Consider the following 57323-nt stretch of genomic DNA (forward strand, 5'->3'; position numbering starts at 1 on the left):
CAGACCGTGCGCAGTTTATCTGTCAGGCGCAGTCAGTGAATATCTTCTTGCCGGCGGATGTTCATAAGCGTGATTTGCATCAGATCCACTTCCAAGCATGGAAGAAGGGTTTGAAATCATTGTATTATTGCCGCTCTTTGTCCATTCAGCGTGCTGACGCCGTGTCAACGCTGGCGCTGAAAACGGATATTATGGAAGATGAGGATGACGCCTTGACCCCAGAAGCTGCGCCCAAGGGGCCAGCGAGTACGGGTGATTATGATGAATGCCTGTCTTGCCAGTAAAAAAGTGAGGGCATGACAAGAGGAACTCGCTTCGAGCGTAAGAGCGGGTTTTCTCTTGCCTACGTATATGCCGGGTGCCTTGAGCGTAGTGTTCAGGCGAATGGTATGAATAGAATGTATGGATGCACAGTTTGCGCGCATGGGGCTTGGTGGTTTGAGGGGCCTTGTGATGGACGTGTTGTGTTGATGAGGAGAGACGGTGATGACAAACCCGACTGAGAACAGCAAGGCAGCTCCAGAAGAGCGGTTTGATTTGATGACGGCAAATCCTGTGTATAAGCCGTTTCGTTATCCTTGGGCTTATGATGCGTGGTTGACCCAGCAGCGCGTGCACTGGCTGCCGGAAGAAGTGCCGCTTGCCGATGACGTGAAGGATTGGCACCGCACGCTGACAGAATCTGAGCAGCATCTGGTAACACAGATTTTCCGCTTCTTCACGCAAGCGGATGTGGAAGTGAACTCTGCTTACATGAAGTATTACAGTCAGGTCTTTAAGCCGACTGAAGTGCTTATGATGTTGTCGTCCTTCTCAAACATTGAGACGGTGCATATTGCAGCATATTCTCATCTTCTCGATACGATTGGTATGCCTGAGACTGAATACTCAGCATTCCTGAAGTATAAGGAGATGAAGGATAAGTATGATTTCATGCAGTCCTTCAACATTAACTCCAAGCGTGAAATTGCCAAGACGATGGCGGCGTTTGGGGCCTTTATGGAGGGGCTTCAGCTTTTCGCATCCTTTGCAATTTTATTGAACTTCCCGCGCTTCAATAAATTGAAGGGTATGGGGCAAATTGTGACCTGGTCTGTGCGTGATGAAACGCTGCACTGCCTGTCCATGATTCGTCTCTTCCGGACCTTTGTGCGTGAAAATCGTGAGATCTGGACGGAAGATTTCCGTGAAGAGCTCGTGCAGATTTGCCGTACAACGGTTGAGCATGAAGATGCCTTTATTGATCTGGCCTTTGAGATGGGCGCTGTGGAGGGGCTCTCTGCGGATGATGTGAAGAAATATATTCGTTTCATTGCAGATCGCCGTTTGACGCAGCTTGGCTTGGAGACATTCTACGGTGTGGAAGAAAACCCATTGCCGTGGATTGATCACATGCTGAACGCTGTTGAGCATGCAAACTTCTTCGAAAACCGCTCTACGGAATACTCGCGCGCATCAACGGCCGGTAGCTGGGAAGATGCGTTTGAAGGTAATGTGTTCGAGTAAACAAGGTGTGTTCCCTCTCATCATAAGGTGAGGGGGGCGCCATCTCTTAGAATGCTGTCGGCTTCGGGCGTGAAGCTGTTTTGGGCGGTGTGTAGTACCAGACCGGGCAGCATTCTAAAGGCTGCTTTTCCAGCAAAAATTGCTTGTAAAATAATAAGCTTGGCTTCGTGCTGAGGGCGGGGCCATAGAGGAAATAACTTTATGGAGCCGCACCCGTTCTGGCGGAGTGTCATGCAGGCGCGGTCTGTTAGGCTGCTGTGCAGAATGGTGGTGAGTGTGCCACCGGGTAAAACCCATTTTGTAAGGCAAGTGAGCCATTCTTCGGGTGTGATGTGCTCTGTGCGTAAGGCTAGGTTGCGGCGTGCGTCTGGTGATACTTTGCCATTTGGTGCGTACCATGGCGGGTTTGAGATTACGTGGTGAAAGCGGCCATTAGCATTGGGAGCCATGTGTCTCAGCCGTATAGGAAGTGAGGGGACGCGGCCGAGAAGGACGTGGCTTTGATCTCGTTTGATGCCATTTAAACGTAAATTACGGCGCGCTAATAGAGCCGTTGCCGGGTCTGCTTCGATACCGATGCACCGTAAGGTGGGGCTGCGCGCGGTCAGGCAGAGCAAGCTGGGGCCAGCACCGCACCCAATGTCTAGGATGGTTTGCCCCGGACGAGCAGGGAGTGCGGCGGCCAAGAGAATGGGCTCTATGCCAGTGCGGTAACCTTGAGCAAATTGTTCATAGCGCAGGCGGCCATTGAGGAGGGTTCCCGCACGTAAATGTGAAGGCTGTGAACTGTGCATCATCACGCTTATGGTTTGTTTACGCAAAGTAGCGTAGAATTTCGGTTCGGATTAGGCGTTCTCTTTCGTTCTGGCGTTGCATGGGTTGTTTTCTATGTCTAGACCGGAAGGACGTTATAGGGGTGCGGTGTGGTTCGTATGATCGTTCCGTTACCTGATTGTTGTATGGTATCTGGAGTTATAACCTTTGGACACTGCTTCCACGGATGCAGCGAACATTCCTAGCGCTTCTGCTTCAAGCGGTGCGGGACATGTCGGGCAGTCGAGCACTGATATGCCTTCGGGGGGAAAGACCTCTGGTGGTGAAAATGCACTTTCCGCTTTGTTGTCTTATTTAAAGGACGACATGCAGGCTTGTAACCGCGCTATTGTTGAGCGGATGCAAAGTCCGGTGCCACTTATTCCGCAATTAGGGGCACATTTGGTGGCCGCGGGTGGCAAGCGTTTACGGCCTTTATTAACGCTAGCATCAGCCCATTTATGTGGTTATGAGCCAGGTCCAGACCGTCAGCGTCATGTTGGGTTGGCAGCATGTGTGGAATTTATCCATACGGCGACGTTGTTGCATGATGATGTGGTGGATGAGAGTGTGTTGCGGCGCGGCTTAGCGTCTGCCAATGCGGTCTTTGGTAATAAGGCGTCTGTTCTCGTTGGGGATTTCTTGTTTGCGCGCTCATTCCAGCTGATGACGGCTGATGGTAGTTTGCGGGTGATGGAAATTCTTTCGGGTGCGTCGGCGACGATTGCTGAGGGCGAAGTTCTGCAAATGGTGGTGCAGAATGACCTCTCTACGCCGATGGAGCGTTATCTTGAGGTTATCCACGGGAAAACGGCGGCGCTTTTTGCTGCGGCGTGTCGCGTTGGGGCTGTGATTGCCGAGCGTTCAGAGCGGGATGAATTGGCTTTGGATGCGTTCGGAACCAATCTGGGGATGGCGTTCCAACTGGTTGATGATGCGCTGGATTATGCGGCAGATCAGCAGGTTCTGGGTAAGACGGTCGGTGATGATTTCCGCGAAGGAAAGATCACGCTGCCTGTGTTGGCCGCTTATAATGCGGGTAATACCGAAGAGCGTTTGTTCTGGGAGCGTGTGATTGGTCGTGCTGAGCAGACGGAAGATGATCTGTTCCATGCTTTGGATCTGATTGCCAAGACGGGTGCTATTCACACAACGATTGAGCGTGCGCGCCAATATGCGGATGCTGCTGTTGAAGCGCTTCAGGTTTTTCCTGAGAGTGAAATTCGCCGTTTGATGGCGGAGACGGTACAGTTTACGGTGGATCGAGCGCGGTAAGCGTCAGCAGTATTGCTGTGTTTCATGAAAAAGCCCGGCTCAATGAGCCGGGCTTTTGTGTTTTAGCGCGGAGTGTAAATGGCGCTCAGGCGATCTGGAGTGCCGTTAAGGCGCTCAAGATGTGGGTAACGGAGGCCATCATGATATGGGATAGCAACCGTAGTAATGTGGTCATCTGATTTTACGACGAGACGAATATCTTGCTTGCTATGCTGAGCATCCGTAATGGCCTGTTTGAGGCGCTTTGGAGTGAAGCTCAGATCGTTGACGGCTAAAATGACTTGGCCAGAGTTGATGCCTGCTTTGAAGGCTGGGCTGTTCCAATGGACGCGCAATGCTGTGCCATTAGCACGTACAAGCATACCCAAAGAGAAGGTTAAATCTGCGCTATGGCGTGCGCCTTCGATAGTTTTGATGAAGGATGTGGGCTTGTCGGTGTAAACGAGCTTATAGCCGCCATTCGTCAGGCCATCGAGCGGAGCATGGGGCTGAATTTTATCAAGGCGATCATGCAGGAACTTAGCCCAGTCATAAGGCTGCACAGCGTTGAGTGTCTTCACGACATCATCAAAGTTATAAGGGCTAACGATGAAGCTGCCATTATTGGTGCTGAAGAAAGCTTTCGCAAAATCATCGAGTGATTTGTGATCATTGGACAGCTTACGGATTAAGGAATCAGCATCCAGCCAGACGAGTTGTCCTTCAACATAGTAATCTTCAGAACGCTGCCAGTCACGCCATGACAAGGGAGCGCGCTGTGCGATTATGGGGTCATTGGTTGTGTCTTCCAAGGGGCGCCATAGGCGGCCAGTCTGGTTGTCATATGTGGCGGCCATATAGGCTAGGGCTTCAAAGCCTTGCTCTTTGGTCACGAGGCCAGAGCGAGCGGCAAGGACATTGCCCCAATATTGGGTTTGGCCTTCATAGACCCATAGAAGAGAATCACGCTGTGGGTAGTTGAAGTTTGGTGCCCAAAGGTCTGCGGGACGACGATATTTGCCGTTCCATGAATGTGTGAATTCATGTGCCAGAAGGTCACGGCCGGGGAAGGTTTGATCCCATTCGGTGAAATAGCCCGTTTCAGCGCTATTCTCGCTGGACTGATGGTGTTCAAGACCGATGCCGCCAAGTTCGTCGGTCAGGGCGAGTAGGAAATCATAATGATCGTAATGGTGTGAGTTGAATAATACGGTCGCTTGTTTGACGAGGTTCCGATGCGCGTCCACCTGTGCAGGTGTTGCTTCAAGGGATTCTGCATCGTCAGCGACGACATCTAGGCTAACAGGCACATGGTCTGGGCCGGTGATGTCAAACTTGCGGAAGTAGCGCCCGACATACAACGGGGAGTCGACCAGTGTGTTGTATGTGGTGGGGTTGAAATGTGTGACGTCACCATAGGTGGAAGCGCGCAGGGCCGTACCAATTTTCCAGCCATGGGGAACGCGAACGCTGGGGTTCACGGTAATGTTGCGTGAGAAATAACCCGCAGGATAGAGGGAGACCTGGTTCCACTGTACGTTCACGATAGAGGGCGTTACGGTCACGCGGCCTTGGCTATCTGTGACGGGGGTGAGGAGCTGGAAGTTTAGGTCCAGTTTGGTGGTGGTGTGGTCAACTGGAATGTGGAACGCGGCGACGTTTACCGTGTCACGCTTCCAGCCAATATCTTTTCCATTGCTATGAACGCGTAGGTCACCAAACTGGCTAAGAACGCCTGTTGGGGAGTGATCACCAGGGATCCACATCGGGAAGAACAGCACCATATCGCCTGCGCGTGCTGCATCTTGTGGGACGGGAATGGTTTCGTGAATGTTGAGCGCACGATGTGTCGTGTCAGTGGCGTCAACATCAACGGTCAAAGTACCGGGGAATGGGTGGTCAACCGGGTTAGGGATAGTATTGGGAAGGGGGAGAGGCTGCGGTTGAGGCTGGCTGGATTGAGCAGTTGCAATGGTGGGTGCCGTGAGGGCACTTGCCAATGTGAGAGCCGTGAGAAAGCGGCGTGAAATCATTAGGGCATTCCTGCATTAAAATCGTACAGTTATGATTTATAGCTGTATGATGTGGATTGCGCCAATTATGATTCAGTAGCGGATTGAAAAAATATTCCGGTGTTTAAGTTGGGGTTGTGGCTTTATGCACAGAGAAAACGGTGACATCCCATGTATTGTCTGTTGGCGTTATATGCATGGGTGTGGCGTTGGGAATGCGGACATTAATGTCGAGGCCCATACCAGCGCGCAGGCCACGATAAAGGGCTCCATGTGCAACAATCAGTGGTGTGCCGGTTTCTAATGCGCGGTTGGTCGCTGCGACGGAACGTTTCGTAAGATCAGCAAAGCTTTCGGCGCCTTCAGGCTTATAGCCTTTATAGATCCACGGTTCGTACCAGTCTCCTAGTTCCTTGCCTTCGAGAATACCGAAACAGACTTCTTTGAAACCGGGATCGGCCGAGAGGGGGAGTGTGATGCCGTGTCGCTTAAAAATTGCTTTTTGGGCGTATTCTGCCGTTGTGAAAGCGCGGGAAAGGGGGGAGGCCACGATATGGTCAAACGGGCGTTTCCCGTCATCAAATAAGGTGGCCAAGAAGGCACCAGCGCTTTCTGCTTGTGCGAGGCCAGTTGCATTCAAAGGGATGTCCGTATGCCCCTGCGCCAGTCCTTGGAGGTTCCAGTCGGTTTGTCCGTGACGGAGATACCAGTAGGGGCGAGGCGTAATGGAGGTCATAAGAGTATAAACTTCCAGAGGCGGAGAGGCGTGACGGAAATCAGTCGAACAGCGACGATACGGAGCTTTCATCCGCGACGGCACTCATAGCGCGGGCGAGGAGATTGGCTGTCGTGATTTGACGGATGTTCGGTGTCTCTCTCAGGGTTTCGGTCGCGGGGATGCTATCCGTTAGGGTTAGCATGTTGAGAGGACTATTTTTGACCTTTTCACAGGCATTGCCAGTCAAAACCCCGTGTGTGACGTAGGCTTCTACGCCGGCGGCACCGCGCTTCATGAGGGCTTCGGCGGCGTTACACAAGGAGCCGCCACTATCGACGATGTCATCCACGAGAACGCAGTAGCGGCCAGAGACATCACCGATAACGTTCATGACTTCGGAGACACCAGCGCGTTCACGGCGTTTATCAATGATTGCGAGATCAACGTTGAGACGTTGCGCTAACTGCCGTGCGCGTACCACGCCGCCGACATCAGGTGAGACGATCATCAATTCGCGGTTGGGGAGGCGTGCGAGGAGATCGCGGACGAAGAGTGGGGCTGCGTATAGGTTATCCGTAGGGATGTCGAAGAAACCTTGAATCTGCATAGCGTGCAGATCCATCGTCAAAATACGGTTTGCGCCGGCTTCGGTGAGGAGGTTAGCGACCAATTTTGCGCTGATGGGGGTACGTGGGCCGGATTTACGATCCTGACGTGCATAGCCAAAGTACGGCATGACGGCCGTGACGCGGCGGGCCGAGCCACGGCGTAGGGCATCCAGCATGACCAGCAATTCCATTAGGTGGTCATTGGTGGGCATGCAGGTGCTTTGAATAACGAACACGTCTTCACCGCGTACGTTTTCTTGGATCTCGACAAAGACCTCACCATCGGCAAAGCGCTTGACGACGGTCTTGCACAAAGGAAGGCGTAATTCGTTTGCAACCGCGCGGGCAAGCGGCAGGTTACTGTTGCAGGCAACGATTTTCATTCAGCAATCTCGTCTGGGGGGTGCCGACAGGGAAGAAGGAGGGCCTTTTAACAGCGCGTGTTCTCTCTGTCATCTTCTCTGTGCGATGAAATGGTGCAGCAATGAGAGAATTACGCTGTAGGTCTGTGTTTGGTTCCGTAGTTCGGGCGTTGTTATCCTGTGGCGGAAGTGCTGTTTTGCAATGGCTGCATGTCTTTTGGATAATGGGAAAAGTGGATGGCTCTGAAAAAATGTACCGGTCAGGTCGGGCGGGTCTTGTGTGTAGAGACTTCACCATCCCTGCGTGAGGCGTATGATGCGTTATGTGTGCCGCCGGGTGTGCGGGCGGAATGGGGGTTGTTTGAGCCATCGGGGCGCTGTGTGCCTGAGGCTATGACGTATAATGGTATTGGGCGTTTACACGCTGAAACATCTGCCTTGTGGTTAGATGGCGCTGTTGAGGCATGTGTCGCTCCAGGAGGGTTCGACTATGTGTATATTGGCCCTATTGAGGCACGTCATTCTTTCTTCTATCGGCGGAGTTTAGCGCGTTTTTGGGCTTTGCCCGCCATGGAGCGCCGTCGTTTAAGGCTTGTATATACGACAACGGATTGGGATGCTTTGCAGAGTGCGCCATATTTTCAGGGTATTTGTGCAGCGCTGAACTTAGAGGCGGATAATTTTTTCCGTGTTACTGAGCCGGTACGCTTTTCGCGCATTACAGTGCCGGCAGCGTCTTTTGAGGAATTGTCACTGATTCATTCTGTGCATACGGATATGATGCATATGATTGGGAAACGGTGGGTTCCGCAGGGTGCAGAAATGGCGCCGGGTCGAGTGGTGTATATTTCAAAAGAAAATTTGCCCTCGGGTAATGTGCGCGTTGGGAATGAGCGTGATATTACGAAGGTCCTGAGAGAAAGAGGGGTCGGTATTATTTTCCCGGAAACTCTTTCTTTTAGAGAACAGATCGAATTTTGGGCATCAAACCCAGTGGTTGTGGGATTTGATAACTCTTTTCTTAATATATCGTCTCTATTTCCTCAGAGGAACATCATTAATATCGCGCATGGTATTGATATGTGGACGACGCAAATGCTCTTTGACAGTGCTAATCATAATAAAAGTGATTATATTTTTTGGGAAGAAGGGTTTGAGACAGTGGGAGCAGGAGGTGGGTTTAATATGACGCTTATGGTGAAGAACCCTGAACAGCTAGCGCATTGTATTGTAGATTTTGCGCTAGCTCGGTAGGGACGGGTGTACCCGGTCTACGGTGTTATAAAGGCCGGGTACGGGATGATATTAGACGAAAATATAAAACAGGCACGCAGCGAGTGTGACAGTGACGGGCAGGGTTACAACCCATGCGAGGGCAATTTTTAAGAGCATTTTGGGGTTAATGCCTGAGCCTGACGCGACCATTGTCCCAGCGACACCGGATGTAATGATATGCGTGGTGGAGACGGCTAGCCCAGTATAACCAGCAGACATAATAAGACCGGCACCAAACACCTCGGATACAGCACCTTGAGCGGGGGTGAGGTGTTTTTTGCCAATGCCTTCACCAAGGGTTTGAACAATACGGCGATAGCCGATCATCGTGCCAAGGCCCAAGCATAGAGCGCTGAGAACGCGGCCCCAAATGGGAGCATATTCGACTGTTGGGCGAAGCTGTGCTGCGAGGGCTTTTGCGTTCTTACTTTCGGTTGGTGCTGCTGCGGGGTTGGCTGCAACAGAGCGTAGGCCGGAGAGGGCTTCGTAGATATCACCTCGGATAAGAGCTGAGGATTCGCTACCATTTTCTACTGTGGTGAGACGGTCTAGGGCGGCTATTTGTTCTTGGCGGAAGGAGTGGTTACCGTATGTGGCAATGAGCGGGCGGGCGGCCTGTGCTTCTTGGTGTAATTGTTCATAATGAATAGGGGCGCTTGGGTTGAGTGCGAAGGCAGCAGGCATGATGCCAATGATTGTGAGCATAATTAGGCCAATGCTTTTTTGACCATCATTGCTGCCATGGGAAAAACTAACGAGTGTGCACGTGGCAACGAGTAGAGCTTTTACGACGGGGTTTGGTTTTGCTTCGGGTGTTGGGGGAACATAAAATTCAGGTTTGCGGACTAACGCGCGGACGATCAAATAGAGAATGAAGGCCCCGATGAAGCCAATGGCTGGTGAAATAGCGAGGGTTTTAAGAACTTTAAAAATTTGTCCCCATTCAACGCTAGGCCCTAAAGCGCGTGCGTGAACAAAAGCATCTCCCACGGCAATGCCGATGAGCGCACCGATGACGCAGTGTGAGGATGAGTTAGGAATACCAAGCCACCATGTGGTGATGTTCCAGATTAGTGCTGTGCCAAAAAGCGCGACGAGCATTGGAATGGCGGGTGCCCCATTAGGAGGAGACATGACGTCTGCCGGTAAGAGTTCCACCAGCGTGTAAGCAACGGCGATTCCACCGAGAAGCACCCCCAGCAAGTTCATCAAACCGGACCAGATAACGGCAGTGCGTGGTTTTAAGGAGTTGGTGTAGATGACGCTTGCTACCGCATTGGCCGTGTCATGGAAGCCGTTTGCGAATTCAAAAACGCAAACGAGTACAAAACACAAGACGAGTGCAATGAGGGACCAGAGGGAGTCCGGGACGAAATGAAGCATGGGGAATCATCTCTCGTGTTGATAGGGGAGTCTTAGCTTAATTTCCTAGAGAGTTTTCTGGGTTGGGACTATTGTTGTGAGAAACAATTCACGTAAATTTAATGTTTAAAAGGCCATACATGTCTTTAAAAAGTCATGTGACCTTTGGGTGTATTGGTTTTATCTAGAGATCAATTGTATCGAATTGAGTTTGTTTTTTTGGTATATTTTTGATTGGCAAAAGTAATTCTCTTTTGTGCGGTTAAATTATTAAGAAATAAACTTTGTATTGTGTGAGTGGGAAGGTTTATGACGTCTGCTAATCGCCGTGGTTTCTTGCGGATGGGGGCTTCTATGGCGGCTGTGGGAGCGCTCCCGGCGAATTTGCAAGCGGCTTTAGCTGTAGCGCCGCACCGTAAAACGGGCACAATTCAAGATGTTGAGCATGTTGTGATCCTAATGCAGGAAAACCGCTCTTTTGACCACTATTTTGGTTGTTTGCGCGGTGTGCGGGGTTATGGGGACCCGCATGCAGCACGCCTCCCAGATGGAGATAGTGTCTTCGCGCAAAAAGCGGCAGATGGCAGAACGATTATGCCGTTTCGTATGAATACGGTACATACGTCGAGTGCGTGTGTTGCCAGTTTAGATCATAGCTGGAAAAAATCTCAAGAAATATGGAATGAGTGGGATTGCTGGGTTCCTCATAAAACTGAAATGACCATGGGGCACTTTGCGCGTGATGATATTCCTTATTATTATGCTCTTGCTGAAGCCTTTACGATTTGTGATTCTTATCATTGCTCTGTTTTTGGCCCGACAAACCCGAACCGTTTATTCTTATTCTCCGGTACAAATGGTTTGACGTATGGTTTTGACGGTCCACAAGCGATTACGAATGTTGATGATGGGAATGAGACGGCGGATATTCGTTTAGAAAATCCACATTTCTCCCCGTTTCAGTGGCCGAGTTACGCGGAGGACCTACAGAAGGCGGGTGTATCGTGGCAGGTTTATCAAGAATACGATAATTTTGGTGATAATTCGCTCGCGAGTTTTGCTGCTTTCCGTGGAGTGAAACCTGGTAGTTGGCAATATGAGCGTGGCCGTCGCATTGTTGATGGGTCGAATGCGCAAAATGCAGAGACGTCTGAGGGGCGCTTTTTGTTGGAGGCGTTTGAGCAGGATGTGGCAAGGGGGACTTTGCCGCAAGTCTCGTGGATTGTGCCGTCAGCAGCTCTGTCAGAGCACCCGGATGCGCCTCCGGGTTTTGGTGAGCATTTGATCTCGCGTTTGATGGATGTGTTTAGCCGCCATCCGGAGGTGTGGTCCAAGACGGTCTTTATTTTGAATTATGATGAGAATGATGGGTTTTATGACCATATTCCCGCACCTGTTCCCGCGCTTACAGAAAGTGAGGGAGGCTCGACCGTTTCTGTTGCAGGGGAAAGTTATCGGGGCGTTTCCGTCGGGTTGGGGCCGCGTGTGCCTGCAATGGTGATTTCACCATGGAGTAAGGGTGGCCGGGTGAATTCTGAACTCTTTGATCATACTTCTGTTCTGCGTTTTTTGGAAAAGCGTTTTGGTGTGCCTGCACGGAACATTACGCCGTGGCGGCGTGCTGTGTGCGGTGATTTGACCTCAGCACTTGACTTCAAAGCACATGATAGTGCCTGGGCAGAAAACTTACCCAATACAGATGATTACATACCGCAAACCCGGCACTCTTGCACGTTGCCGCATCCAGATGTTCCTGAGACACCGATGATGCCGCAGCAGGAAGCGGGGCAGCGCGTCGCTTGTGCGTTGCCCTATCGTTTGGCGGCTGATGTGGTGTTGTGGGATGGGCGAGAGGTGGTTCGTGTGAAGAACCATGGTCAAGCAGGGGCTGTATTCCGCTTATCGGGGCAAGGGCCATCGCGGGCTTATACGGTCGGTGCTGGGCATGATGTGGATATTGAGTTGGCGTTGGGGCAGCCTTTTCATCTGGCGGGGCCGAATGGTTTTGTGCGTGAGCGTGCTGGTGCTCATGGGGCATTATTGCAGGTGGCGCTGCAAGAAGAGTATGATGCTGTGGTGTTGCATGTGCAGACGTCGGCATCTGATGTGACGTCCGTCGTGCTGGAAGATGCTTATGGTGTGATGCCGTCTAAGCGTCTTGCGGTGGAGCGAGGGCGGGTGACGACGCAGCGTGTCTCTGTGGTGAAGAGTTCGGGGTGGTATGCTTTGGCTATTGATGACGGCCGAGGGGGCGTTGTGCGTTTTTATGGCCATGTTGAAAATGGCAAGGCAAGTTGGAGTGACCCACTCATTGCTCGCCGTTAAAGAGGAGAGGGGCAGGTGTGTTCTGCCTCTCTCTACGTATTAAAGCCTAGAAAATTACACCTGCGCCATGAGGGCTGCGTTGCCCCCCGCAGCCGTTGTGTCAGTGCTGATGCTACGTTCAAGCACTAACCATTCTAGCGGGTAGGTGCCGTCTTCATGGGGGACATGTAGGCCAATAATGGCTGAGCCGAGGTCTGGGAGTTGGCTGGCAAGGTGCCGTCGTTGCTCTGCGGTTCCGTTAAATAATGTGACGTCTATGCCCGTACCGGAATGCATAGAGACGATATGCTGTGACAGGCTTTGAGGTGGTGGCGGGAGGCGGCGCCACAACGCTGCGGGCAGGATGCATGTATTGCCTGTAGCTAATGAGGCTTCGATTTGCGCGCGTAGGTCTTGTTCTGTGGGGCCAGCGCAGAGCACTGCCCCGCGAGGGGTGAGGCTATAAGTATTGCTTTCTCCGACGGGGCCGGGGAGGGTGATGTTTGTGCCTAAGGGTGTGTGTGCTGGAGAGGTCTGAGCTGAGGCTGGGGCTAAGGCATCTAACCATGGCCGCGCTTCTGCAATGGTAGAGGGGATAGCGTGATGGAAGCGGGCATCAAGTGCTGCTGTGCGGGAGAGAAGGCGGCGCAGGTAAAGGGGGCCGCCAGCTTTTGGCCCTGTGCCGGAGAGGCCGTGCCCACCGAAAGGCTGTGAACCGACGATGGCACCGACAACATTGCGGTTTACGTAGATATTGCCTGCATTGGAGCTGGCTGTCAGCTCGGCAGTTGTACTGTCGATGCGTGAGTGTAAGCCGAATGTGAGGGCGTAACCAGTATTACGGATGTGCTGCATGAGTGCGGCGCGTTCATGAGAGTGGTAGCGCAATACGTGAAGCACGGGGCCGAATACTTCGCGCTTCAATGCGGAGAGATCATGAATTTCGATGAGGGTAGGAGCTACAAAAGTGCCATTCGCGCATTCAGTGGGTAATTGAGGTTGGTAGATTGGGAAGCCTTGTGCGCGCATAGCGTTTACATGGTTCACGATGATCTTCTGCGCATCGGTAGAGATGACAGGGCCGATATCGGTATCAATTTCTGCAGGGTTGCCGATTTTTAATTCATCCATAGCTCCTTTGAGCATGGTGAGGACGTGGTCTGCGCTGTCTTCTTGCAAGCAGAGAACACGCAGGGCGCTACAGCGTTGACCGGCGCTGTCAAAGGCAGAGGCAAGGACGTCACGTACGACTTGTTCTGTTAAGGCGGAGCTATCAACGACCATGGCATTTTGGCCGCCGGTTTCTGCGATGAGTGGTAGCGGTGTGCCGGAGGCTGTCAGGCGATTGGCTAATTGTTTTTGAATGATGTGGGCGACTTCGGTTGAGCCTGTAAAGACAACGCCAGAGATACGCGTATTGGCGACGAGGGCGGCACCTGTTTCTCCGCCGCCGGGTAGGACATGCAGTGCATTTTGGGGAATGCCAGCATCATGCAAAATGGCGATGGCCATGAGTGCAATGAGAGGTGTCTCTTCGGCGGGTTTGGCGAGGACGGTGTTTCCTGCGGCTAGGGCTGCGGCGACTTGTCCGATGAAAATGGCGAGAGGGAAGTTCCATGGGCTGATGCAGACAATGGCACCAAGAGGGTGGGTGTCATGGAGTTCTCGGCGAGCTTGCGCGCCGTAATACCGTAGAAAGTCAACAGCTTCGCGGATTTCAGCGATGGCGTTTGCGAGTGTTTTGCCTGCTTCTCGCATGACGATCCCCATAAGTTGGGGCATTTTCTCTTCGAGAGTATCGGCAGCGCGTTCAAGGATGGTGGCGCGTGTATCTGCCGGGGTGGAACTCCAGCTTTGAAGGGCGTCGCACGCAGCATTGACTGCGGCGTTGACCATATTGGGTGTTGCTGTTGTGACGGCGCCGAGAGTGTCCGCATGATTGGCAGGGTTGATGACGGTGAGATCTCCTCCTGTAGTGGGAAGAGGGGTGTCTAAAATACCCTTGAGAGAACGGAGGGTATTTTCATCGTTCAAATCCATGCCGCGAGAGTTAGGGCGTTCCGGCAGAAAGAGGTCATGGGGCGGGAGAATGCCGGTTGTGTGCGTATGGCCGAGGAGGGAGACGGGGTCTGCTGTGAGGTCAGCTAAAGAGAGGGAGGGGTCTTGGATGCGGTTGACGAATGAGGAGTTGGCTCCGTTTTCCAGTAGGCGACGGACGAGGTAGGCGAGGAGCGTTTCATGTGTGCCGACAGGGGCATAAATGCGGACGGGGCGGTTGAGGTTTTTGGGGCCGATGACTTGGTTATACAGTGTTTCGCCCATGCCGTGTAGGCATTGAAATTCGTAAGAATCAGGTGTGTATTCAGGGCCTGCCATGGCGTAAATGGCGGCGAGGCTTTGGGCGTTATGGGTGGCAAATTGTGGGTAAACGGCATCGGGTGCGCTGAGCAAGGTCCGTGCGCAGGCGAGGTATGCGATATCTGTGTGGTTTTTCTCTGTGAAGACGGGGAAATCTGTTTGCCCGTCTACTTGTGCGCGTTTGATTTCACTATCCCAATAGGCACCTTTGACGAGGCGGATCATGAGGCGGCGTTGGTGCTGGCGTGCGAGATCAATAAGGAAGGTTAAAACCGACGGTGCGCGTTTTTGGTAGGCTTGGACGACGAATCCTAGGCCATTCCATGAGCGGAGGGCTGGGTCTGCGCAGAGAATTTCTAGCAGGTCGAGCGATAGTTCGAGGCGTTCTGATTCTTCGGCATCGATATTGAAACCGATATTGTACTGGCTGGCCAGCTTGGCCAATGTCCGTAGGCGTGGTGCGAGTTCGGTGAGGGCGCGTTCGCGCTGTAAGCGTGCGTAGCGGGGGTGGAGGGCTGATAATTTGACGGAGATTCCGGGGCCAGCATAGATGCCGAGGTCACGGGCGGATTTGCCTATGGCGTGAATGGCAGTTTCATAATCCCTGTAATAGCGGTCCGCATCGGCCATATTCATCGCGGCTTCTCCAAGCATATCGTAGGAGTAGCGATAGCCACGTGATACCGGGCCTTGGCTGTGTTTGAGCGCTTCCTCAATTGTTTGCCCGGTTACAAATTGGCGGCCCATGAGGCGAATGGCTTGGTTCACGCCCTGACGTATTGTGGGGGCGCTACAGCGTGCTGTGAGGTTAGCCAGTGTGCTGGGGAGGCGTGATAATGTTTTTGCAGAGAGTGTTTTACCGGAGACGACGAGACCCCATGTGGCGGCATTCACGAAAAGAGGGGATTTACGGTCGATCTGGCTCATCCAATTGCCGTTACCGATTTTGTCTCGGATGAGGGCATCACGGGTGGCATTATCGGGGATGCGGAGTAGCGCTTCAGCAAGGCACATGAGGGCAACGCCCTCTTCGGTGGAGAGGTCGTATTTTTGGACGAGATCTTGGACGATGCCGCCGCTTTTATTGGCGCGTAAGCCTTGCACTAATTGACGTGCAATGCGGCTGACGGTGCTGCTTTCTTCTGGTGTTGGAGCAGCGCTATGGCTCAGTTGTTTCATCAGTGAGTGCTCATCTGCGCGTGTATGATCAGTGATTGCCTGACGCAGGGGAGAGCGTTCTGGGACACAATGCGCAATGAGAGCCATCTTTTGATAGTCCTGAAGGGGGAGGAATTATAGTTACGATTGTAAAAAGAAAAATACGAAATGGGTTATGGAATTTTGCTATTTTATCCAAATATAATACGATATATTTTTTTTATGGAAAATTATATTCGGCCTTTGGGGTGGGTATGGATGAAACAGATCGCAGAATTCTGAGCTTTTTGCAAAAGGATGGTCGTATGACGAACTTAGAGCTTTCTAAGCAGGTTCATTTGAGTCCAGCCGCGACCTTGGAACGTGTGAAAAAGTTAGAGAAACAGGGGATTATTCGGGGGTATATGGCTCAGTTAGACCCGGAGGCTTTAAATTTGGGTTTGGTTGTTTTTGTGCAGGTGGCGTTGGAGCATAGTGGGTCAGATATTTTTGAAAATTTCTCTAAGATGGTTCGGGGTATTCCGCAAATAACAGAATGTTATATGGTCGCGGGTGGGTTTGATTATATGATTAAAGCGCGTGTAAAAGATATGAATGGTTATAGAAATTTTTTAGGAAGAACATTAAGCCGCCTTCCTGGAGTGCGGCAAACTCATACTTATGCCGTTATGGAAGAAGTAAAGAGTGACCCTAAACTTCCAGTATGATGTTTTTTATGTCTTAATTATATGGTTGTATTTCTGAGAAGGCGATTCTCTTATGTCTCATCATAACATACTACGTATAGGGTGTTCCTGCGTTGCCTTTTTGGGGGGAATGCTTTGTAGTATGGGGGCGGGACATGCGCGTGATACGGGAGATCTTTTGCCTGTGCCGCAACGCGTTGTGTGGGGGAGTCGTGAGAGTGCGGTTGGTTCCGTGCAGGTGCTATGGGATACGCCGCCAACGCCGTTATTGAAGAACGCTGTTGCGCGTTTTGAGCAGCGTTTATCGCGTATAACGCGGAGCAAGGCAGGTCCAGCGTATGTGCTCCATGTGAGGGTTGGGCAGGATGCACAATATTTAACGCTGCATGAGCGTGAAGCCTATCATATGCACATAGGGGCGAGTGGTGGAACGCTGGATGCGAATGGTCCTGCGGGGGCGCTGCATGGCTTGGTGACGTTGCTGCAATTGGTGGAGTGTACATCTCGTGGGGCTGTGTTGCATGAGGCAGATATAACGGATGCGCCGCGCTTTGCTTGGCGGGGGTTAGTTTTGGATGTGTCACGCCATTTTATAACCGTTGAGAGTGTTAAGCGGCAGTTGGATGCTATGGAGCTGGTGAAGCTTAATGTGCTTCACTGGCATTTAAGTGACGGCACGGGGTTTCGTGTTCAGAGCCATGTTTTCCCGAGGGTTAATAACGGAACGGCGTATTATACGCAGCAGCAAGTGCGTGAGATTGTAGCTTATGCTGCCGAGCGTGGTATTCGGGTTGTGCCAGAAATTGATGTGCCCGGGCATGCTTATGCTCTTTTAAAAGCCTATCCACAATTGGCGGCGGAGCCTTTGCCGCAGCCGGGTTATGTTGGAGAGAAAACAAATCTCCCTGCAATGGATCCGACGAATCCTGAGACATTGCGCTTCATAAGTGCGCTTTATGCTGAAATGGAAAAGCTTTTCCCGGATCTTTACTTCCATGCAGGAGGGGATGAAGTGGCGGCGCAGCAATGGGCTGATAATCCGCATATTCGTGCCTATATGGAAGCACGTCAGATCCCCAATGTTGCGGCGTTGCAAGGGCGGTTTACGGCGGAAGTTGCAAAAGTTTTAGGGCGGCAGGGGCGTATTATGATCGGGTGGGATGAGGTGAGTGCGGCGCCTGTTCCGAAGGAGGTTGTGATTGAGGGGTGGCGTGGTTCGAAATGGACGGCGCGTGCGGTACGCAGTGGTCATGATGTTTTGGTCTCTTCTGGGTATTATTTAGATCTCCTGCGCCCTGCTGCGGAGCATTATTTGGTGGACCCATATGCTGTGACGATTGATGGTTTGACGCCCGAGCAGATTGCGGAAGCTAAGCCAAAGCCGAGTGCTTTTGTGGAAGCGTTTCGGCAAGAGCCAGATGAAGTGCCATTGAGTGCGGAGGAAGAGGGGCATGTTCTGGGAGCAGAGACGGCTTTATGGACGGAGTTAGTGTCTGATCCGATGCTGGATGCGCGTTTATGGCCGAGGAGTGCGGCGGTGGCTGAGCGTTTCTGGTCTCCCGCAGAAATACGCGATGTTGCGGATATGGAGCGTCGTTTACCCGTTGTGCAAGCGGAGCTGGAAGCAACGGGGTTGCAGGCGCATGATCATGGTGTGTTCATGCGGCGTGCCTTGACGGGGGGGCATGAAGAGCTCGCTTTGGATCGTGTTTTAAGCGCGCTGATTCCAGCACCTAATTATGTTTTGAACAGGTTGCATGACCGTGGTGTGTTAGATGTGGAGCACGGTCCTGTAGGTGTTGTGGACCCGGATGCTCCAGATGTCATACGGTTTAACGCATTAGCAATGCGTTATGAGCAGGGTGACCATACGCAGGAAGCTGAATTACGTGGTTTTTTAACCCATTGGGCGCAGAGTGAGGAGGCTATGTTGCCGCTTTTGCATGCTTATCCGGCATTGTCCGTCCTGAAAGATGTTGTGCATGATCTGCGGCTTGTTGCGCAGGCTGGGCTGGCGGGCTTGGATGGGCGCTCTCCTACGGCAGAAGAGATGTCGGCGGTGGAGCGTCAAGAGGTGTGGCGGCATAATGCGTCCAATATGTTGTTGTCTGTGCGACGTCCACAAGCGCCTGGTGGGGTGATGGTTGGCATTGTTCCGGGTGTGCGGGCTTTGGTGCGGTAAGGGGGCGGGATGATGGTGACAGGACAATCTACTGCATTAGGGCGTCGTGCGTTGTTGCGTGGTGGTGCTTTATGTATGGGTATAGGCGCTGTGCCGGTTGTGGGGTGTGCCGGCTCACGGTCGGAGCGCTTTTCTGCTGTGGATGCGCGCATAAGGCAGGCTGTCGGTGAAGGGCAATGTCCCGGGGCTGTCTTGGCGGTGGGGCATGCGGGGCAGGTGGTGCATCGTTATGTCTATGGGCATCGTTCGGTGTTGCCGAGTGTTCAGCCTATGCTGTGGCAGACGGTGTTTGATATGGCGTCTTTGACCAAGCCGTTAGTGACGGCTCTAGCTGTCATGCAATGTGTTGAGCGTGGGTTGGTGCGTGTTGATGATCCGGTGACGCATTATTTCCCAGAGTTTGGAGTGATGGGTAAAGACGCAATCACACTGCGTCTTTTGCTGACGCATTATTCAGGGTTGCCGCCTGATGTGCCTTTGCAAGCGCCGTGGAGTGGTAAAGAAGAGGCTGTGCATCTAGCAATGACGAGCCCTTTGGTTGCGCCGCCGGGTAGTCGTTTTTTGTATAGCGATATTAATTATATAATGCTGGGTCTGATCGTTGAAAAAGTCAGTGGTGTGGCTTTGAATGTTTATGCGCAAGACTTCATTCTAACGCCGTTAGGGCTTTCTCATTCTGGTTTCTTGCCAGAAGAGGGGGAACGTACTGATATTGCGCCTACGCAGGTTGATGAAACGGGGCATGTATTGCAGGGCGTTGTACATGACCCGACTGCGCGGCGGATGGGGGGTGTTGCGGGGCATGCAGGTTTTTTTTCAACGGCGGAGGATGTGTGTCAGTATGCTCAGTCGTTATTGGATCGTTTGAAGGGACGTGCAAGTCGGTTCCCGTTGAAGCAAAGTACTTTGGCGTCGATGGTTGTGCCGGAACAGCCTGAGGGAAAGGTGGATAAAAGAGGTTTTGGGTGGGATATTCAGACCTCGTTTTCGACGCCGCGTGGTGATATTTTTTCACCTCAATCCTTTGGGCATACGGGCTTTACGGGGACGTCTTTATGGGTTGATCCGGTGAATGAAAGTTATGTGGTGCTGCTGACTAATCGTGTGCATCCGTATGGTGGCCATAGTGTGGTGGCGTTGCGTCATGATGTGGCGACGTTATCGGCACGAGCGCTGGGCATGGTGAAGTAAAGCATTGGCATTGATCAATGATGCCATGCTGTTCCGGTGTAGAAAAAACGGCCGAGGCCAGCCGTGAAGAGCAGGCATCCATAGAGCGAGTGCTCAAGGCATGCCAGCCGCAATGAACGGTGTTGTGCGTAGCCTTGGGCGAAAAGGAAGCCGCCAATAAGGCATAAAATGATCGCTATAGGGTTTAAGAACAAAATATGTGCGAAGCCAAAGGTAACGGCGCTGATGATAATAAGAGCAAGAGTGCTGTTAAAGGCTGGTGCATAGCGAGTGAAAAGGAAATGCCTGTAGAGAACTTCTTGGGGCCATACTGATAAAATTGGGTAAAGAAGCAAAACAATACCCCATAATTTAGGGTTTGTGCGTGGTAATGATAAAAAATCATGTGGAAATAGGAGGCGCGTCAGTAGCAATAGGCATGGGGCGAGTACGGCGAAGCGTATTAAGAGATGTTTGAGATGGGGTGTGAGCGGTTGTGCTGGAGGGGTAGCGTTATGGCGTGTGCGCCACCACGCAAGGCCGGAGGCAAGCCAGAGGGTGCCAAAGAGCATGTACGGGCTGCGGAGTATCAGGAGGGCAAGGGGACCGCCGATGAAGAGCAGCATACATTCAACCATGAGGCGATGCTTCTTATGCGATGTCATGGTGGAAGACCTCTTTAAAGGTGATATGCGGATATGAAGCGGCAACGTAGAGTGTTTCGTGCAGTTTGCTCTGAGCTTACATAAAATCGTTCATAATGATGTGTAGGCATAGTGCGGTATTGAATGAATAAGAGGCACGTAACTGTACATGTGGCGCGTGGGGTATCTTTATAAAGGCATGGGGTGGGCGTGTTTCTTTGTTCGCGCGCGGCATGCGTGACGTTGGGGATTTTTTACGTGATCTGCAAAAGCGCGAGCGTGCGAATCTGAAAGTACGTTTTCTTGGTGTATTTGCCCGCCTTCGTCAAAGGTGGAGTGAATGAAATGTTAAGGTGTTACCTTTCCCGGGGAAAGTTATTCTTGAGGAGCGGGTGGCACGCATTTTGCAGACCATTATGGGGGGGAGAAGGCGGGTGCAACGTTCATATGTGTGGGGTTCAAGACACAGTTTAGAATTCTATGCGCTGCATATCTTGGGGGGAGTGCAAGAAGGGTGCATATCATGCGCCAAGAATGAAATGAGCGGCGTGAAGAGAGGGGCAGTTCGTGCAAATGCAGAATGATAGACAGGAGATGGCCCGTCGCATTCAACGTGATCCGGGTTATCTTGCGGCTCTAGATCAGAGTGGTGGGTCTACTCCTTCGGCGCTAGCGACGTATGGTGTATTGCCGGACGCCTATAAGACCGAAGAGGCTATGTTCGATGCGATACATGCCATGCGCTGTCGTATTATGACGGCTCCGGCCTTTTCTGGACAACAGGTTCTGGGCGCTATTTTGTTTGATCGTACATTGGGAGGGGAGGTTAAAGGTGTTTCTGTTCCGTCCTTCTTATGGCAAAAGCGGCGGATTGTTCCTTTTGTGAAAATTGATCAGGGTTTGATGGCTGAGGCGCAGGGCGTACAGATGATGCGTCCATTGAGGGATGTAGGGACGTTGTTGGCGCGGGCCTCTGCTTTAGGGGTTTATGGTACGAAGGCGCGTTCGGTGATTCATCGTGCAGATAAGGCTGGTATTGTCGCGGTAGTAGAACAACAGATTCGGTATGCTGAATGTGTTATAGAGGCTGGGTTGACGCCGATTTTGGAACCCGAGGTTTCAGTAAAGAGTTCAGAAAAATCTGAGGCTGAACATATATTACGGGATGTTTTATTGGATTATGTAGAAAAGCTTCCAGAAAGTAATAGAATTATTTTAAAGCTAACTTTGCCGGAAATTCCAAATCATTACGATGATCTGAACAATGATCCGCGTATATTGCGGATTGTGGCATTGTCTGGGGGGTATTCGTTAACAGATGCTTGCAATAGACTGGCGCGGAATAATGGGATGATTGCAAGCTTTTCTCGTGCGTTATTAGATCGTTTGCGAATATACCAAGATGATGCGGAGTTTAATGCGGTTTTAAAACAAGTATCTGATTCTATTTATGATGCATCGGTAAATAAAATTCTGGGTTAAGGAATTTTCTGCCCGTATGTGCGTTGTTTTGCATGATTACAATTGTAACCTGCGGGCAGGGCTATAGGGATGATGTTTTTCGTATGGGTGGTGATTAAAGTCCTTATTGGACTGATAATGGTTATAGGGTACTTGAACATTACGGGAAGGTCGCAGGTTTCTCAGATGACGCCTATAGACTTATTCGGTAATTTTATTATGGGTGGGGTTGTTGGTGGTATTTTATACAATGATAAAATAGATTTTTGGAAATATGTTTTTTTATTATTTTTATGTATTTTGGTTATGGCCTCTCTGAATTATTTAACCCGGAAATGGGCTCTTTTGCGTAAGGCCAGTATTGGGCGTCCGATCCCAATTATTGAGAATGGACGTTTTGTTGTTCAAGCGTTTGAAGATCATAGAAGCCGGCTGGATATTCACGATCTGGCATCAAATTTACGGATGCAGGGTATTTTTGGGTTCGATCGTATTCAGTTCGCCCAGATTGAGCCGACAGGGAATATCAGTGTTATTCAGGGGGATAAGACGCACCCTACACGCTTTGTTGTTTTCCGTGGAAAGCTGTTGCAGGCGGAGTTGGAGGCAGGGGAATTTGACGAGGAGTGGGTATTGCGTGAGCTTATGCTTGCAGGGGAAGGGGCGTTAGAACAGATTTTTTTGGCTGAGTGGTGTTATGAACGAATGGTGATTATTCGGAATGATGGTCAGATTATTCGGGGGCCGTTGCGTCCAGGGCGCTCGGTGAACGCCCAAAACCCTTTGCCTCTTAGCCGTGTAGAACAAATAGCTGCGCGGTCTTGGGGGGCTGTAGGCTTATCTTGAAGTAGCGTTTTTTTGTGCTGCCTTCTTTCGCAGAAAGCAGCACTGTGTTTTTTAGAAACCAATGGTTGCGTCGCCGCCGAAGGTGAACATGCCGATATTGCGGTTGTTATTAAAGGGGCTTGTTCCGTTGAGGGAGCGGTCAAAACGGATTTCTGGGCGAAGGGCAAAGACACGAATACCGTGCCCAATGTTGGGACTATAGGTAGCGCCAAGGGTTAGGCCACCATATGTGGTGGGCGGGGCAGTTTCTGCAGGCGCATTACCTCCGAGGAAGGCATTCATATAAGCTTGGTTGGTAAGGAAGCTGACGACGGAGAGGCCTGAGTTGTCACGAAAAATTTCGCCTCGGTAATTCAGGGTCCAGTGCGGGGTTACTTTATAGCTGGCATAGGTTACGAAGCTGTAGTTTTCAGCCCGTAGACCGACATCATGAAAAAAATTAAATTCTCCAGTGAGGGAAAGTTTGTCGTTTACTGTATAATAAGCGGAAATATCGTTCCAGTAACGCTGTGCTGTATTTGCGCGTCGTCCGATGCTGGCAACGGCATCTTCTGGGCCAATGCGTGATAATTCGACGATATTTAATTTTCCACCTGCGAGACCATTGAGGTTGAAGCCAAAATATCCGGCAGCAGCATTGTTGTTGTCATTTTTGCCGAAGGTTGTTTGATTGCCTGTATCGACCCCGAAGTTAAAGTCAAAGTGCGGATTGACGTGCAAGTGAAACATCGCGCCGAGATGTTCGAAGGGGACCGAATACTGTGCGGTATAAGCAAAGGTATAGAAAGGGCGCGCAGTTGGTTCAATGACCTCTACGCCCATTGGGGCCTCAAGGATGCCTGCTTGAATATCTAAGCCGCCTGAGGTCAACACATTTAAATGTGCATCCGCGTGGGCTTGGATAGGAAGAATTTGGTAACGGTTTGATGTAATTTTGTCGGAGACGCCCAGTAGGTGATAGTAACGGGCATCTGAACCGTAGAGTGCTTGAAGGGTAAAGCCAAATTGATTTTCAGCTTTGGTAGAGTCTACGGCTTTGGATAAGGTAAGATACAGTTGGTTTAACTGCATTTGGTTGGCGTGGTCAGATAAAAAATTCCCAAAATTGATACCGTTATCAGGGCGTGCGGGGTTGGCCATGATGCCGCCTTCTGCTTCCCCTTGTACTGTGATCCCTTGTAGCCATGTGTTGGAGCTGTCTTTGAATAGGGCAATTTGTGCTTTGGCGGGGGATGTAGACAGGATTGCTGCGATACCTGTTAGGGCCGTTAGGGAGAGAAGGCGGGTATATGAGGGCATAAAAAATGTCTCGCAATGCCTGAAAATAGCAGGGGAGAATGGTAAATGGAATTAACCTGAACCATTCTTATCTTTGGTTAGGTTAATAAATTTCATTTCAATTGTAAGGAGAAATTTTTATCAATGTTTCAACATTGGGCAGTTATGTGTTCAAAACGACACATAACCTAGGGTGTTCCATCCGGATGGTGCCGGATGGAACGGGTGTATTCTTCAGCCGATACGCTCGCCATGGAGCGAGATATCGAGGCCTTCGATTTCTTCTTGTTGAGAAACGCGCAGCCCTATAACGAGGTCAATAACTTTCAGGAGAATAAAGGTGACGACGCTGCACCAGATGATGGTAACACCGACGGCTTCTGCCTGAATGATGAATTGGTGCCATGAGCCGACAACACCTGATGGGTTGGCATCTGTTGCGGAGAGTGGGCCATAAGCGAGAAGACCGGTTAACAGAGCGCCAACGATACCGCCTACGCCATGTACGCCGAAAGCATCAAGGCTGTCATCATAGCCTAAAGCGTGCTTCAGAGCTGTTGCTGAGAAGTAGCATACAACACCTGTAACGAGGCCGATGATGAGGGCATTGCCCGGCAGCACAAAGCCAGCAGCGGGTGTGATGGCAACGAGGCCTGCGACGGCACCGGAGATAATGCCAAGAACCGTTGGCTTCCCTGTTTTGATCCATTCGACCAGAAGCCACGCGATGCCGGCGCCTGCTGTAGCGATTTGCGTTGTTGCCATGGCCATACCTGCACGGCCATTAGCGCCAACGGCAGAGCCGGCGTTAAAGCCAAACCAGCCAACCCAGAGAAGGGAAGCGCCAATGACTGCGTAGGTCAGGTTGTGGGGTGTGAGGTCGTCTTTACCAAAGCCATGACGCTTGCCCAGTACAAGCGCGGTCACAAGGCCTGCGACACCTGCGTTGATGTGGACAACGGTACCGCCAGCGAAGTCAACGGCGCCTAGGCCAGAGAGCCAGCCGAGCGGGCTCCAAACCCAGTGTGCAATTGGGGTGTAGACCAGCAAAGACCACAAGACGGTGAAGACGAACAGGGAAGAGAACTTCATACGTTCTGCGAAGCTGCCGGCAATCAGTGCTGGGGTAATGATGGCAAACGTCATCTGGAACATCATGTAGACGCTCTCAGGAATGGTCATGACGGTTGGGTTTGCACTGCCCGCGCCGAGCGTGAAGCCGATATCGGAGCCTTTGCTGATATTGGCACCGATTCCGTTCAGCATGAAGCGGGAGAAGTCACCAATGTAAGGTGTGCCCGCTCCAAAGGTGAGGCTATACCCAGCAATCATCCAAACGACGGTTACGGCACAGCAAATGGCAAAGGACTGCATGACCGTGGCAAGGATGTTCTTTTTACGCACCATGCCCGCGTAGAACAGTGCCAGACCGGGGATTGTCATGAGAAGAACAAGGGCTGTGCTGGTCAGCATCCATGCTGTGTCGCCCGTATCAATGGCGGGTGGAGCTGCCATGGCAACGCCGGGGGCGAAAGCTGCCAAACAGAGGGCTAATTTTTTAAGGTTCACACTATAATCTCCCCAGTGAGGTCGTATCGTGATGTTGGTCTAAATGTAAAAACAAGAAAACCTTTCCCGTAGATGCGGCAGGTTTTTCATTTCTATAGCATATTGAATAAAAGATTTGTGTGTCTACGGTAGAAGTTTCTCGAAAATCATTCTGAGAGTGGATTTTGAGCAATATTCTTTATCGAGCTATGATTTGTCTCAATCTGCGGCGCTGAAGGAATTGACCAAAGGCTCTATTCACGCCCAAGGTGTTGCTCTTTTGCACGGTCAGGCTGAGGTTCGAGGGTGAATATCCGTTTTCCAGTTGTGTTATGCCGCCATGCTGCCGTGATGGGGGTATCTGGTCGTTGTTACGGCCAGAGTGATGTTTGTTTGGCAGAGGGGTGGGAACAGTTTGGGGATGGCTTATCTGTTCTCGTGAAAGGTTCTGGTGCAAAAGTTATTCATTCCTCCCCTTTACAGCGCTGTCGTTTATTAGCCGAGTATGTAGCGCATAAAACGGGTTTGCCTCTGGAGGACGATCATCGCCTGCGTGAGTTGAATTTTGGGGCGTGGGAAGGGACGAAATGGGACGATGTTTCACGAATTCAGCTTGACCAATGGGCCGCAGACCCACTGGGCTTTGCGCCGCCTGGTGGTGAAAGTGGTCAGGAGTTGATTGAGCGCGTGCAGGCATATTGGCAGGATGTTCAGCATTCCGCCCAAGGGGTGTGCATTATAACGCATGGGGGACCATTGCGGGTTTTAACGGCCTTAACCCGTGGAGAAATGCCTAATCTTATTGTGCCGTCAATGCCGCAGGGTAGTGTACGTGTGGTGCGCGCGTCTCAAAGTTAGCGCTGGATCCATTGTGTGCGTTCAGGGTTACGCTTTTCCCATCCAGCCCGCTCAAGCTCTGGCGTTGCGTGTTTCTCTTCGGGGTAGCCAACGCATAAATAAGCGATGAAACGCCAGTTTTCAGGTATAGATAATGTCTGGCTGACGGTTTCTGGGGTTAGGATTGATACCCAGCCGACGCCAATACCACGGGCAGTTGCGGCAAGCCAAAGGTTATGGATGGCCATTACGGTGGACCATGTTGTGGTTTCAGGCATGGTACTGCGCCCAAGGCCTTTGCCTTGCTCAGGGTCTTCCACATTAAAAACGGCGATATGGTGCGGGGCATCATCGAGGCCTGAAAGTTTCAAAGAGGCGTAAATGCGTGCTGGATCATCTTCATAGCGCTCCAAGGCATCTGCATTGCATTGTTTGAAGTCATTTCGGATGATTGCGCGGCGCTCAGGGCTGTCTATGCGTAGGAAGCGCCAAGGTTCGCTGAGGCCAACAGACGGTGCGCGGGTGGTGGCGGTGAGAAGGTCATTCAGATCTTTTTCTGGGATAGGATCACGACGAAAGCGCCTGACATCGCGGCGCCAGATGAAGAGGTCGTCGAGTTTCTTGTAGAAGGTTTCATCGAAAACCGGCTGTGGCATGGGTGAAACCTTATGTCAGAAGCATGGCGAAAAGGGTGAGAGTGGCGGCTTCTACGCAGCATACGGTTGCGCCGAGGATATCCCCTGTAAAGCCATTGAGGTGTCTGAGAGTTTGGTAGCGCATCAATACGACGAGGCCTAGTGTCAGGGCGCAGGCTAGGAAGGCCATAGCATAGGGTAAGAGGAGAAGGGCAAGACAGAAGGCGCAAAATAGGCTGCTCAGCATACGGTCTTTTGAAAGTCCAGTGAGTTGTTTGGCGAGGCCGTCTGGGCGTGCGGCGGGACAGAAAGTGACCAATATTGGCATGGCTGCACGTGCTAAGGTCGCACTGATGGCAAGTGCAGGAAAGATGGCGCGGTCTGGGAGGGTGGCTAGAGCGGTAACGCGTATGGAAATATAGAGTAGGAGTGCTAGAGCACCGAAGCTTCCGATGCGGCTATCCCGCATAATGGTGAGTTTTGTTGCGGTATCTTTGCCGCTGCCTAAGCCATCCATCGTATCGGCTAAGCCATCTTCGTGGAGGCCGCCTGTCAGGAAGATCTGGCACAATACGGACCATGGCGCAGCGAGGAGAGAAGAGGCGCCGCAGAGTTTGAGTAGTAAAAATAGTCCAGCACTTAAAGCGCCGATAACAGCGCCATAAAGTGGCCAGCACCATGTGGAGCGGGCGAGATCCCAAGGTGTTTGTTCATTGGCAAAGCGGCCAACGGGAAAGCGGGTCAGAACGCTGCCCGCACAGATGAGATCATCATAATAGCGGCGGATCGGCTGAATGATCATATTATGCACGGTTGGAGATGGATGCTTCAGCGAAGGTCGCCATATTGTGATGACAGGTGAGAGCCGCGCGTAAGAGTGGAAGGGCTAAAGCCGCACCGGAGCCTTCTCCTAAACGTAAACCGAGATCAAGCAAGGGTGTAAGGCCCATATGTTGCGCGAGTGCGCGATGCCCAGTTTCTGCAGAGCAATGTGCAAGGCGTGTATGCGCGAGAAGCTGTGGGTTGATAGCGAAGAGTGGGAGTACGGCCGCTGTTACGACAAATCCATCGAGTAATGTTGGAATGCGGTGGTGGCGTGCGGCTAGTGTTGCGCCCATCATGGCGGCAAGCTCGTGTCCGCCAAGGCAGCGGGCGATGTCTAAGGGGTTTTGAGCGTGGGTTCGGTGTAATGCGCAGGCACGGGCGATAATGGTGGCTTTATGCGCTACTCCAGCATCGTTAAGGCCTGTGCCGCGTCCCGTCCAGTAAGAGGCATCATGGCCGAGGAGGGCTGTGGCTAATGCGGCCGCTGCGGAGGTATTCCCAATGCCCATTTCGCCGGGGCAGAAGATGCGTGCGTCATGTGGGACCGAGTGATATCCGGCTTTGACGGCGTTCAGGAAACGCTCTTCACTCATGGCGGGTGCGATGGAGAAATCGTCCGTTGGGGTGAGGTCAAAGAGGGGAAGGACAGAAAGATGGGCGTTTGCGTGGCGGCTTAATTGGTTAATTGCGGCGCCACCACGTTCAAAATTAGCCACCATTTGTGCTGTGACGCTGGATGGATATGGGGAAACGTTTTGTGCGGTAACGCCGTGGTTGCCCGCAAAAATGGTGACGTATGCGGGGTCAAGTTGGGGTTTTGCCGTGCCTTGCCATGTACCCAACCAGAGGGTGATGTCTTCTAAACGCCCTAAACTGCCAGGTGGCTTGGTCAGCGTGTGCTCGCGTTCAGTAATGACGGTTGCTGCTTCAGTGCAAGGCGGCGGCAAAAATGCGCAGGCGGCTTGCAGACCTTTCATAGAAGAAAAGTCAGGCGTGAAGAGAGCGTTTTTGGGGGTAGAAGATGCGGATGGCATGGAGGTTGTTTTGTGCTGATATGGGGTAAGATGCAAGAGCTTTGGGTGTTGTGATGGCGCAAGGAATGTCGGGTGTGACTTTGGTGCTTGGAGGTGTGCGTTCTGGCAAAAGTCGTTTTGCTGAGGGGGAAATTGCGCGTTGTACGGCACCTTGGGTGTATGTGGCGACGGGTCAGGCCTTTGATCAGGAAATGCGTGAGCGCATTACGGAGCATCAATCGCGGCGGGATAGTCGGTGGCATACGGTGGAAGCACCATTTGATGTGGCGCAAGCATTGGATGAGGCTGGAGAGAAGCCGGTTTTGTTGGATTGTTTGACGCTGTGGCTGACGAATATACTGCTGGAAAATCGTTGTGTTGATGAGTTTGTATCTCTCTTGTTAGCCGCATTGCGGCGGCGTGTTGGGCCAACGGTTTTGGTGGGGAATGAGGTTGGACTTGGTGTCGTGCCGGAAAGTGCCTTAGGGCGGCGTTTCCGGGACGAGGCGGGCGTGCTGCATCAGCGCATTGCGGCTGAGGCGGGGCGTGTTGTGTTTGTTGCCGCTGGGCTGCCGCTTGTGTTGAAGGGGAAAGCACTTTGACAGTGCTGGAGCGCCACTTTACATGAAGGGTATTGGTTCCCTGATGAAGGGATGAAAAGGGAAGTCGGTGCGGCGCTTTACGCTTAGTCTGACACTGCCCCCGCAACTGTGAACGGTTTGTGTTTCATTGAGCTTTGAGCGTGTGAGGTCAAAGCAGCCACTGGGGTGATACTCTCTTTGTGAGAGGTAGCTCTGGGAAGGTGGATGAAATGAAGCAGCTTTCGGGCTGCTGTGCCGTAAGTCAGGAGACCTGCCATGAGAGCGAGCATTGCTGGCTCTGAGAGTTGAGAGTCGTAAACTGGCGGGGTGCCCGGTGGACGAAGATGTGCGGTTGCGCGCATTCTCCCCAATATGGGGCTCTTTATGTGCGCCCTGTCTGGTTTCGTGATGAAGCCGTATGAGGACAGGATTGTGTGTTGAGTGATGTCAGGGATGCCGTCTTAGACGGTGGAAAACCGATACTATCCGTCTGTGTGACGTGTGGTAAGCGGGAAGATGGCACGGTGCAGGGGGAAGAACTGCATGGTCGTCTTAAGGATTATGCCTCGGCAGGTCATTTTGAGTTGCGTGAAGCGCGGTGTTTGGCCAGTTGCCGGAAGAATACGGCGGGTAGCGTATCCATGCCGGGGCGTTGGAGCCTTCTTTTGGGGCATTTGACGCCAGATTTGGCACAAGATTTAGCGGCTTTTACCACAATTTATGCAGCCTCTAAGACAGGGGCTGTGATGCCGTCTAAGCGTCCAGAAACGCTGCGTGATGTGATTTTGGGGCGTATTCCCCCGCAAGATGGTTTTCAGAGGGGTTGATTTCATGACGAATGACAAACGCGCATCCGGTAAAATTCCTGTAACGGTCGTAACGGGCTTTCTTGGCGCTGGAAAAACAACGCTTTTGCGGCATGTTTTGACTCAGCCGCATGGACGGCGGATTGCGGTCATCGTGAACGAATTTGGCTCTCTTGGCATTGATGGTTCTTTGTTACGGTCTTGTGGGATTGAGGGCTGCCGGGATGAGGATATTGTTGAACTGGCGAATGGTTGTTTGTGCTGCACCGTAGCGGATGATTTTCTGCCAACGATGCAGGCGCTGATTGATCGTGATGACCCGCCTGAGCATGTGGTGATCGAGACGTCTGGCTTGGCGTTGCCGAAGCCGCTTTTGAAGGCGTTTGGCTGGCCGGGTATTCGTACACGTATGACGGTAGACGGCGTGGTGACGTTGGTGGATGGCCCTGCTTTTGTAGAAGGGCGCTTTGCGGATGACCCAGAGGCGGTTGCAGCGCAGCGTGCGGCTGATCCGTCCTTGGATCATGATAATCCTCTGGTGGAGGTCTTTGAGGATCAATTGGCATCGGCTGATTTGGTTGTTCTGGGTAAGACGGATTTGATGACGTCTGATGCGGTGGATGTTGCTGAAAAGGCTGTTCAGGAGCAAGTGGCGCGTTTTTCATCACGGCATGTGCCCGTGTTAAAAACGAGTGAAGGCCGGATTGATGCGTCTGTTTTGCTTGGTATTGGTGCGGCAGCAGAAGATGATTTATCGGCCCGTCCATCCAGCCATGATGGGGCGGATGATCATGAGCACGATGATTTTGACAGCTTTGTTGTAACGGTGCCTGAGCAGGCCGATGTTTCGGCTTTTGTTACGCATTTAGAGACGATCGCTGGGCGGTTCGATCTTTTGCGGATTAAGGGGTTTGTTCCGGTGGCGGGTAAGGCGCGACGTTTGGCGGTACAGGGCGTAGGGACACGTTTTCGTCATGAGTTTGATTCCCCCCGGACAGCGGAGTTGACTGAAGGGCATTTGGTTGTGATTGGCCGTCATGGTTTGGACCGTGAGGCGATTGAAGCCGCACTGAAGACACAGGGCTAAAGTATCGTGCATATCATTGCGCGTGAACGTCACGGAATTGATGATCAGGCTGTGGCGGAGGAATATAATCATCCGCCAGCAGATGTGGTTGTGCTGTCTTTTTCGGATAGTGACCTTCTGGGGCTGGAGCGCGCATATGCGGCGATGGACGGGGGCTTTACGCTGCGCCTGATGAATCTGGCGCGGCTAAGGCACCCGATGTCTGCAGATCTCTATATTGAGCAAACGCTTGAGCAGTCTCGCTGTGTGGTGATCCGCCTTTTGGGTGGGGTGGATTACTGGCGTTATGGTGCCGAGGAAGTCCGTAATGCGTGCCGGGCGCGTGGTATTCCGTTGGTGCTTTTGCCGGGGGATGCACGAGACGATGGGCGCTTACAGGACTGGTCCACGGTCGATGTGGATATTCATCGGCGTTTGGCCGGGTTTTTACGTGAAGCGGGGCCGGAGAATTTAAGCGCATCTTTGCGTCTTATGGGGGTGTTGGCCGGGTATGGCCAGGATGATGGGGCTGAACCTGTCCCTTTGCCGCCTGCGGGTGTGTATCGGGTGGACGGGCCTGCTGAGGGTGCCGTTGGGCGTGTATCGGTTGTGTTCTATCGGGCACATGTTTTGGCGTCTGACTGTGCGCCGATTGATGCGTTGGTGGAGGCTTTTGCTGAGCGTCAGATACGGGTTGAAGCGCTCTATGCAGCGTCTTTGCGTAATAAGGACGCCGGGCGGTGGGTCGAAAATCGTTTGCGGGAGTTTCAGCCGCAGATTGTGGTGAATGCGACGTTATTTGCCGCACGCGAGGCGGATTCACCTTCTCCGTTAGATGTGGCGAAAGTGCCGGTGCTTCAGGCGTTACAGCCGGGGAGCACGTTGAAAGCGTGGGGTGAAAGTAGCCGAGGTTTAGGGCAGGCAGATCTGGCCATGCAGGTGGCGTTGCCCGAGTTGGATGGCCGTCTGTGTAGCGCGCCGATTTCGTTTAAGGCTGAGAATGAGCTGGGGGCACCGGCACGGCGTGAGGCACATGCTGCGGGGATTGGGCAGGTTGTGCAGCAGGCTGAGCGGTGGATGGCGTTACAGCAAACGCAGCGGGCGGAGCGGCGCGTGGCGATTGTGCTGTCTGATTATCCCGGTGCGGTGGATGTTGAAGGGCAAGCAGGGCATGCGGTGGGGCTGGATAGCTTTGCGAGCTTGGTCGAGCTGCTGAAGACATTGAAGCATGAAGGATACATGCTGGGTGATGTGCTGCCTGATGCTGATGCTTTGGCCTGTGCCTTAGGGCGGGCCGCGGATGGTGTGACGGCGGAGGTTATTTATTCGGCAGAGGCGTATCGCGCAGCATTTGAGGCTCTGCCGGTTGCGTTTCGTGAAGCTGTTGTGGATCTATGGGGTGTGCCGACGGGTCCGATTACGGCACGGTTTTTGCGCTTTGGGCATGTGGTGGTGGCCTTGCAGCCGGAGCGTGGCGCGCTGCAGGATCGTAAGGCGCAGTATCATGACCCTGATGTGGCGCCAGCGCACGCATATATCGGGTTTTATGTGTGGTTACGCAGTGTTCAAGACGTGCATGCGGTGGTGCATATGGGGACGCATGGTACTACGGAGTGGCTGCCGGGTAAGGCTGTTGCGTTGTCCGAGGGCTGTGCGCCGTCTGTGCTGATGCGTGGGGTGCCGGTGTTGTATCCGTTCATTGTGAATAATCCGGGTGAAGCGGCGGCGGCAAAGCGGCGGCTTGGGGCGGTGACGATTGGGCATATGACGCCACCATTCACGCAAGCAGGAAGCAGCGAGGAGCGTGGTGACGCACTGGCCGTTGTTGAGATTGAGCGTTTAATTGATGAGTATGCGGAGGCGGATGGGCTGGACCGTAGGCGTAGTGCGTTGTTGCGCGGGGAGATTTTCCGCAAAGCGGAAGCGGCCGGGTTGTTGGCGGAAAGTGGTGTTCGGGCTGGGCAGGATGATGAGGATGCCGCTCTAGCGCGGCTGGATTCCTATCTGTGTGACGTTAAAGACCTGCAAATTCGTGATGGGCTGCATATTTTTGGCCAAGTCGCGCCTAAGGCTGAGGCGTTGGTGGAGGGTATGGCGCAGATATGTGGTGTCTCGGAAGAGACGGTGCTGGAGCGTTTGCGCTGGTCCGCCGAGCAGGAAATGCGCTCATTGTTGGCGGGGTTGGAAGGTGCATTTGTTGAGCCGGGTCCAGCGGGTGCGCCGAGCCGGGGGCGGTTTGATGTTTTACCGACGGGACGTAATTTAAGTACGGTCGACCCGAGGGCCATTCCCACGCCATCAGCAGTGGCTTTGGCGCGTGTACAGGTGCAGGAATTGCTGGAGCGCCATGAGCAGGAAGAAGGTGAGCCGCTCACGCAGTTAGTGTTAGATGTGTGGGGATCAGCCTCGTTACGGACGGGGGGAGAAGATCTGGCTTTGGCGCTGTTGTTGATGGGGGTTGAGCCGGAGTGGGATGCTGGCAGTGGGCGCGTGTCGGGCGTGGCAGTTTTGCCTATGGCGGTGTTAGGGCGGCCACGGGTGGATGTAACGCTGCGGATTTCCGGGTTGTTTCGGGATGCTTTTCCGGCGCAGATCGCGCTGTTTGATCAGGCTGTGCAGGCTGTTTCTGCCCGTGAGGGTGAAGGTGAAGAAAACCCTCTCGCTTACTCCGTGCAGGGCTTGGAGCCTCAAGAGCGGCATAAAGCAACGGCGCGTATCTTTGGTGTGGCACCAGGGGGGTATGGGACCGGATTAGAGGCAATGCTCCGCACCGGCGAGTGGGTGAGCCGTGAGATGCTGGGGGATGCGTATTTAGCCGGGAATGACTGGACCTACGGTCAGGGACGTGACGGCGTGCGGGATCAGGCGGTCTTGTCGGAGCGGTTGCGCAAAGCAGAAGCAGTTTTGCATGTGCAAGATCATGCTGAGGTCGATCTTCTGGAAACGGCGGATTATGCCGCGCATGAAGCCGGGCTGGCGGCGGCGGCGGAGCGTTTAGGCGGTGCACCACGCATTTGGCATGGGGAGAGCACGGCAACGAGTTTGCGCCTTCGTGATCTTGAGGCGGAAGTGGCGCGTGTGGTGCGAGGCCGTTTGGTTAATCAGCGCTGGTTAGAGGGGATGCAGCGTCACGGTTACCGGGGCGCGGGTGAGATCTCGCGCGGGGTTGAGGCATTATGTGGGTTTGCAGCGCTTCTGCCGGGGCGGTTTGATCGGCAGTTTGATCTGGTTTTTGCTGCGACATTGGGGGATACCGCCTGTGATGCGTTTTTGCAGGAGCACAACCCGGATGCGCGCGAGGCGATGCGGCGGCGAATGGATGAAATGGTTCGGCGGGGCTTGTGGCATCCGCGGGTGAATAGCGTGCATGCGGCATTGGCAGGAGAGGCGTGATGGGGCGTGCGCCGCAGGTCAAAGGCTGGTGCCCGGATGTTTTTGCGCCAATGCAGGCGAAAGATGGGCTGTTGGTGCGTGTGCGTTCACCATTACGAGGCTTTGACGCGTTTGGCCTGCGTGATCTTGCGGTATTGGGGCAGCGTTTTGGCAATGGCTGCATTGAACTGACAAACCGGGGCAATGTGCAACTCCGTGGGTTTGCAGCAGAGAGCCTTGCGGAGGCGCAAAATTTTGCGCGTGATGCCGGTTTGGTGGAGAGTGATCCGGCTTTGGAGAAACGGCGCATTGTGATGGTGGCACCTTTAGCTGGGTTAGACCCAACGGAGCATCCAAGGACGATGGCCCTCGCGCAGGCAGTGGCTGATTTTATACGTGATGAGCCATGTATGGCGGGGTTGCATCCTAAGTTTTCAGTGGCGGTAGAAGGCGGTGGTGTTGTGCCGTGTGGGGTGCTGGCAGCAGAGCTTTCTTTATGGGCTGATGGTGCGGAATGGCGGGTGGTGTGTGGCCATCAGATGAGTGTGCCCCTCAATGAGGCAGAGGCATTGCGGGCTATGGCACTGCTTTTGGAACGTGTGGCAACGGATGCAGATTTGGCGCGGCCATCGCGGTTGGTTGAGGCATTTTGTGCGTGTTTTCCAGATTTGGGGTGGGAGAATATTCCGGCGCAGTCCAGTGGTTCTATGCTTGTGGGAGCTTTGTCGCACGGTATGTGGGGGGCAGGGGTTGTTTTAGGTCGTATGCAGGGTGATGACTTGGCGCGCGTGGCGGATGCCATGATGGTGCACAAGATGCAGGGTGAGCGCGTGCGGGTTACGCCGTTTCGGGGGATGGTTATGCCTCAGAAGCTGGCTGAGGTTTTATCTCATGAGTCGTGGCTGATTATGCAGGTGGATGACCCAAGGTTGCGTGTGAAGGCGTGTATCGGGGCCTTGGGGTGTGCGCATGCGGGTGATGAAACGCGTGATATTGCTTTGGGTATGGCCCCTTTGGTACCAGAAGGGCGGTTGCTCCATGTTTCCGGATGTGTGAAGGGCTGTGCCTATCCGCGTGTGGCTGACGTGACGTTGGTGACGCATGGAGAAGATTATTATGACGTAGTGCTAAACGGGCGCGCACGCGATGAGGCTATGGCCCAAGGGGTTAGGCCGTCAGGTGTGGGTGATGTTTTGGCGCAAATTTGGAAAGAGGACACCCTGCATGACGACATCTCCTAAGGGGCATCCTGCTATGTATGATTATATTCGTAATGGCGCGGAAATTTACGCGCAGTCTTTTGCGACGATCCGAGCGGAAGCGGATTTAAGTGCATTTTCTGCGGAGCAGGCGCCAGTTGTTGTGCGGATTATTCATGCCTGTGGAATGGTGTCTGTTGCGCAGCATGTGGCGATGAGTGCTGATCTCGTGGCCTCTGCGCGTGCTGCATTGCGTGCGGGAAAGCCGATTTTATGTGATTCTATGATGGTGGCGCATGGGGTGACACGCGCGCGTTTGCCTGCGGATAATGAGGTGATTTGTACGTTGCGTGATCCGCAGACACCGGCTCGGGCAGCAGAAATTGGCAATACGCGTTCCGCAGCAGCGTTGGATTTTTGGGGTGATCGTTTAGAGGGGGCGGTCGTTGCGATTGGTAATGCTCCGACGGCGCTGTTTTATTTGTTGGAGCAGATCAAAGCGGGCGGGCCACGGCCTGCCGCGGTGATTGGTATGCCTGTTGGTTTTGTGGGAGCAATGGAGTCGAAAGAGGCGCTAGAGGCGTTTGGCGATATTCCGTTTATTGTGGTGCATGGGCGTTTGGGCGGGAGTGCGATGGCAGCGGCAACGTTGAATGCGTTGGCGAGTGAAGTCGAGTAATGTCTGGCATGTTGCGTATTGTTGGGGTTGGCCCCGGGGACCCGGAATTACTGACGCTGAAGGCCGCGCGGTATATTCGTGAGGCCTCTGTTATTGCGTATTTTTGCCGGCATGATCGTATGGGGCATGCACGGCGTATTGCGGATGGGCAGATTATTCCGGGGATGGATGAGTTACGGTTTGCTTATCCCTTCACGACGGAACGTTCTGTGTGTGAGGCGTCTTATCATGCAGAGATGGCGCGGTTTTATGACCACTGTGCGGAGCAAGTGCGGGCCGAGGTCAGTGCTGGGCGCAATGTTGTGTTGTTGTGTGAGGGGGATCCGTTTTTATATGGCTCCGCCATGTATGTGTTTGATCGTCTGGCAGAAGATGTGCCGTGTGACATTGTGCCCGGTATTATGGCGATGAATGGATGTTGGAGCATGGCGCAGGCCCCGATTTGCCATGGCGATGATGTGTTGTGTGTGCTTCCTGCGACGATGCCGGAAGGGGCATTGCAGGAGTGGTTGCAGCGCAGTGATGCGGCTGTTGTGATGAAGTTGGGGCGTAATCTACCGAAATTAAAGCGAGCTTTGGCGCAGGCTGGACGGCTGGATAACGCGCTTTACGTGGAGCGTGGCACGCAAGAGAGTGGGCGTGTGCTCAAATTGGCTGAGATGGCGGAAGATGCGCCCTATTTCTCCTTAGCATTATTACCGGGGCGGAAAGGCGTACGATGAGCCTTGTTATTGTAGGGCTTGGCCCGGGAAATGAAGCGCAGCGGACGCCTGAAGTGGATGCGGCCTTAGACGGAATTACCGATGTTATTGGTTATGGGCCGTATGTAGAGCGTTTGGCTTTGCCGGAGGCCGTTCAGCGTCATGGTTCGGATAATCGGGTGGAGTTGGACCGTGCGCGGCATGCTTTGACGTTAGCTGAAAATGGGCGGCGTGTGGCAGTGGTCTCTGGTGGGGATGCCGGGGTTTTCGGCATGGCTAGTGCTGTCTTTGAGGCGGTTGAGGCGGGGCCTGAGCAGTGGCGGACACTAGATATTCGTGTGGTGCCTGGGCTTTCGGCTGTTTTGGCGGCGGCTGCACGGATTGGTGCGCCATTGGGGGGCGATTTTTGTGTGCTCTCCCTATCCGATAATTTGAAGCCTTGGGATGTGGTGCTGCGCCGTTTGCGCTTGGCGGCGGAAGCTGGGTTTGTGATGGCGCTGTATAACCCACGCTCTAAGGCTCGGCCTTGGCAGTTAGGGAAAGCGTTGGAAGAGCTATCGTGTGTCTTGCCGGGGGATGTGCCGGTTGTATTTGCACGGGCGGTTGGGCGTGCTGATGAGCGGGTGTTGATCACGAATTTGGCCGGAGCGGATGCGGAAAAGGTGGATATGAGCACGTTGGTGCTGATTGGCTCGGTTCTGACGCGCCGTATTGTTCGGAGAGGACATGAGGACTGGGTTTATACGCCGCGTTATGTGCCTGTGTGATGCGGTGCTTTTTACGCAGAGAGTCTAGCTTTTTGATGGTGAATGTTTGCGTGATGGCGGTTGTGAAGGATGTGGCCGCAGAGCGTTTTGCAGCGCATGGTGATGATGGTCTTGAATAAAGCGGAGATGAATTTTGCCTATGGGGCTGGTTCAGTTGCGCTGATATTTTAGGTGTAGGGACTAGAGCGTTTCAAGCCAAAGACGTGCGGCTTCTGGTGTCGCTGCGCAGGTGAGTAATGGTCGCACTGGGCGTTGGACCATGATGACGGGGATTTTGAGGTGGCGTGCGGCCGTGAGTTTGGCTGCGGTGGACGCTGATCCTGCATTTTTAGTGATGAGGATGTCTATCTTGTGAGAGGACATCAAAGCGTGTTCGCTTTCGAGGGAGAAAGGCGGGCGGTTGATGAGTAAGGTATGGTTTTGTGGGCATTCATCTATGCTTGGCGGGTCAATGCTGCGGATAATGTAATGATGCGCTGTATCGGCACGGAAAGCGCTTAAGTCTTTGCGGCCCGTAGTGAGGAACACGCGCTTTGGTGTGCTGCCGAGAAGTTGGGCTGCGTGGTTGAGGTTTTGTGCGTGGATCCAGTGGTCTCCCGGGTAGGGGGACCATGCTGGACGTTCTAGCCGGAGCAGTGGCACGGAGAGCGAGGCGCAGGCAGAAGCGGCGTTATGCCCCATTTGTACTGCGAAGGGGTGTGTGGCATCCACAACCGCATGGATGTTTTCTGTGTGCAGATAGTGTTTCAGGCCGTTAATCCCGCCGAACCCGCCAGAACGAATGGTGCATTGGGGCAGGATGGGATGGCTGGTCACGCCGGCCAGAGAAAAGATTGGCGTTATGTTCGGGTGGGTGCTCAGAAGGGTTGCGAGTTCACGCGCTTCTGTGGTGCCGCCGAGGATCAAAACGTTCATTATAACGGCTCCTTAAGACGTGAGAGGGCAGCATGACCCAGTGGTTAAGTGTTATCGGCATAGGTGAAGACGGTGTCGAGGGGCTTTCGGGGGTGGCGCGGGCTGCTTTGGTACAGGCAGAGGTGATTTTTGGTGGTGAGCGGCATTTGGCGTTAGCGGCTTCTGTGTTGAAGGGGCGTGCGGAACCATGGGGCACACCATTTTCCGCCGGAGTTGCGCGTGTTTTGGAGGCCCGTGGGCAGCGTGTTGTTGTTTTGGCCTCCGGTGATCCATTTTTTTATGGGGTAGGCTCTGTTTTGGCGCGGCAGGTGCCGTATGGAGAAATGGCGTGTTTTCCGGCGGTATCGTCCGTTTCTTTAGCGTGTTCTCTGTTGGGTTGGGCCGTGCAGGAGGCGCGGGTTGTTTCCTTGTGCGGGCGGCCCTTGACGACGATACGCCCACATTTGCAGCCAGGTGCAAAGCTGCTGGTGTTATCGGCTGATGGCACAACGCCGCAGCATTTGGCCAAGTGGTTGGCGGGGCATGGGTTCGGTTTATCGCCCATGAGTGTGTTGGAGCGTTTGGGTAGTGAAGCGGAATGTGTGCATGAAGGGTTTGCGGCGTCAGAATGGGGTGATGTTGAGGCGTTGAATCTCATTGCGCTGGAGGTCGTTGCTGATGCAGGGGTGCAGATTATGCCGCTCTCATCGGGCCTAGAGGATGCGTTGTTTGAGCATGATGGGCAGATGACGAAGCGTGAAATTCGGGCTGTGACGTTGTCGACTTTGGCACCACGTGCGGGGGAGACGCTGCTGGATGTTGGGGCAGGTTCTGGTTCTATCGCCATTGAGTGGTTGCTGCGGCATCCGGCGAATAAAGCGATTGCTGTTGAGCGTAACCCAGAACGTGCAAAGCGGATTATCCGTAATGCTCAAGCTCTCGGTGTGCCAAGGCTTGAGGTGGTGGTGGGGGAAATGCCGGAGAGTGTTTGGGCGCTATCGGTGCGGCCTGATGTTGTGTTTGTGGGCGGTGGTTTGGCTGCGGAAGGTATGTTCCCGGCTATGCGTACATTGGTCCGGCCGGGGGGGCGTATTGTGGCCAATTCTGTGACGCTGGAAGGCGAGCAAGTCTTGAATGCGGAATATGCTCAGCATGGCGGCATGTTGACGCGCATTGGTGTTGAGCGTTTGGACAGCGTGGGTGGTTTGCATGCGTTCCGGCCCGCGATGCGGGTGACGCAATATGCGGTGACGGTGCCGGATGGGGTACCGTGAAAGAGGGGCATTATGTTGCGGGGCTCGGAGCGCGGCCGGGTGTAGGGGCGGATGATATTGTTGCTTTACTGCGCGCTGTTCTGCCGGCTGGTGTGAGGCGTTTGGCGGTGCCTGTGTTTCGCTCTGGTGAGATTGGTATTTTACATGCTGCCGAGGTATTGGGGCTGGAAATTGCATGGATTGCGGCGGAGGCTTTGGCGGAGCGGCAGAAGGATTGTATGAGCCATTCTGCACGCGCGCAGGTGGCGGTGGGGTTTTCGTCTGTTGCTGAGGGGTGTGCCTTGGCTGGTGCGGGTGTGGGTAGTACGATTGTAGTGCCAAAGCAGGTTGGGCGGAATGTAACCTGTGCGGTGGCGGTGAGTGGTGGAGATTAGAGTATGACGGTACATTTTATTGGTGCGGGGCCGGGTGCTGAGGATTTATTGACGTTGCGTGGACGGGATTTATTGGCGGCTTCCCCTGTGTGTTTATATGCGGGCTCTATCGTGCCGAAAGCGATGTTGGAGCATTGCCCGGATGGTGCGCGTTTGGTGGATACGGCGCCGTTATCGTTGGATGATATTGAAGCAGAATACCGCAAGGCCCATGACGCGGGGGAAGATGTTGCGCGGCTACATTCGGGGGATTTATCCGTTTATAGCGCTGTGGCGGAGCAGATACGGCGTTTAGATCGGCTGGGCATTCCTTGGACGATGACGCCGGGTGTTCCGGCTTTTGCGGCGGCGGCTTCGGCCTTGGGGCGTGAATTAACGGTGCCGGGTGTGGCGCAAACTGTGGTGCTGACGCGGGTGAGTGGCCGAGCATCGGCTATGCCTGCGGGGGAACAGTTGGCTGCTTATGCTGCAACGGGAGCGACCTTGGCGCTGCATCTGGCTATTCATGCCGCAGAGCAGATCGTTGAGACATTGCTCCCATTTTATGGTGTGGATTGCCCGGTTGCTGTGGTGGCAAGGGCGACGTGGCCGGATGAGCTATGTTTGAAGGCGACGCTGGGTACGTTGCTCGATGCCTTGGTTGCGAACCCGATTGAGCGTACGGCTTTGGTGATGGTTGGTCCGGCTTTGGGGGGAGAGGATTTTCGGGAGAGTGCGTTGTATGATCCCGAGTATCAGCGTAGGTTTCGGGGGCGGGAGTGATGGTCTAATCATCTAATATATTTCAGATAGACACTCATCGGGCCTCATGCCGTAACTATATTTCCATCTTTCGCCATTGTGGTACATGCGCTTGCCCTCATCGTAGAAAACGACGGTCCAGTCAGGTAATTCTTTTTTGACCTCTTGTGCAAGGGCGTAGCCCTCAGCGCAAAAGGCATACATATCAAAGAAAGGGTAATCTTCTGGGTGGTCAGTATCATAGTTGTCGTAGTGTTTGCCCCAATCCATAAGGCGCTTTTCCAAGTCTTTACTGACAGGCAGTTCTTCAATGCAGGCACTGATTCCTTCTATATCGTATACAGGGTCAGAGCAAGTTTCAGCCATGATTAGAACATATTTATGATCAGATAGTACAGTTTCTTTGCTCATGAAGTAGTCTCCGAGATGTTTCGATTTTATAGGGATTTGTAGGATGTTCCACATTTATATCCAAGACGATTAAAAACAATAATATCAATTTTAATCGGTGTGTTTTGTTTTCTTTCATCATCCAGAACACTACGCGCTGTCTCATAAGCGCTCTTAGCAATACTATCGCCTAAGGCGAACTGTTCCTCTTCAGCAAGGAGCATGGCTTGGGCGACGCTTTCTGCGGTGCTAATGGCTTGGGTTAGGGTGTTTGAAGCGCCGTGTTGTTTTGCGAGTTCAGCGAGTGCGGGCATGTCGGTTAGGCCGCGCTTGGAGTGTAAATCGAGGCGCCCTTGGCCCAGTTTAGCCATCTTTGCCACGCCACCTGCGATGGTGAGGCGTGGGACGGGGTGTGTGCGGAGATATTTCAGTACGCCCCCTGCGAAGTCCCCCATATCAATCAAGGCGGTATCGGGCAGGTTATAATGGGCTTGCACGGCTTTTTCAGAGGTATGCCCCGTGCTGGCAGCGATGTGCGGCAGGTTCAGCGCACGGGCGACGTCTATCCCGCGGCGGATGGAATCAATCCATGCCGCGCATGAGAAGGGAATAACCACGCCGGTTGTGCCTAAAATAGACAGGCCTCCGATAATGCCAAGGCGGGCGTTGAGGGTCTTTTTTGCGAGTTCCTCACCATTTTCGATGGAGATCGTTATTTCAGCATCGACGCTGTGTGAGATTTCGTGCAGCGCGGTGTGGATCATTTGGCGTGGGACGGGGTTAATCGCCGGTTCCCCAATAGGGAGTGGCAGGCCGGGGCGCGTGATGGTGCCGACGCCCGGTCCAGCTTTAAAAACAAGGCCCGAACCGGGGGGAAGGCGTTTGACATGGACTTGAATAAGCGCACCATGTGTAACGTCAGGGTCATCTCCGGCATCTTTGACGACGCTGGCTGTAGCACTATGTGTGTTGATGGTCTGTTGCGCCAAGCTGAAGGCAGTTTGGCGGCCATTGGGTAGGGTAATGGTGACGGGGTCAGGAAAGTGACCGTGGCACAACGCTGCCCATGCGGCTTTTGCGGCGGCAGTTGCGCAGCTGCCGGTGGTCCAGCCTTTGCGCAGTTGTGGAGACGGTGTGATCATGCGCTATACCCTAGCGGGATTAGGACGAAAAGCGAGAGGGACATTGGTGTAAAATGCCGATGATAACGCCAATGCAGACAGAGGGCAGAGCATCAGGGGCAACGCCGAGAGCGGTTATGATTGCGGCACCGCGTTCAGGCAGTGGTAAAACGACGGTGACGTTGGGGATTTTGGCGGCATTGCGAGCGCGTGGCGTGCGGGTGCGTGCGGCGAAGACAGGGCCGGATTATATTGATCCGGCTTTTCATGAGGTGGTGACGGGGTCTGTTAGCCTCAATTTGGACAGTTGGGCGATGTCTGAGGCGGTATTGACGGCGTTATTGGCCGAGGCTGCGGATGGTGCGGAGTTGTTGCTTATTGAGTCTGCTATGGGCCTCTTTGATGGGTTGATGGGGCCTGAAGGGGCGCGGGGTTCACCTGCGGATATTGCGCGGCGGTTTGGTATTCCGGTGTTGTTGGTGTTGGATGTTTCTGGGCAAGGGCAGTCTGCTGCGGCGGTAGCGCATGGTTTTGCAACGTTAGAGCCCGGCGTGCAGGTTATGGGCGTTGTGCTGAACCGTGTTGCTTCAGATCGGCATGAGCGCATGGCAAAGCAGGCTATTGAGGCAACGGGTTTGCCTGTGATGGGCGTAGTACGGCGTGATGCAGAGTTAGCATTGCCTGAGCGGCATTTAGGGTTGGTTCAAGCGCGTGAACAAGAAGCGCTACCGGCTTTGTTGGCAGATTTGGCGCAACGGATTGAGGCAGGCGTGGACCTTGATCGGGTCGTGGCGGGTGCTGCTCCGTTGGTGCTGTCGGTAGGTTTGTCTGAATGTGTGCCGGTTGTGCCCCCGGGTCAGCGGATTGCTGTGGCGGAAGATACGGCATTTTCGTTTTTATATGGGCATTTGGCGCAAGGGTGGCGCCGTGCGGGTGCTGAGTTCGTACCGTTTTCACCTCTGGCTGATGAAGGGCCGGATGAATCCTGTGATGTCTGTTGGTTACCGGGTGGGTATCCGGAGCTTCATGCTGGGCGGTTGGCTGCGGCGGATGGGTTCAAGAAAGCTATGAAGTTCTTCTCATGTTCTCGTTATGTTCATGGTGAGTGTGGGGGCTTTATGGTGTTGGGAGCGGGTCTGGTCGATCAAGCGGGTGAACGGCATGAGATGCTGGGACTGTTGAGCCATGAAACGAGCTTTGCCAAAAGGAAGATGAATTTAGGGTATCGGGAAGCGACATTACGGGGCGATACGGCTTTGGGGCGGGCAGGTACCGTGTTTCGTGGCCATGAGTTTCATTATGCACGCGTCGTTGAGGCCGGGCATGATGAACCATTGGCGGATTTACGTGATGGTTTAGAGCAGGATCTGGGTATGGCCGGCGGGCGACGTGGTTTTGTCTCCGGGTCATTTTTTCATGTTATGGCGCAGAAAGAGGGAGCGTAAAGAATGAGTAATGAGACAGAGGCCGGGCGCCATACGGAGAAAATGCGTAAGCGCAAAGAGGTTCAGGATGCTGAAGTTGCATCTAAGACCATAGAGCGTGGGGTGTTTGCTGTGCATACCGGCCCCGGAAAAGGGAAATCTACGGCGGCTTTTGGTTTAGCTTTGCGGATGTTGGGGCGCGGTAAGCGTGTTGTTGTTGTGCAATTTATCAAAGGTGCGTGGGAGACCGGAGAGAACCTTGCTCTTTCACGCTTTGAGGACCTGCTGGAATGGCATGTCATGGGTGAAGGCTTCACTTGGGATACGCAGGATAAGGCGCGTGATGTTGCGGCGGCTGAACGTGCTTGGGATGTAGCGCGTGAAGCATTGCAGCGTGAAGATGTGGCGCTTGTTGTGTTGGATGAAGTCAATATCGCTCTACGTTATGATTATCTCCCGGTAGAACGTGTGTTGACGGATGTGCTCGCTCGGCCTGAGAAACAGCATGTTGTGTTGACAGGACGTAATGCGAAGCCTGCCATTATTGAAGCTGCGGATTTGGTGACGGAAATGGGGGCGGTCAAGCATCATTTCGCTGCGGGCTTTAAAGCCCAGCCGGGATTTGAGTTCTGATGACGGATCAGAGGCTTTGCCGGGCATTGATGTTTCAAGGGACGGGGTCGAGTGTTGGAAAGTCTGTGTTTGTGGCAGGGCTTGCGCGCGCATTAGTAAGGCGTGGTCTACGTGTGAGGCCTTTCAAGCCGCAAAACATGTCGAATAATGCTGCTGTTACGGCTGATGGTGGTGAGATTGGTCGGGCACAGGCTCTTCAAGCGCAGGCATGTGGGGTCATGCCGAGTGTCGATATGAACCCTGTTTTGCTTAAGCCTCAAAGCATGGTTGGTTCACAGTTGGTCGTCTGTGGGCAGGCACGGGGTAATGTGAAAGCACGTACGTATCAGGACGTTAAGAAAACGCTCTTGCCGGATGTTTTAGGTGCTTTTGAGCGGTTGTCCTTAGATGCGGATATTGTGTTGATTGAGGGGGCGGGGTCTGCCTCTGAAGTGAATTTACGTGAGAATGACATTGCCAATATGGGATTTGCTGAAGCAAGTGGTGCGCCCGTTGTTCTGATTGGAGATATTGACCGTGGTGGCGTCATAGCCAGCCTTGTGGGGACGAAGGTTGTTCTGCCTAAGCCTGATGCGGAGCGGATTAAGGGGTTTATTGTTAATCGTATGCGCGGGGATCCCTCCTTGTTTGATGAAGGGATGAGGGTGATTGCTGAGCGCACTGGTTGGAAGGCATTAGGGCTTTTGCCGTATAGTGAGCATGTGAGGCATTTCCCGGCCGAAGATGCGGCCGATGTTTTGGAGCATCAGCGTTCTGGCGGTGTTGGGTTGCATATTGTTGTGCCGTATCTGCCCATGATTGCGAATTTTGATGATCTTGATCCGTTAAAGGCTATGGATGGTGTAAGGCTCGAGATGCTTCCGCCGGGCCGCCCGTTACCTGTGTGTGATTTGGTTCTATTGCCGGGCTCTAAGGCCACCATAACCGATCTTGAGATCTTTAGAGAGCAGGGGTGGGACGTTGATCTGAAAGCGCATGTTCGGCGTGGTGGGTATGTTTTTGGAATTTGTGGTGGGTATCAAATGCTAGGAACGTCTTTGTCTGATCCTTTGGGGGTGGAAGGGGAAGAAAAGACGGTTGAGGGGTTGGGGCTTCTGCGCGTGCAAACGGCGCTGACGGGGCAGAAAATTCTGCGTGAGGTTCGTGGTGTTCTGGCGGAGAATAATGTGCCGGTGGTGGGCTACGAGATGCATATGGGCGTTACAGATGGCCCTGATTGTGCCCGTCCGTTTGTACGGCTGGACACGCATGATGATGGCGCGATGGACGTGACGGGGCGGGTATGGGGGACGTATTTGCATGGTGTGTTTGAGCATGGTGCTTTATGTCAGGCTCTTTTGGCGCGGCTTGGGGCGCGTGATTTTAGTGTTGTAGATCATGCAGAACGCGTAGAGGCAGCGTTAAATGCGTGGGCGGAGCATATTGAGCGTCATGTTGATGTTGAAGCTCTGTTACGCTTGGCTCGGCCTATAGAGACACATGATAGGAGTGCGAGTATAAGCGCCTGACATAAGCATGCTCTGTTATAGAGTTTTAGAGCTGCATTGAGGTCTCGTAAGGTTGCGTTAGGGCGTCCATGTCCCATCCACGCATCGTCTATGCGTTCTCCGCCATAAACGCGCGGTCCAGCGAGACGCAGCCCTAAGGCACCAGCCATGGCGGCTTCTGGCCAGCCTGCATTGGGGGAGCGATGTTTATGGGCATCACGCTGTACGGCTTGCCATGCGTGGCGTGCGCTGGTGGAAGGTAATGTTAAGGCGGCAAGAATGAGCCAAAGAACGGAGAGGCGTGATGCAGGTAGGTTGATGTAATCATCAAGGCGTGCGCTAGCCCAGCCAAAGTCTTTATATCGCGGGGATTGGTGACCGATCATACTATCGGCGGTATTAATCGCTTTATAAGCAACGCCGCCGGGCAGGCCAAAAAGGGATGACCAAAAAAGCGGCGCGACAACACCATCAGAAAAATTTTCTGCAAGGCTTTCAATAGCAGCACGGATAATGGCGGGTTCATCGAGTGTTTCTGGGTCCCGGCCGACAATAAGAGAGACAGCTTTGCGCCCGCCGGGCAAGCCATGTTGTAAGAGGCCATCATGGACGGCGCGTACATGTTGATACAGTGATTTTTGTGCCGAGAGTGTGGAGAGAATGACGCTGGCTGTGATGCCGCGTTGTGGGAGTGCCATGCTGATGACTGTGGGAAGGGTCGTGAGGGTGAGGCTGGCAATAATGCCATTGCGCTTTTTGGTGCGGGGTGAAAAATGTTCCTGATTGAGTGTCTGTTCGAGCTGTGTGATGAGCGCCCCCATCCATGTGACCGGATGGCCTATAATGCGGAACACTCTGTTAGGGTATCCGATCATGCGTTCAAGAATGTAGGCCATTGTTGTTAGGGGAAAACTATCACGGGGATGAAAAAGGGGCATGATGCAGGTCCGAAAAAGAGCAGGGTGGGCGATAGCATGAGTGGAGAATGTGAAACACTGTTCCCGGTACATGGGGGGCAGGTTCGTCGTATTATGGAGCAGTTTCCCGGTGCGCCGCAGCCTTATATTGATTTATCTACGGGGATTAGTCCGTTTGCTTACCCCTTTTCTCCGGATATGGAAAAATTACGGGCTCTGCCGCAGCCGCATGAAGAATATGCGTTGATGCAAGCGGCGGCGCACGCTTATGGGGTGGCTGATAGTCAGTATGTGGTGGCTGGGCCGGGGACGCAGCTTCTCATTAATCTTCTGCCTATGGTGTTTTCTGCGCAGAATGTAACGATTTGGGGGCCGACCTATTCGGGACATGAGCGTGCGTGGCGGCGTGCTGGGCGTGTGGTGCAGCACGTGGAGACGATGGCTGCATGTGATGCCGCGATACGGCGCGGTGATGCTGTGGTGGTTGTTAATCCGAATAATCCGGATGGGCGTTTGGTGTCTAAAGCATGTTTGGCGCAATGGGCTGACCTTTGCGCTGCGGCGGGTGGTTTATTAATTATAGATGAAGCTTTTGCAGATTTTGGCGATGAATCCGTGACCTCCTTGCTGCCGCATGCGGGGCTGGTGGTACTAAGGTCTTTTGGCAAGACTTATGGTTTGCCCGGAATACGCCTTGGTTTTGCATTGGGAAGTCGAGAAGAAATTTCGCGCTTACGTGGTCTTTTAGGGGAATGGTCTGTGAGTGTGGAGGCGCTGGCAGTAGGTTGTGCAGCGTTGAAGGATGCTCATTGGTATCAGCAGGCCCGGCCCCGGGCGTGGGATGATACGCGGCGTTTAGCGGTTTTGTTGGAGCAATATGGGTTAGAGGTTATAGGGCAGGCACCATTATTTCGGTTGGTGCGTCATGAACAGGCGCAACATTTATGGCGTGTTTTATGTGAGGATGGGATTATCACGCGGCGTTTTGAGGGGCGTGATACTGTGCTGCGCTTTGGTTTGCCTGCGGAAGCGAGCGCTTGGCAGAGACTGGAAAAGGCTTTGCAAAAATGGGCCGCCAGGGTCTGAGGTTAGGTTATGAGGCTGGGGTTTGCGTTGTTGAGTGGATGATGCAAGTTTGATCATCATTCATGGGGTGCGACGGATTATTTGGCATGTGGCAGGGACTAATATCTGTAGGGGATGATCAGAAAGAGGGCTTGTACTCCTGCGCCGTCATGCGGCACTGGGGAGGTTGAGGGATGCGTGAGACCGTCGCGGATGTGATGATTATTGGCGGAGGGGCGAGCGGTGCCATTGTTGCGTGGCATTTGGCACGTTTGCGTATGGCTCATACGGGTGAACGTATCGTCGTGGTGGAGCCACGGGCTGCCTTAGGAGCGGGTCAGGCTTATGGTACGGTGGATAGGGCGCACCGTATTAATGTTCCGGCGACACGCATGACCATTCATGCGGCGGAGCCAGATGACTTTTCGATATGGCTGAAAGGCCGCGTTTCGAACGACCCTTCTGCTGAGCGCCCTAATGGTGATGTGTATCCGGCACGGGCGCAATTTGCAGCTTATTTGTCGGATCGTTTGAGTGTGTATCAAGAGAGTGGCGTGATTATACACTGCCGGGCGTCGGTCGAGGTTTTGCGGCGTGATGATGCATTATGGGTCGCTGAACTGGCAGGTGGGTGTGGTGAAGTGCGGGCTGCTCGTGTTGTTTTAGCGACATCGCATCCGCCACCGCAATTATTGCCACAGCTTGCAGAGATGAACGATCAAACACGCCTTATAGGGAACCCATGGGCGGTGAATGCGCTGGCTGCTATCGGGCAGGATGATGCTGTGGCGATTATTGGTACAGGCTTAACGATGGCGGATTGCGTGGCGTCTTTGTCTGCGCAGGGACATAAGGGTAAAATTATAGCTTTCTCGCGGCGGGGGATGCGCTCTGGCGGGCATGCAGAGGGGGTAGAACGGGGAGTTTGGCAGGAAGATTTTACGCAGGATTTACCACAGACGGCTTTGGCTCTGTTGCAGAGGGTGCGTCACTCCGTGCGGGAAGGGGTGATGCAGGATATACCTTGGCAGGCGGTCTTTGATGCTTTGAAAAAGCAGGGTCGGTCGTTGTGGACGGCATTGCCTTTGGATGAGAAGAAGCGTTTTGTTCGGCATCTACGTGTTTTTTGGGATGTTCATCGTTTTCGCATCGCTCCGCAGCTGGAGGCTGTGCTGGAGGCGGGTTTGCAGTGTGGCCAGTTACGGATTGAGGCTGCACGCTTAATAGCGGTTGATGCTGCATCGGATGGTATGATGCTGCAAGTCGTGCGGCGCCAGAAAGAAGCAGAAACATGGTCTGTGCAGTGGTTGATTAATGCTGTTGGTCCTAATCATGCAGGTATTTTGAGAGCCAAAGGTTATTTGGCGCGCTTGGCTGAAGATGGTTGGGTGCGGGCTGATGCTGTAGGCTTGGGATTAGAAACGCATCAGGACCATCGGGCTGTGGGCGCGCGAGGAGCGAGTGATACGTTGTTTATTGCCGGGCCGCTGTCTCGAGCGACATTTGGTGAATTAATGGGGTTCCCTGAAATCACGACATATGCGGAATCTGTTGCGCGTGTTGTTCTGGCGTCGTGAGCGACGTGTTACGTTTGCGGGTTATGCTGTGCAGATTATTTCGGTGATTGTTTTAGCTGCCGTTGGCATACCTCGTGATATGTTTGAAATTGGCCGTGTGATCGCTGTTTTTGCAAGATTTTTGTTGGGGCATGGCTGCTAGGTGATGGTTTATCCTGTGCTGACCTATCCAACGGAATTACGAGGGATGGGGGTTGGCGTCAGTCGTTTTGTGGCGGGGTATTAGGGGTTTTCGCGGCGGGGACGGTCCTGATAATGATAAAGCTTTGCAGTAATATCTTTGTTGTGATGGGGTATCGTCCGGGGGTGGGGAGGATCCCCCCATGCATGATGAAATATGCGGCATGGGGGAGAGGTATTGTTTAGGGCTGGAGTAATCGGGCTTGTGCTGCTCCAGAATGTTCAAGTGATTGTGCTAGGGCGAGAAGCTGGTCTTCACGTCCCGGTTTGGCAATAAGCTGAGCGCCGAGGGGTAAGCCAGGAGATGGCATAGGAAGTGTTAAAACGGGGAAGCCTGCGAGAGTAAGGGGTTGTGTATAGAGGCCGAGATTGGCGCGTGCGGAAATCATCGCGCCATTGACGTGAATAAGGGGTTGATCAAAGCGCGGTGCTTCTCCGACGACGGCGGGTGCTAAGAGGATATCAGTATGATTAAAGGCTTCATGCATGGCGCGTCTGAACCAGCTTCGGAAACGGTGCGCTTTGGTGATGCTCGGAGCAGGTATAAGGGCGCCCGCTAAAAGGCGGTCGCGTACGGCGGGGTCGAACTCATCAGCGCGATGGCGCAGGTGATCAAGGTGCAGCGCGGCGCCCTCTGAGGCGCTAATAATAAAGGCGGCAGCACGTGCGCGGGCGATTTCTGGTATATGAACGGTTCTTGTGGCGTGTAGTGTATTGGCCAGAGTGTTGAATGCCGTTTGCATGCTGGGTGACATATTATCAGAGAACCAGCCGCCAAGACGTGCAATGTTCAAAGATGAGGGCGTTACGGGGGAGAGTTTTTCTTCCGTTAGCGCTTCAAAACATAAGGTTAAGCCTTCGGCGCTATCGGCAAAAGGCCCTACGGTATCGAGACTGGTGACAAAGGGGTAACTGCCTTGTGTTGGGAGGCGCCCTTGGGTGGCGCGCAGGCCCCAAACGCCGCATAATGAGGCAGGGACGCGGATTGAGCCATTTGTATCCGACCCGAGGCTAAGGCCGAAGAAGCGTGCCGCAATGCCAGCAGCAGATCCGCCTGAGGAGCCGCCGGCAAGGCGTGCTGTGTCATGTGGGTTATGGGTAGGGCCGTGATGGGCATTATCCGTAGCAAACCCGTAAGCAAATTCATCCATATTGGTGAGCGCAACGGGAATAGCGCCAGCTTTTATGAGGCGATGGACGAGGACAGCATCTTGAGAAGCTGGGGGGGCATCCGCAAGTACTTTTGATCCTGCGGTGGTTACTTCACCGGTGACATCAAAGAGGTCTTTAATGCCGAAAGCTATTCCTGCGAGTGGGCCGGGATCGACACCATTTTTGACCTTATTATCAATGTTTTGTGCATAACTTAGGGCGCGTTGCGTGAGGAGACGTGTTGTTGTGTTGTAGAGGGGATCACGTTGTTTGATGTCTGACAAGATGTGTTGGGTTAGGGTGACGGCGGAAAGGGACTGGCTGCGGATAAGATGTGGGATTTCGTGGCTGCGGCGGGGCAGTGCGCTCAGGGCTGGATTTATATTTGGTTTCATGGGTGATTGGGCTCGTATTCTGCGGCGGGTTCTTCACGGTCAGAAAGAGGGAATTGGTCAATCAGGTCAGCATAGGCGCTGAGGATTGTGATGTTGGCCATAATGCCATCATGGTACTGTTCTGAAACGGTTAAACCGATATTTTGAAAAAAAAGAGTGAGGTCTTTGTGATGAATGATCATGATTTATCCGACATCAGAGAGACATGAGCGGCTATAATTTTCCAGCCTTGTGGGGTGTTGATCCATGTTTGGCTTTGACGGCCGATGCGCGTTTCATGGAGGCGCTGAAACTCTAAATTTACGATTGCTGTTTCGGGTGAGAGTACACGAATGACACGCCGAATGGTGTGACGTGGTGGAGATCCGCCAGAGCGTGTGGCACGAAAAGAACGGATCGCGTTGATACCGTAAAGATTTTCACCGACACCATAGCGTATAGTGTCGTCACTTTTATAAAAAAAATCATCGAGTGCATCGAGATCATTATCATTTAATGCTGTTTCGTATTGATCTGAAAGAGCAGTAATGTGCTGGATGAGGGTTGGGTCGTCCAGAGGCATGGAAGTGTCCTGCGAAGTGTATTTTTATGTGGGAAGCTTAGTCTGTGATGCTTGTGAGGGCTATGTGAAAGAATGCATGTGGGTGTGCTCATTTATGCATTTTATGGTGCATGAATGAGCGGTCGTCCTAGTTTAGGCGTTGGCATATTTAGGGCTTAGAATAATGTAAATGATACTTCCTGATAAGGCCCCTAAAAACCAAGAGAAATTGCTTAAGAAGCCAATGGATGCAACACCTTCGGGAGCCATGGCGATGAGTGCGCCGAGGAGGGTGGCGCTCAAGGCTGCCGAGGCGGCATATGAGTCATAAGGGGTGTTTAAAGTTAGCTCAGCACTGGAAAGAGATGTTCTGCGGCGAATAAAATAATCGGTCATGACGATGCCGAATAACGGGCCAACGGCTGCTGCGAGTGTATCCAGTGTGAGGTGCATATGTGTGGGGTTATTATAAAGATTCCAAGGGGTAATGAGAATGGCTCCTATGCCGCATAACCAGCCAGCGCGCTTCCAATTTAACATTTTGGGTGCAATGGCGCACAAGTCGAGTGCCCCGGAGACGAAGTTTGCGGCGATATTGATCCCCGTTGTGGCGAGCAGGAACGTGATGATGGCGAGGGCTAGAGCCGCAGGGTTATCAAGATGGGCGACGATAGCGACGGGATCATCCATCTCGGTGCCAAAAACAGGTTGGGTGAGTGTGGTCGTGGCAACGGCGAGGAGAGCGAAGGCAATAAAATTCACAGGCAGTCCGAACATGTTGCCGATGCGGATATGGCCCATTGTACGACCGTTGCGGGCAAAATCTCCAAAATTCAGCATGGGGCCTGAAAAATAAGAGACGACCAAGGCGGTTGCGCTGAGCCAAGGAACCAAGCCGCCGTGATAGGTGCTGTGAGGCGTATGCGGCCAGTGCCAATGGTTCATATGCAGGAGGTCAATTAGCAGAAAAACCATTACGATATAAACGGCGGGACCGGCGAAATCAAAAAAACGCCGTATGGTAGAAATACCTTTGCGGAACAATAACATCTGTGCGCCCCAGAGAACTAAAAAACATCCCCAGCCGAGGTATGAAAGACCGAGAAAGCTGTAATGTTGAGTATTACTAAAAGGTGTTAAGCAGGGGAAAAGGCGCAGGAGAGGAACGGCCATGGCGTTAGAGGCAAGCCATGTTTGAATGCCGTACCATGCCATGGCAATGAAGGCGCGGATGGCAGCAGGAATGGCAGCAGCGTAAGGGCCGAAACTTGCGCGAATAATAACAGAAAAGGGCACGCCAAACCGTTGGGAGGGAACGGCGATGAGCGTACAAAATAGGCAGACGATAAGGCTGCCTGTGATTAAGGCTGTCAGTATTTGTACGGGTGGTAAACCTAGGCCAAATAATGTGCCAGCCAAGATATAGCCACCGATGGAGTGGATATCGGACATCCAAAAAGATAGATAGTCGAACCAGCCCCAATCTTGTGTTTCAATAGGAGAAAGGTCGTTATGATAAGAAGGCTGGGGCTGGTTCATCGTTCTTAGAAACCCGTCCGAAAGGTCACAATCGCGTAGAAATTGCTCAATGTATTATAGGTGGGGGCCTGTCCGGCAATGTTTGTCCCGTAGATGCCGCGTGTGGTTTTTGCGTTCAGTTTAGGGCTGTTAATGGCGGAGTAGGCGCGTGTGTTCGCAAGGTTATTGATCCAGAGCATAATCTCAGGAGATTTCATTATGCCATTGGTTTTGCGGCCAAGCCATGTGTTTGGTGGTAGGCGCATACCGGCAGTGAGGTTCATTGTTGCGAGTGAGGGTAGGGCTTCATCATTCATGAATGTGGAGTATTGTTTAGAGAAGTATGAGAGGTCATAATTCCAAAAGAAGGTACCATTATCCCAATCAATACCCAAAGAAGTTGTCCATTTGGGGGTGTTAATGGCTGAATTACCTTTTGTGGGAAGGTAATCATTTCCGGCTTTGATATTATTGTTAATGGTCGAGTGCATGTATTGTGCAGAAATATAGGGGCGGAAATGATAGAAGGGATGTGTGCCAATTTCTGCATCAAGACCATCACTGGTTTGGCCGCCTCCATTGAGGTTTTCGGCGATACGTTGGTTGCCGAGGAAGCCATAAGTGGAAATTTGGCGATTTGTGAAGTTGAAGTGGAAATAAGTCAGTGATCCTACGATATAATGATCATTATAGCGTAGTCCGGCCTCTTCTGAGATTGTGTATTCTTGTTTTACGTTTGTTGTGCCGCGATAGGCATACTGCCCTGTGTTAGGGTTTAGGGTCGAGATAAGGTAAGAATCCGGTGGTGCTTTCGCGCCGGTAGCAACGCCTGCGAATGCTTGTAAATGTGGCGTGATTTGATAATGCGCACCGAGCTGGGGCAAGTATTGAACTTCATTAAGGCCAATTTTGTAAGGAAGGCCGGGGAGGCGTTGGGTTGCGTTACGGTTGATCATGGTGACACGCATACCGCCATCAGCCACGAATTTTCCTTGTAGTAGAGTGAGGGTGTCCCCAACATAAAGACCATTTGTTTGTGTAATATCGCTATAATTGGTCGTATAATAAGGCTGGCCATTGGGCATGCGTAGTGCTTTGCTTTGATAGCCCCATGGAGTATATGGTGAGCCATCAGAGTAGACCCCGGTGAAACCGGTGAGGTTAGTGGCGTTGTCATAGTCATACCAATAGCCAATGAAAGGTTTATTGGCCCCGAGGTCGAACGTTGCCTTGAGATTTAGGCCGCCCCGCATTTCATTGAGGCTGGTGTAAGATTCCGTCAGCCCGGATGATGTTCCGGGAAGTTGTCCGGGGATATGAAAACCTGTGATTAACTGGTTTCCGTAATATAGGGTGTTATTGAGGTTGGTTCCAGCGCCATATACCTTGTCATTATAAGCTGTATAGGGCGTAAAATCGACTGTCACTTTCCCACGGGAGAAAGACATAGGGGCTAATATGTTATAGGTTCTAGAGTGTAGCCAGTTTAATTTCCAATAATCGCTTGTTTGTTGTTGTGGGTTATAATAGCGTGAGAGTTGGTTTCCCCAACCATATTGGTGCCAGTTTGCCATGGTTGTGCTCCAATAGGGTTCATTGCCGGCAATACCTCGGGTAAAACCACCAATGAGCGCAATATGGTTGCGGTCATCCCACTCTTTGATCACGTTGAAATCAAAGTGTTGAAAACTTTCTTGGCCGGGGCCACGGTAGAATGTGTCATGCTGGTTAGAGGCCGAGAGAAAAGCGCGGATGCCGCTATGGCCCCACTCACCCGTGTCATATCGAATAAATTGACGCGTATAATCTCGCGAACCTGCGCCAAGGTCTAATGTCCCACCGGCTTTGCGTGCAGGGTCACGCATGGTGAGGGAAAATAACCCACCAGAACCGTTGATGGCTGACGTATCCAAATTTGAAGAGCCTGGTTGGACCGAAATGCTGCCGATATTTTCAGAGTCTACGACCCATGCAAGGTCAAGGTTATATCCACCAACACTTGATAAGGGGATGCCGTTATAGACATTGGCGATTTCGTCTTGCGTAAGGCCGCGCATACTGAGGGCAGATTTTTCATGACCGGCGGGGTCTGTATTGGCAACAACCACACCAGGGGCCATTTTGGTCATGTTATAAGCGTTTTGCGCAGGTGCCTGCTTGGCAATGTAATCCTGGCTGATAGTGCTGCGGGCTTTAGGGGCAGTTTGTGGGCGGATGAGGCCACCACCGGGGGCTGTTCCCGTTACACCGTCATGAACGTGGGAGGTAACAGTGATGCTTTCGGGAGAGGGAGCATTCACTGTGTGTTTATGGTGTGTTTTGGGTGGTGTGAGCGGTTGCGCTAAGGCCGTGGTTGTAAGAAGCGCTAGACAAGGTGTGGTTGTGCGTAAAATTTTACATGATGATGTGCGTGACTGGCGCATGGTTGACGTCCTTCGTCATTGAAAATGATTCTCTCATGAAAACGTTCTGATGTAAGAATGTCTTATTAGCAAAAAGTGTCAACAATTTTTGTTTATTATCCGAAATGTTCTTGGATTCCTTGTAGGCTACCTAAAAAAGAACATGTGGTTGGGGTGGGGATAATGTTTGATAGGTCTTGGTAAAAAGGCGCGAGGCCGGTCCCGCCAAGAAGAATATGGGGAGTGCGGTGCTTGTGTGTGAGGTTGCGTGCGGTCTCGCCGAGAGCCTTGAGTGTCTGTACGGGTTTTTTTTGGGCGTGTGCGCCGGAGGATGGAATAGCTGAAATAATGTTGATTTTGTCTGTATAGCCGGTGTTATGGGCAAGTGTCATGAGGAGTGGAATCCACTCCTCACCGCCAGTTAAGATAGAAAATGACGCGGTTTTTTGGGAGCAAACGGCAAAAGACGTTTCGGCCATACCAAAAATGGGAATGGTGAGGTTTTGCTTTAATGTTGCAACGGCGGGATCTCCGAAGCAGGCAATGAGAATAGCGTCATAAGGTATGGTCGTGTTTGGTGTCAGAGTATTCTCTGTAATGTTGGCAGCCCATTCAAGGTCTTCTTTCGTGGCAATATAGTGTGGGCCAGAAGGAGCGGTTTGGGCGGTAATCTCCCAAGCGGGGAGAGTACTTTTGGCCATTTGGGAGATGTTATGGGTGATGTCGGTATTCGTGTTTGGGTTGTAAATCAGGAGGTGAGGCACAGAAGGGCATCCATTTTTTCGGAGGGTTTCGCCAAAATGGGCACTATTTTTGTTAACAATCAAGATCGAAATGTGAGACTGCTCGAAAACCTTTTTTAGGGGGTAATCTGGTGGTTGTGTGTCTAGACAAGTGGAAACGGGCGCTGCATGAACAGCACAGTTATGTGTCATGCCTTATGGAATGTTTTTGGTATGAGGCGAGATACCCTGTGGGGTTGGGGCTAAAGGAACTGCGAGATGGAAATGTTATTGGAAATGCATGAAAGCGCAGGTCTTATCCCGGAAGAAGCCCATATGGCACGGTGTATTCGCGAAGCAATTTTTGAGCGTCGTATGCCGCCGGGTACAAAGTTGCCAGAAGAGCATTTGGCTGTTTTGTTTGAAACAACACGAGGACGTGTTAGGCGTGTTCTTCTGGCTCTTTCGCGTGAACATATCGTTGCATTGC

Annotated in this window: 49 protein-coding genes, 1 pseudogene and 1 riboswitch (1 of these 51 running past the window's edge); of the genes and pseudogenes, 28 read left to right on the forward strand and 22 right to left on the reverse strand. The window is 52.8% G+C overall.

All coding sequences use genetic code 11. The features are described 5' to 3' along the window. A pseudogene (locus NTH01S_RS01270) lies at nt 1–284 on the forward strand (ribonucleoside-diphosphate reductase subunit alpha); the annotation flags it as partial. Nucleotides 285–486: 202 nt separating this feature from the next. Beyond that, nucleotides 487–1506 (forward strand): ribonucleotide-diphosphate reductase subunit beta, encoded by a 1020-nt coding sequence (locus tag NTH01S_RS01275; protein WP_068168200.1) that lies wholly within the window; start codon nt 487–489, stop codon nt 1504–1506. 20 nt (nt 1507–1526) lie between these two features. Here the strand turns inward: NTH01S_RS01275 and NTH01S_RS01280 are convergent, their stop codons facing one another. Continuing rightward, the gene (locus tag NTH01S_RS01280; protein WP_084366841.1) at nt 1527–2303 is read right to left on the reverse strand and encodes a tRNA1(Val) (adenine(37)-N6)-methyltransferase; all 777 of its coding nucleotides are present in this window, start codon (nt 2301–2303) and stop codon (nt 1527–1529) included. Nucleotides 2304–2574: 271 nt separating this feature from the next. Between NTH01S_RS01280 and NTH01S_RS01285 the strand changes: the two genes are divergently transcribed. Next, nucleotides 2575–3594 (forward strand): polyprenyl synthetase family protein, encoded by a 1020-nt coding sequence (locus NTH01S_RS01285; protein ID WP_068168630.1) that lies wholly within the window; start codon nt 2575–2577, stop codon nt 3592–3594. A gap of 62 nt (nt 3595–3656) precedes the next feature. Here the strand turns inward: NTH01S_RS01285 and NTH01S_RS01290 are convergent, their stop codons facing one another. The 3 genes from NTH01S_RS01290 to NTH01S_RS01300 form a co-directional block, all read right to left on the reverse strand. Continuing rightward, on the reverse strand, nt 3657–5606 hold the full coding sequence (locus NTH01S_RS01290) for a M61 family metallopeptidase (protein ID WP_068168205.1): 1950 nt from the start codon (nt 5604–5606) through the stop codon (nt 3657–3659). Nucleotides 5607–5709: 103 nt separating this feature from the next. After that, nucleotides 5710–6321: a histidine phosphatase family protein gene (locus NTH01S_RS01295; protein WP_068168208.1), complete on the reverse strand. Its 612-nt coding sequence runs from the start codon at nt 6319–6321 to the stop codon at nt 5710–5712. A gap of 40 nt (nt 6322–6361) precedes the next feature. Next, nucleotides 6362–7294: a ribose-phosphate pyrophosphokinase gene (locus tag NTH01S_RS01300; RefSeq protein WP_068168211.1), complete on the reverse strand. Its 933-nt coding sequence runs from the start codon at nt 7292–7294 to the stop codon at nt 6362–6364. A 216-nt stretch (nt 7295–7510) separates the two neighbouring features. On the opposite strand from NTH01S_RS01300, the gene NTH01S_RS01305 reads away from it, so the two are divergent. Further along, complete coding sequence (locus NTH01S_RS01305; protein ID WP_068168213.1) at nt 7511–8527, forward strand: glycosyltransferase 61 family protein; 1017 nt, start codon at nt 7511–7513, stop codon at nt 8525–8527. Nucleotides 8528–8578: 51 nt separating this feature from the next. Here NTH01S_RS01305 and NTH01S_RS01310 read toward each other — a convergent pair whose 3' ends face one another. Further along, nucleotides 8579–9931 carry an inorganic phosphate transporter gene (locus NTH01S_RS01310; protein ID WP_068168217.1) on the reverse strand — a complete coding sequence of 451 codons (1353 nt, stop codon included), beginning with the start codon at nt 9929–9931 and terminating at the stop codon, nt 8579–8581. 288 nt (nt 9932–10219) lie between these two features. Between NTH01S_RS01310 and NTH01S_RS01315 the strand changes: the two genes are divergently transcribed. After that, entirely contained in the window at nt 10220–12235 is a 2016-nt protein-coding gene (locus NTH01S_RS01315) for a phosphocholine-specific phospholipase C (RefSeq protein ID WP_068168220.1), read from the forward strand. A 54-nt stretch (nt 12236–12289) separates the two neighbouring features. On the opposite strand, the gene putA is transcribed toward NTH01S_RS01315, so the two are convergent. Beyond that, entirely contained in the window at nt 12290–15838 is a 3549-nt protein-coding gene (gene putA, locus NTH01S_RS01320) for a bifunctional proline dehydrogenase/L-glutamate gamma-semialdehyde dehydrogenase PutA (RefSeq protein ID WP_068168223.1), read from the reverse strand. A 146-nt stretch (nt 15839–15984) separates the two neighbouring features. On the opposite strand from putA, the gene NTH01S_RS01325 reads away from it, so the two are divergent. From NTH01S_RS01325 to NTH01S_RS01335, 3 genes are all read left to right on the forward strand, one after another. Continuing rightward, the gene (locus NTH01S_RS01325; RefSeq protein ID WP_068168225.1) at nt 15985–16437 is read left to right on the forward strand and encodes an Lrp/AsnC ligand binding domain-containing protein; all 453 of its coding nucleotides are present in this window, start codon (nt 15985–15987) and stop codon (nt 16435–16437) included. A 121-nt stretch (nt 16438–16558) separates the two neighbouring features. Beyond that, complete coding sequence (locus tag NTH01S_RS01330) at nt 16559–18598, forward strand: beta-N-acetylhexosaminidase (RefSeq protein WP_245642042.1); 2040 nt, start codon at nt 16559–16561, stop codon at nt 18596–18598. Nucleotides 18599–18607: 9 nt separating this feature from the next. Further along, nucleotides 18608–19789 carry a serine hydrolase domain-containing protein gene (locus NTH01S_RS01335; protein WP_068168231.1) on the forward strand — a complete coding sequence of 394 codons (1182 nt, stop codon included), beginning with the start codon at nt 18608–18610 and terminating at the stop codon, nt 19787–19789. A gap of 14 nt (nt 19790–19803) precedes the next feature. On the opposite strand, the gene NTH01S_RS01340 is transcribed toward NTH01S_RS01335, so the two are convergent. Then, nucleotides 19804–20433, reverse strand: coding sequence for a CPBP family intramembrane glutamic endopeptidase (locus NTH01S_RS01340; protein ID WP_068168233.1), 630 nt, complete (start codon nt 20431–20433; stop codon nt 19804–19806). Between the two features lie 573 nt (nt 20434–21006). Between NTH01S_RS01340 and NTH01S_RS01345 the strand changes: the two genes are divergently transcribed. Beyond that, nucleotides 21007–21894 (forward strand): fructose bisphosphate aldolase, encoded by an 888-nt coding sequence (locus NTH01S_RS01345; protein WP_245642043.1) that lies wholly within the window; start codon nt 21007–21009, stop codon nt 21892–21894. 72 nt (nt 21895–21966) lie between these two features. Continuing rightward, nucleotides 21967–22719: a DUF421 domain-containing protein gene (locus NTH01S_RS01350; protein WP_370664291.1), complete on the forward strand. Its 753-nt coding sequence runs from the start codon at nt 21967–21969 to the stop codon at nt 22717–22719. Between the two features lie 51 nt (nt 22720–22770). Here the strand turns inward: NTH01S_RS01350 and NTH01S_RS01355 are convergent, their stop codons facing one another. Both NTH01S_RS01355 and NTH01S_RS01360 read right to left on the reverse strand, forming a co-directional pair. Further along, entirely contained in the window at nt 22771–24018 is a 1248-nt protein-coding gene (locus NTH01S_RS01355; protein WP_068168245.1) for an outer membrane beta-barrel protein, read from the reverse strand. 213 nt (nt 24019–24231) lie between these two features. Further along, nucleotides 24232–25512, reverse strand: a complete 1281-nt coding sequence (locus tag NTH01S_RS01360) for an ammonium transporter (RefSeq protein WP_084366877.1) — start codon at nt 25510–25512, stop codon at nt 24232–24234. A gap of 339 nt (nt 25513–25851) precedes the next feature. Between NTH01S_RS01360 and NTH01S_RS01365 the strand changes: the two genes are divergently transcribed. Further along, nucleotides 25852–26403, forward strand: coding sequence for a histidine phosphatase family protein (locus tag NTH01S_RS01365; protein WP_068168253.1), 552 nt, complete (start codon nt 25852–25854; stop codon nt 26401–26403). Here the strand turns inward: NTH01S_RS01365 and bluB are convergent. Genes bluB through cobT form a run of 3 tightly spaced genes read right to left on the reverse strand, consistent with a single transcriptional unit; the run spans nt 26400 to nt 28876 of the window. Further along, nucleotides 26400–27038: a 5,6-dimethylbenzimidazole synthase gene (gene bluB, locus NTH01S_RS01370; protein WP_068168255.1), complete on the reverse strand. Its 639-nt coding sequence runs from the start codon at nt 27036–27038 to the stop codon at nt 26400–26402. The two genes, NTH01S_RS01365 and bluB, sit on opposite strands and share 4 nt — an antisense overlap. 10 nt (nt 27039–27048) lie before the next feature. Continuing rightward, complete coding sequence (cobS, locus tag NTH01S_RS01375; RefSeq protein WP_068168258.1) at nt 27049–27819, reverse strand: adenosylcobinamide-GDP ribazoletransferase; 771 nt, start codon at nt 27817–27819, stop codon at nt 27049–27051. A gap of 1 nt (nt 27820) precedes the next feature. Next, a complete protein-coding gene (gene cobT / locus NTH01S_RS01380; protein WP_084366845.1) occupies nt 27821–28876 on the reverse strand; it encodes a nicotinate-nucleotide--dimethylbenzimidazole phosphoribosyltransferase in 1056 nt (351 codons plus the stop codon). Between the two features lie 65 nt (nt 28877–28941). On the opposite strand from cobT, the gene cobU reads away from it, so the two are divergent. From cobU to cobJ, 8 genes are all read left to right on the forward strand, one after another. After that, on the forward strand, nt 28942–29457 hold the full coding sequence (gene cobU / locus NTH01S_RS01385; RefSeq protein ID WP_245642045.1) for a bifunctional adenosylcobinamide kinase/adenosylcobinamide-phosphate guanylyltransferase: 516 nt from the start codon (nt 28942–28944) through the stop codon (nt 29455–29457). Nucleotides 29458–29473: 16 nt separating this feature from the next. Next, a riboswitch (cobalamin riboswitch) is annotated at nt 29474–29729 on the forward strand. Between the two features lie 144 nt (nt 29730–29873). Further along, nucleotides 29874–30263 (forward strand): DUF1636 domain-containing protein, encoded by a 390-nt coding sequence (locus NTH01S_RS01390; protein WP_245642047.1) that lies wholly within the window; start codon nt 29874–29876, stop codon nt 30261–30263. A gap of 4 nt (nt 30264–30267) precedes the next feature. Beyond that, nucleotides 30268–31329, forward strand: a complete 1062-nt coding sequence (cobW, locus tag NTH01S_RS01395) for a cobalamin biosynthesis protein CobW (RefSeq protein ID WP_068168264.1) — start codon at nt 30268–30270, stop codon at nt 31327–31329. A gap of 6 nt (nt 31330–31335) precedes the next feature. After that, on the forward strand, nt 31336–34701 hold the full coding sequence (gene cobN, locus NTH01S_RS01400; protein WP_068168268.1) for a cobaltochelatase subunit CobN: 3366 nt from the start codon (nt 31336–31338) through the stop codon (nt 34699–34701). Next, nucleotides 34701–35921, forward strand: coding sequence for a hypothetical protein (locus NTH01S_RS01405; RefSeq protein WP_068168272.1), 1221 nt, complete (start codon nt 34701–34703; stop codon nt 35919–35921). The genes cobN and NTH01S_RS01405 overlap by 1 nt, the downstream gene beginning before the upstream one ends. Beyond that, nucleotides 35905–36558 (forward strand): precorrin-8X methylmutase, encoded by a 654-nt coding sequence (locus NTH01S_RS01410; RefSeq protein ID WP_068168275.1) that lies wholly within the window; start codon nt 35905–35907, stop codon nt 36556–36558. Before NTH01S_RS01405 ends, NTH01S_RS01410 begins: the two co-directional genes overlap by 17 nt. After that, nucleotides 36558–37280 carry a precorrin-2 C(20)-methyltransferase gene (locus NTH01S_RS01415; RefSeq protein ID WP_068168279.1) on the forward strand — a complete coding sequence of 241 codons (723 nt, stop codon included), beginning with the start codon at nt 36558–36560 and terminating at the stop codon, nt 37278–37280. The genes NTH01S_RS01410 and NTH01S_RS01415 overlap by 1 nt, the downstream gene beginning before the upstream one ends. Next, a complete protein-coding gene (gene cobJ, locus NTH01S_RS01420; RefSeq protein WP_068168282.1) occupies nt 37277–38026 on the forward strand; it encodes a precorrin-3B C(17)-methyltransferase in 750 nt (249 codons plus the stop codon). Before NTH01S_RS01415 ends, cobJ begins: the two co-directional genes overlap by 4 nt. A gap of 180 nt (nt 38027–38206) precedes the next feature. On the opposite strand, the gene NTH01S_RS01425 is transcribed toward cobJ, so the two are convergent. Then, the gene (locus NTH01S_RS01425) at nt 38207–38941 is read right to left on the reverse strand and encodes a cobalt-precorrin-6A reductase (RefSeq protein ID WP_068168284.1); all 735 of its coding nucleotides are present in this window, start codon (nt 38939–38941) and stop codon (nt 38207–38209) included. A gap of 32 nt (nt 38942–38973) precedes the next feature. Here NTH01S_RS01425 and NTH01S_RS01430 point away from each other — a divergent pair, with 32 nt between their 5' ends. The 3 genes from NTH01S_RS01430 to cobM are packed head-to-tail and all read left to right on the forward strand — an operon-like array spanning nt 38974 to nt 41330. Next, the gene (locus NTH01S_RS01430) at nt 38974–40194 is read left to right on the forward strand and encodes a bifunctional cobalt-precorrin-7 (C(5))-methyltransferase/cobalt-precorrin-6B (C(15))-methyltransferase (RefSeq protein WP_068168287.1); all 1221 of its coding nucleotides are present in this window, start codon (nt 38974–38976) and stop codon (nt 40192–40194) included. Continuing rightward, nucleotides 40191–40568 carry a cobalamin biosynthesis protein gene (locus NTH01S_RS01435; RefSeq protein ID WP_068168291.1) on the forward strand — a complete coding sequence of 126 codons (378 nt, stop codon included), beginning with the start codon at nt 40191–40193 and terminating at the stop codon, nt 40566–40568. Before NTH01S_RS01430 ends, NTH01S_RS01435 begins: the two co-directional genes overlap by 4 nt. 3 nt (nt 40569–40571) lie before the next feature. Next, nucleotides 40572–41330: a precorrin-4 C(11)-methyltransferase gene (cobM, locus tag NTH01S_RS01440; RefSeq protein WP_068168294.1), complete on the forward strand. Its 759-nt coding sequence runs from the start codon at nt 40572–40574 to the stop codon at nt 41328–41330. A gap of 12 nt (nt 41331–41342) precedes the next feature. Here the strand turns inward: cobM and NTH01S_RS01445 are convergent, their stop codons facing one another. Together NTH01S_RS01445 and NTH01S_RS01450 are read right to left on the reverse strand one after the other, a co-directional pair. Next, on the reverse strand, nt 41343–41720 hold the full coding sequence (locus NTH01S_RS01445; protein WP_157070825.1) for a hypothetical protein: 378 nt from the start codon (nt 41718–41720) through the stop codon (nt 41343–41345). 26 nt (nt 41721–41746) lie between these two features. Next, nucleotides 41747–42841 (reverse strand): cobalt-precorrin-5B (C(1))-methyltransferase, encoded by a 1095-nt coding sequence (locus tag NTH01S_RS01450; RefSeq protein WP_068168299.1) that lies wholly within the window; start codon nt 42839–42841, stop codon nt 41747–41749. A 71-nt stretch (nt 42842–42912) separates the two neighbouring features. Here NTH01S_RS01450 and NTH01S_RS01455 point away from each other — a divergent pair, with 71 nt between their 5' ends. Genes NTH01S_RS01455 through NTH01S_RS01465 form a run of 3 tightly spaced genes read left to right on the forward strand, consistent with a single transcriptional unit; the run spans nt 42913 to nt 46385 of the window. Beyond that, complete coding sequence (locus tag NTH01S_RS01455) at nt 42913–44265, forward strand: cobyrinate a,c-diamide synthase (RefSeq protein ID WP_245642049.1); 1353 nt, start codon at nt 42913–42915, stop codon at nt 44263–44265. Between the two features lie 3 nt (nt 44266–44268). Then, nucleotides 44269–44877: a cob(I)yrinic acid a,c-diamide adenosyltransferase gene (cobO, locus tag NTH01S_RS01460; RefSeq protein ID WP_068168304.1), complete on the forward strand. Its 609-nt coding sequence runs from the start codon at nt 44269–44271 to the stop codon at nt 44875–44877. A 29-nt stretch (nt 44878–44906) separates the two neighbouring features. After that, entirely contained in the window at nt 44907–46385 is a 1479-nt protein-coding gene (locus tag NTH01S_RS01465; RefSeq protein WP_068168639.1) for a cobyric acid synthase, read from the forward strand. Here NTH01S_RS01465 and cbiB read toward each other — a convergent pair. Further along, on the reverse strand, nt 46307–47302 hold the full coding sequence (gene cbiB / locus NTH01S_RS01470; protein ID WP_068168307.1) for an adenosylcobinamide-phosphate synthase CbiB: 996 nt from the start codon (nt 47300–47302) through the stop codon (nt 46307–46309). The two genes, NTH01S_RS01465 and cbiB, sit on opposite strands and share 79 nt — an antisense overlap. Before the next feature lie 36 nt (nt 47303–47338). On the opposite strand from cbiB, the gene cobD reads away from it, so the two are divergent. Together cobD and NTH01S_RS01480 are read left to right on the forward strand one after the other, a co-directional pair. Beyond that, complete coding sequence (gene cobD / locus NTH01S_RS01475) at nt 47339–48367, forward strand: threonine-phosphate decarboxylase CobD (protein WP_068168642.1); 1029 nt, start codon at nt 47339–47341, stop codon at nt 48365–48367. Nucleotides 48368–48540: 173 nt separating this feature from the next. Continuing rightward, nucleotides 48541–49923: an FAD/NAD(P)-binding protein gene (locus tag NTH01S_RS01480; protein ID WP_068168310.1), complete on the forward strand. Its 1383-nt coding sequence runs from the start codon at nt 48541–48543 to the stop codon at nt 49921–49923. 362 nt (nt 49924–50285) lie between these two features. Here the strand turns inward: NTH01S_RS01480 and NTH01S_RS01490 are convergent, their stop codons facing one another. From NTH01S_RS01490 to NTH01S_RS01515, 6 genes are all read right to left on the reverse strand, one after another. Next, nucleotides 50286–51650, reverse strand: coding sequence for an AtzE family amidohydrolase (locus NTH01S_RS01490; protein ID WP_157070826.1), 1365 nt, complete (start codon nt 51648–51650; stop codon nt 50286–50288). Beyond that, nucleotides 51647–51832, reverse strand: a complete 186-nt coding sequence (locus tag NTH01S_RS01495) for a DUF4089 domain-containing protein (protein ID WP_068168316.1) — start codon at nt 51830–51832, stop codon at nt 51647–51649. The genes NTH01S_RS01490 and NTH01S_RS01495 overlap by 4 nt, the downstream gene beginning before the upstream one ends. Then, on the reverse strand, nt 51829–52212 hold the full coding sequence (gene hpxZ, locus NTH01S_RS01500; protein ID WP_068168321.1) for an oxalurate catabolism protein HpxZ: 384 nt from the start codon (nt 52210–52212) through the stop codon (nt 51829–51831). Before hpxZ ends, NTH01S_RS01495 begins: the two co-directional genes overlap by 4 nt. Nucleotides 52213–52344: 132 nt before the next feature. Further along, complete coding sequence (locus tag NTH01S_RS01505; RefSeq protein WP_068168324.1) at nt 52345–53730, reverse strand: cytosine permease; 1386 nt, start codon at nt 53728–53730, stop codon at nt 52345–52347. A 5-nt stretch (nt 53731–53735) separates the two neighbouring features. Continuing rightward, nucleotides 53736–56132 carry a TonB-dependent receptor gene (locus tag NTH01S_RS01510; RefSeq protein ID WP_084366847.1) on the reverse strand — a complete coding sequence of 799 codons (2397 nt, stop codon included), beginning with the start codon at nt 56130–56132 and terminating at the stop codon, nt 53736–53738. Between the two features lie 95 nt (nt 56133–56227). Next, nucleotides 56228–56875 (reverse strand): aspartate/glutamate racemase family protein, encoded by a 648-nt coding sequence (locus tag NTH01S_RS01515; RefSeq protein WP_157070827.1) that lies wholly within the window; start codon nt 56873–56875, stop codon nt 56228–56230. Nucleotides 56876–57112: 237 nt separating this feature from the next. On the opposite strand from NTH01S_RS01515, the gene NTH01S_RS01520 reads away from it, so the two are divergent. Further along, nucleotides 57113–57323: the beginning of a GntR family transcriptional regulator gene (locus NTH01S_RS01520; protein WP_245642051.1), read on the forward strand. The gene runs 494 nt beyond the window's last position; only the first 211 of its 705 coding nucleotides appear in the window; the start codon lies at nt 57113–57115; the stop codon falls past the right edge of the window.

It is taken from the genome of Neokomagataea thailandica NBRC 106555 (genome assembly GCF_001598495.1).
GTDB lineage: Bacteria > Pseudomonadota > Alphaproteobacteria > Acetobacterales > Acetobacteraceae > Gluconobacter > Gluconobacter thailandicus_A.

Coding starts and splice junctions, on each gene's coding strand:
- NTH01S_RS01275 (WP_068168200.1), top strand. CDS start 487: ATGACAAACCCGACTGAGAACAGCAAGGCAGCTCCAGAAGAGCGGTTT.
- NTH01S_RS01280 (WP_084366841.1), bottom strand. CDS start 2,303: ATGATGCACAGTTCACAGCCTTCACATTTACGTGCGGGAACCCTCCTC.
- NTH01S_RS01285 (WP_068168630.1), top strand. CDS start 2,575: ATGCCTTCGGGGGGAAAGACCTCTGGTGGTGAAAATGCACTTTCCGCT.
- NTH01S_RS01290 (WP_068168205.1), bottom strand. CDS start 5,606: ATGATTTCACGCCGCTTTCTCACGGCTCTCACATTGGCAAGTGCCCTC.
- NTH01S_RS01295 (WP_068168208.1), bottom strand. CDS start 6,321: ATGACCTCCATTACGCCTCGCCCCTACTGGTATCTCCGTCACGGACAA.
- NTH01S_RS01300 (WP_068168211.1), bottom strand. CDS start 7,294: ATGAAAATCGTTGCCTGCAACAGTAACCTGCCGCTTGCCCGCGCGGTT.
- NTH01S_RS01305 (WP_068168213.1), top strand. CDS start 7,511: ATGGCTCTGAAAAAATGTACCGGTCAGGTCGGGCGGGTCTTGTGTGTA.
- NTH01S_RS01310 (WP_068168217.1), bottom strand. CDS start 9,931: ATGCTTCATTTCGTCCCGGACTCCCTCTGGTCCCTCATTGCACTCGTC.
- NTH01S_RS01315 (WP_068168220.1), top strand. CDS start 10,220: ATGACGTCTGCTAATCGCCGTGGTTTCTTGCGGATGGGGGCTTCTATG.
- putA (WP_068168223.1), bottom strand. CDS start 15,838: ATGGCTCTCATTGCGCATTGTGTCCCAGAACGCTCTCCCCTGCGTCAG.
- NTH01S_RS01325 (WP_068168225.1), top strand. CDS start 15,985: ATGGATGAAACAGATCGCAGAATTCTGAGCTTTTTGCAAAAGGATGGT.
- NTH01S_RS01330 (WP_245642042.1), top strand. CDS start 16,559: ATGGGGGCGGGACATGCGCGTGATACGGGAGATCTTTTGCCTGTGCCG.
- NTH01S_RS01335 (WP_068168231.1), top strand. CDS start 18,608: ATGATGGTGACAGGACAATCTACTGCATTAGGGCGTCGTGCGTTGTTG.
- NTH01S_RS01340 (WP_068168233.1), bottom strand. CDS start 20,433: ATGACATCGCATAAGAAGCATCGCCTCATGGTTGAATGTATGCTGCTC.
- NTH01S_RS01345 (WP_245642043.1), top strand. CDS start 21,007: ATGGCCCGTCGCATTCAACGTGATCCGGGTTATCTTGCGGCTCTAGAT.
- NTH01S_RS01350 (WP_370664291.1), top strand. CDS start 21,967: ATGTTTTTCGTATGGGTGGTGATTAAAGTCCTTATTGGACTGATAATG.
- NTH01S_RS01355 (WP_068168245.1), bottom strand. CDS start 24,018: ATGCCCTCATATACCCGCCTTCTCTCCCTAACGGCCCTAACAGGTATC.
- NTH01S_RS01360 (WP_084366877.1), bottom strand. CDS start 25,512: ATGGCAGCTCCACCCGCCATTGATACGGGCGACACAGCATGGATGCTG.
- bluB (WP_068168255.1), bottom strand. CDS start 27,038: ATGCCACAGCCGGTTTTCGATGAAACCTTCTACAAGAAACTCGACGAC.
- cobS (WP_068168258.1), bottom strand. CDS start 27,819: ATGATCATTCAGCCGATCCGCCGCTATTATGATGATCTCATCTGTGCG.
- cobT (WP_084366845.1), bottom strand. CDS start 28,876: ATGCCATCCGCATCTTCTACCCCCAAAAACGCTCTCTTCACGCCTGAC.
- cobU (WP_245642045.1), top strand. CDS start 28,942: ATGTCGGGTGTGACTTTGGTGCTTGGAGGTGTGCGTTCTGGCAAAAGT.
- cobW (WP_068168264.1), top strand. CDS start 30,268: ATGACGAATGACAAACGCGCATCCGGTAAAATTCCTGTAACGGTCGTA.
- NTH01S_RS01405 (WP_068168272.1), top strand. CDS start 34,701: ATGGGGCGTGCGCCGCAGGTCAAAGGCTGGTGCCCGGATGTTTTTGCG.
- NTH01S_RS01410 (WP_068168275.1), top strand. CDS start 35,905: ATGACGACATCTCCTAAGGGGCATCCTGCTATGTATGATTATATTCGT.
- NTH01S_RS01415 (WP_068168279.1), top strand. CDS start 36,558: ATGTCTGGCATGTTGCGTATTGTTGGGGTTGGCCCCGGGGACCCGGAA.
- cobJ (WP_068168282.1), top strand. CDS start 37,277: ATGAGCCTTGTTATTGTAGGGCTTGGCCCGGGAAATGAAGCGCAGCGG.
- NTH01S_RS01425 (WP_068168284.1), bottom strand. CDS start 38,941: ATGAACGTTTTGATCCTCGGCGGCACCACAGAAGCGCGTGAACTCGCA.
- NTH01S_RS01430 (WP_068168287.1), top strand. CDS start 38,974: ATGACCCAGTGGTTAAGTGTTATCGGCATAGGTGAAGACGGTGTCGAG.
- cobM (WP_068168294.1), top strand. CDS start 40,572: ATGACGGTACATTTTATTGGTGCGGGGCCGGGTGCTGAGGATTTATTG.
- NTH01S_RS01445 (WP_157070825.1), bottom strand. CDS start 41,720: ATGAGCAAAGAAACTGTACTATCTGATCATAAATATGTTCTAATCATG.
- NTH01S_RS01450 (WP_068168299.1), bottom strand. CDS start 42,841: ATGATCACACCGTCTCCACAACTGCGCAAAGGCTGGACCACCGGCAGC.
- NTH01S_RS01455 (WP_245642049.1), top strand. CDS start 42,913: ATGCAGACAGAGGGCAGAGCATCAGGGGCAACGCCGAGAGCGGTTATG.
- cobO (WP_068168304.1), top strand. CDS start 44,269: ATGAGTAATGAGACAGAGGCCGGGCGCCATACGGAGAAAATGCGTAAG.
- NTH01S_RS01465 (WP_068168639.1), top strand. CDS start 44,907: ATGTTTCAAGGGACGGGGTCGAGTGTTGGAAAGTCTGTGTTTGTGGCA.
- cbiB (WP_068168307.1), bottom strand. CDS start 47,302: ATGCCCCTTTTTCATCCCCGTGATAGTTTTCCCCTAACAACAATGGCC.
- cobD (WP_068168642.1), top strand. CDS start 47,339: ATGAGTGGAGAATGTGAAACACTGTTCCCGGTACATGGGGGGCAGGTT.
- NTH01S_RS01480 (WP_068168310.1), top strand. CDS start 48,541: ATGCGTGAGACCGTCGCGGATGTGATGATTATTGGCGGAGGGGCGAGC.
- NTH01S_RS01490 (WP_157070826.1), bottom strand. CDS start 51,650: ATGAAACCAAATATAAATCCAGCCCTGAGCGCACTGCCCCGCCGCAGC.
- NTH01S_RS01495 (WP_068168316.1), bottom strand. CDS start 51,832: ATGATCATTCATCACAAAGACCTCACTCTTTTTTTTCAAAATATCGGT.
- hpxZ (WP_068168321.1), bottom strand. CDS start 52,212: ATGCCTCTGGACGACCCAACCCTCATCCAGCACATTACTGCTCTTTCA.
- NTH01S_RS01505 (WP_068168324.1), bottom strand. CDS start 53,730: ATGAACCAGCCCCAGCCTTCTTATCATAACGACCTTTCTCCTATTGAA.
- NTH01S_RS01510 (WP_084366847.1), bottom strand. CDS start 56,132: ATGCGCCAGTCACGCACATCATCATGTAAAATTTTACGCACAACCACA.